Annotated in this window: 46 protein-coding genes (2 of these 46 cut by a window edge); 27 read left to right on the forward strand and 19 right to left on the reverse strand. The window is 39.7% G+C overall.

Annotated elements, in window-relative coordinates; genetic code table 11:
* Positions 1-148 carry the 5' portion of a hypothetical protein gene (locus R9C00_01240; protein WPO36072.1) on the reverse strand. Its footprint begins 794 nt before the window's first position, so only the first 148 of its 942 coding nucleotides appear in the window; it begins with the start codon at positions 146-148; the stop codon falls past the left edge of the window.
* A 385-nt stretch (positions 149-533) separates the two neighbouring features.
* On the opposite strand from R9C00_01240, the gene R9C00_01245 reads away from it, so the two are divergent.
* The 7 genes from R9C00_01245 to R9C00_01275 all read left to right on the forward strand — a co-directional run bounded on the left by R9C00_01245 (position 534) and on the right by R9C00_01275 (position 6,265).
* Entirely contained in the window at positions 534-1,478 is a 945-nt protein-coding gene (locus tag R9C00_01245; GenBank protein WPO36073.1) for an aldo/keto reductase, read from the forward strand.
* A 109-nt stretch (positions 1,479-1,587) separates the two neighbouring features.
* Positions 1,588-2,607, forward strand: coding sequence for a zinc-binding alcohol dehydrogenase family protein (locus tag R9C00_01250; GenBank protein ID WPO36074.1), 1,020 nt, complete (start codon positions 1,588-1,590; stop codon positions 2,605-2,607).
* A gap of 67 nt (positions 2,608-2,674) precedes the next feature.
* Positions 2,675-3,079 carry an L-rhamnose mutarotase gene (locus tag R9C00_01255; GenBank protein ID WPO36075.1) on the forward strand — a complete coding sequence of 135 codons (405 nt, stop codon included), beginning with the start codon at positions 2,675-2,677 and terminating at the stop codon, positions 3,077-3,079.
* A 218-nt stretch (positions 3,080-3,297) separates the two neighbouring features.
* Positions 3,298-4,038 carry a lipoprotein signal peptidase gene (locus R9C00_01260; GenBank protein WPO36076.1) on the forward strand — a complete coding sequence of 247 codons (741 nt, stop codon included), beginning with the start codon at positions 3,298-3,300 and terminating at the stop codon, positions 4,036-4,038.
* Between the two features lie 161 nt (positions 4,039-4,199).
* A complete protein-coding gene (locus R9C00_01265; GenBank protein WPO36077.1) occupies positions 4,200-4,481 on the forward strand; it encodes a DUF427 domain-containing protein in 282 nt (93 codons plus the stop codon).
* 502 nt (positions 4,482-4,983) lie between these two features.
* Positions 4,984-5,565, forward strand: a complete 582-nt coding sequence (locus R9C00_01270; GenBank protein WPO36078.1) for a DUF4142 domain-containing protein — start codon at positions 4,984-4,986, stop codon at positions 5,563-5,565.
* Positions 5,566-5,674: 109 nt separating this feature from the next.
* Positions 5,675-6,265, forward strand: coding sequence for a DUF4136 domain-containing protein (locus R9C00_01275; protein WPO36079.1), 591 nt, complete (start codon positions 5,675-5,677; stop codon positions 6,263-6,265).
* Positions 6,266-6,498: 233 nt separating this feature from the next.
* Here R9C00_01275 and R9C00_01280 read toward each other — a convergent pair whose 3' ends face one another.
* From R9C00_01280 to R9C00_01290, 3 genes are all read right to left on the reverse strand, one after another.
* Entirely contained in the window at positions 6,499-7,569 is a 1,071-nt protein-coding gene (locus R9C00_01280; protein WPO36080.1) for a BamA/TamA family outer membrane protein, read from the reverse strand.
* 95 nt (positions 7,570-7,664) lie between these two features.
* Positions 7,665-13,205, reverse strand: a complete 5,541-nt coding sequence (locus R9C00_01285) for a lamin tail domain-containing protein (GenBank protein ID WPO36081.1) — start codon at positions 13,203-13,205, stop codon at positions 7,665-7,667.
* Between the two features lie 352 nt (positions 13,206-13,557).
* Entirely contained in the window at positions 13,558-13,986 is a 429-nt protein-coding gene (locus R9C00_01290) for a hypothetical protein (protein WPO36082.1), read from the reverse strand.
* Between the two features lie 628 nt (positions 13,987-14,614).
* Between R9C00_01290 and R9C00_01295 the strand changes: the two genes are divergently transcribed.
* Positions 14,615-15,130, forward strand: a complete 516-nt coding sequence (locus tag R9C00_01295; GenBank protein WPO36083.1) for a hypothetical protein — start codon at positions 14,615-14,617, stop codon at positions 15,128-15,130.
* Positions 15,131-15,142: 12 nt separating this feature from the next.
* The gene (locus tag R9C00_01300; GenBank protein WPO36084.1) at positions 15,143-15,280 is read left to right on the forward strand and encodes a hypothetical protein; all 138 of its coding nucleotides are present in this window, start codon (positions 15,143-15,145) and stop codon (positions 15,278-15,280) included.
* A 143-nt stretch (positions 15,281-15,423) separates the two neighbouring features.
* Here the strand turns inward: R9C00_01300 and R9C00_01305 are convergent, their stop codons facing one another.
* From R9C00_01305 to R9C00_01315, 3 genes are all read right to left on the reverse strand, one after another.
* Positions 15,424-15,966, reverse strand: a complete 543-nt coding sequence (locus R9C00_01305) for a hypothetical protein (GenBank protein ID WPO36085.1) — start codon at positions 15,964-15,966, stop codon at positions 15,424-15,426.
* Positions 15,957-16,454 carry a sigma-70 family RNA polymerase sigma factor gene (locus R9C00_01310; protein ID WPO36086.1) on the reverse strand — a complete coding sequence of 166 codons (498 nt, stop codon included), beginning with the start codon at positions 16,452-16,454 and terminating at the stop codon, positions 15,957-15,959. The genes R9C00_01305 and R9C00_01310 overlap by 10 nt, the downstream gene beginning before the upstream one ends.
* 136 nt (positions 16,455-16,590) lie before the next feature.
* A complete protein-coding gene (locus tag R9C00_01315; GenBank protein ID WPO36087.1) occupies positions 16,591-17,340 on the reverse strand; it encodes a nuclear transport factor 2 family protein in 750 nt (249 codons plus the stop codon).
* Positions 17,341-17,841: 501 nt separating this feature from the next.
* Here R9C00_01315 and R9C00_01320 point away from each other — a divergent pair.
* The 6 genes from R9C00_01320 (at position 17,842) to R9C00_01345 (ending at position 26,607) form a co-directional block, all read left to right on the forward strand.
* On the forward strand, positions 17,842-18,915 hold the full coding sequence (locus R9C00_01320) for an efflux RND transporter periplasmic adaptor subunit (protein ID WPO36088.1): 1,074 nt from the start codon (positions 17,842-17,844) through the stop codon (positions 18,913-18,915).
* Complete coding sequence (locus R9C00_01325; protein WPO36089.1) at positions 18,915-21,995, forward strand: efflux RND transporter permease subunit; 3,081 nt, start codon at positions 18,915-18,917, stop codon at positions 21,993-21,995. The genes R9C00_01320 and R9C00_01325 overlap by 1 nt, the downstream gene beginning before the upstream one ends.
* A gap of 132 nt (positions 21,996-22,127) precedes the next feature.
* The gene (locus tag R9C00_01330; GenBank protein WPO36090.1) at positions 22,128-23,495 is read left to right on the forward strand and encodes a TolC family protein; all 1,368 of its coding nucleotides are present in this window, start codon (positions 22,128-22,130) and stop codon (positions 23,493-23,495) included.
* A gap of 99 nt (positions 23,496-23,594) precedes the next feature.
* The gene (locus tag R9C00_01335) at positions 23,595-24,659 is read left to right on the forward strand and encodes a histidine kinase (GenBank protein ID WPO36091.1); all 1,065 of its coding nucleotides are present in this window, start codon (positions 23,595-23,597) and stop codon (positions 24,657-24,659) included.
* Between the two features lie 48 nt (positions 24,660-24,707).
* On the forward strand, positions 24,708-25,475 hold the full coding sequence (locus R9C00_01340; protein WPO36092.1) for a LytTR family DNA-binding domain-containing protein: 768 nt from the start codon (positions 24,708-24,710) through the stop codon (positions 25,473-25,475).
* Positions 25,476-25,533: 58 nt separating this feature from the next.
* Entirely contained in the window at positions 25,534-26,607 is a 1,074-nt protein-coding gene (locus R9C00_01345; protein ID WPO36093.1) for an adenylate/guanylate cyclase domain-containing protein, read from the forward strand.
* Between the two features lie 406 nt (positions 26,608-27,013).
* Here the strand turns inward: R9C00_01345 and R9C00_01350 are convergent, their stop codons facing one another.
* On the reverse strand, positions 27,014-28,600 hold the full coding sequence (locus tag R9C00_01350; GenBank protein WPO36094.1) for a glycosyltransferase family 39 protein: 1,587 nt from the start codon (positions 28,598-28,600) through the stop codon (positions 27,014-27,016).
* A gap of 154 nt (positions 28,601-28,754) precedes the next feature.
* On the opposite strand from R9C00_01350, the gene R9C00_01355 reads away from it, so the two are divergent.
* Both R9C00_01355 and R9C00_01360 read left to right on the forward strand, forming a co-directional pair.
* On the forward strand, positions 28,755-29,696 hold the full coding sequence (locus R9C00_01355) for a glycosyltransferase family 2 protein (GenBank protein ID WPO38753.1): 942 nt from the start codon (positions 28,755-28,757) through the stop codon (positions 29,694-29,696).
* Between the two features lie 220 nt (positions 29,697-29,916).
* Entirely contained in the window at positions 29,917-30,084 is a 168-nt protein-coding gene (locus R9C00_01360) for a DUF1328 family protein (protein WPO36095.1), read from the forward strand.
* Between the two features lie 110 nt (positions 30,085-30,194).
* Here the strand turns inward: R9C00_01360 and R9C00_01365 are convergent, their stop codons facing one another.
* A complete protein-coding gene (locus tag R9C00_01365; GenBank protein WPO36096.1) occupies positions 30,195-31,097 on the reverse strand; it encodes a DUF72 domain-containing protein in 903 nt (300 codons plus the stop codon).
* Positions 31,098-31,391: 294 nt separating this feature from the next.
* Here R9C00_01365 and R9C00_01370 point away from each other — a divergent pair, with 294 nt between their 5' ends.
* Positions 31,392-32,345: a CPBP family intramembrane glutamic endopeptidase gene (locus R9C00_01370; protein WPO36097.1), complete on the forward strand. Its 954-nt coding sequence runs from the start codon at positions 31,392-31,394 to the stop codon at positions 32,343-32,345.
* A 194-nt stretch (positions 32,346-32,539) separates the two neighbouring features.
* Here R9C00_01370 and R9C00_01375 read toward each other — a convergent pair whose 3' ends face one another.
* From R9C00_01375 to R9C00_01405, 7 genes are all read right to left on the reverse strand, one after another.
* Entirely contained in the window at positions 32,540-34,087 is a 1,548-nt protein-coding gene (locus R9C00_01375) for an alpha-L-fucosidase (protein ID WPO36098.1), read from the reverse strand.
* 71 nt (positions 34,088-34,158) lie between these two features.
* Positions 34,159-34,671 carry a MaoC family dehydratase gene (locus R9C00_01380; protein ID WPO36099.1) on the reverse strand — a complete coding sequence of 171 codons (513 nt, stop codon included), beginning with the start codon at positions 34,669-34,671 and terminating at the stop codon, positions 34,159-34,161.
* Between the two features lie 508 nt (positions 34,672-35,179).
* Positions 35,180-35,974 carry a tRNA pseudouridine(38-40) synthase TruA gene (gene truA, locus R9C00_01385; GenBank protein WPO36100.1) on the reverse strand — a complete coding sequence of 265 codons (795 nt, stop codon included), beginning with the start codon at positions 35,972-35,974 and terminating at the stop codon, positions 35,180-35,182.
* 174 nt (positions 35,975-36,148) lie between these two features.
* The gene (locus R9C00_01390) at positions 36,149-37,060 is read right to left on the reverse strand and encodes a helix-turn-helix transcriptional regulator (protein WPO36101.1); all 912 of its coding nucleotides are present in this window, start codon (positions 37,058-37,060) and stop codon (positions 36,149-36,151) included.
* 102 nt (positions 37,061-37,162) lie between these two features.
* Entirely contained in the window at positions 37,163-38,050 is an 888-nt protein-coding gene (locus R9C00_01395; protein ID WPO36102.1) for an SDR family NAD(P)-dependent oxidoreductase, read from the reverse strand.
* 189 nt (positions 38,051-38,239) lie between these two features.
* A complete protein-coding gene (locus R9C00_01400) occupies positions 38,240-39,133 on the reverse strand; it encodes a hypothetical protein (protein ID WPO36103.1) in 894 nt (297 codons plus the stop codon).
* Between the two features lie 214 nt (positions 39,134-39,347).
* Positions 39,348-40,469, reverse strand: a complete 1,122-nt coding sequence (locus tag R9C00_01405; protein WPO36104.1) for an epoxide hydrolase — start codon at positions 40,467-40,469, stop codon at positions 39,348-39,350.
* Positions 40,470-41,942: 1,473 nt separating this feature from the next.
* Here R9C00_01405 and R9C00_01410 point away from each other — a divergent pair.
* The 3 genes from R9C00_01410 (at position 41,943) to R9C00_01420 (ending at position 45,421) form a co-directional block, all read left to right on the forward strand.
* A complete protein-coding gene (locus tag R9C00_01410) occupies positions 41,943-42,980 on the forward strand; it encodes a hypothetical protein (protein ID WPO36105.1) in 1,038 nt (345 codons plus the stop codon).
* A gap of 140 nt (positions 42,981-43,120) precedes the next feature.
* Positions 43,121-44,242 (forward strand): DUF3179 domain-containing (seleno)protein, encoded by a 1,122-nt coding sequence (locus tag R9C00_01415; protein ID WPO36106.1) that lies wholly within the window; start codon positions 43,121-43,123, stop codon positions 44,240-44,242.
* A 42-nt stretch (positions 44,243-44,284) separates the two neighbouring features.
* Complete coding sequence (locus tag R9C00_01420) at positions 44,285-45,421, forward strand: hypothetical protein (protein ID WPO36107.1); 1,137 nt, start codon at positions 44,285-44,287, stop codon at positions 45,419-45,421.
* 8 nt (positions 45,422-45,429) lie between these two features.
* On the opposite strand, the gene R9C00_01425 is transcribed toward R9C00_01420, so the two are convergent.
* Complete coding sequence (locus R9C00_01425; GenBank protein ID WPO36108.1) at positions 45,430-46,503, reverse strand: endonuclease/exonuclease/phosphatase family protein; 1,074 nt, start codon at positions 46,501-46,503, stop codon at positions 45,430-45,432.
* A gap of 316 nt (positions 46,504-46,819) precedes the next feature.
* Between R9C00_01425 and R9C00_01430 the strand changes: the two genes are divergently transcribed.
* Positions 46,820-47,278: a transcriptional repressor gene (locus tag R9C00_01430; protein ID WPO36109.1), complete on the forward strand. Its 459-nt coding sequence runs from the start codon at positions 46,820-46,822 to the stop codon at positions 47,276-47,278.
* A gap of 2 nt (positions 47,279-47,280) precedes the next feature.
* On the opposite strand, the gene R9C00_01435 is transcribed toward R9C00_01430, so the two are convergent.
* Positions 47,281-48,522, reverse strand: coding sequence for an NAD(P)/FAD-dependent oxidoreductase (locus tag R9C00_01435; GenBank protein WPO36110.1), 1,242 nt, complete (start codon positions 48,520-48,522; stop codon positions 47,281-47,283).
* A 286-nt stretch (positions 48,523-48,808) separates the two neighbouring features.
* Entirely contained in the window at positions 48,809-49,465 is a 657-nt protein-coding gene (gene deoC, locus R9C00_01440; GenBank protein ID WPO36111.1) for a deoxyribose-phosphate aldolase, read from the reverse strand.
* Between the two features lie 183 nt (positions 49,466-49,648).
* Here deoC and R9C00_01445 point away from each other — a divergent pair, with 183 nt between their 5' ends.
* The 5 genes from R9C00_01445 to R9C00_01465 form a co-directional block, all read left to right on the forward strand.
* Positions 49,649-50,422, forward strand: a complete 774-nt coding sequence (locus tag R9C00_01445; protein ID WPO36112.1) for a superoxide dismutase — start codon at positions 49,649-49,651, stop codon at positions 50,420-50,422.
* 490 nt (positions 50,423-50,912) lie between these two features.
* Positions 50,913-51,728 (forward strand): AraC family transcriptional regulator, encoded by an 816-nt coding sequence (locus tag R9C00_01450; GenBank protein ID WPO36113.1) that lies wholly within the window; start codon positions 50,913-50,915, stop codon positions 51,726-51,728.
* Between the two features lie 901 nt (positions 51,729-52,629).
* Complete coding sequence (gene porU, locus R9C00_01455) at positions 52,630-56,070, forward strand: type IX secretion system sortase PorU (GenBank protein WPO36114.1); 3,441 nt, start codon at positions 52,630-52,632, stop codon at positions 56,068-56,070.
* Positions 56,071-56,257: 187 nt separating this feature from the next.
* Positions 56,258-57,463 (forward strand): type IX secretion system outer membrane channel protein PorV, encoded by a 1,206-nt coding sequence (gene porV / locus R9C00_01460; protein WPO36115.1) that lies wholly within the window; start codon positions 56,258-56,260, stop codon positions 57,461-57,463.
* Positions 57,464-57,669: 206 nt separating this feature from the next.
* Positions 57,670-57,671 carry a 2-nt sliver of a pitrilysin family protein gene (locus R9C00_01465; protein ID WPO36116.1) on the forward strand. 1,213 nt of this gene lie beyond the right edge of the window, so only 2 of the gene's 1,215 nt are visible here; only part of the start codon is in view: it crosses the right edge, with 2 bases visible at positions 57,670-57,671; its stop codon lies beyond the right edge, outside the window.

A 57,671-nucleotide genomic window follows, 5' to 3' on the forward strand; every position in this document is an offset into this window, starting at 1 on the left:
AAACAATTTCCTCTCCATCGCCTGCGGTTTCATCTTCAGTCTCTTTTTTGGACTGTGAGCCGCAACCGATCAATAGCATAGGAATAACTAAAAAGAGCAAAAACTTGCTCTGTTGTTTGATAATTTTTTTCACCAATAAACTCATCATGACTTTTTTGAATGGTTCACCAAATAAATAATTTTTGACAATGCAAGTTATAAACAATTCTGCTTTTACAGTAATGCTATTAGCGAATAATTGGTTGGCTGGCTCAAAAAAGAAAGTATAAGGGGGCTTGGTGCTGGCTAGAAGCAAGTTTTTGGGTTTGCTACTTTGGTGTCTTCGAGGGTGATTTGTGCAAGCCTTTTCGCAAATAAAATTTGCAAAGCACTTTGGTTTGGAGATAAATTGAAGGTGAAAATTAACCAATTAAGACCTGTGCAAAAGAATGTCTTTAGCTAGTAATATGCGTTTTTTTTGCTTAAAAAGCCATACTTGATGTGTAAAAGTACTGGCTGTGTGGGTCAATAAAATTATAACCCTTATCAGAAAAATGATGAAACCAACATTTAAATCCGATATTCGGCACGAGACGAATTTCAACAAAGGCAGTCGCTTAGTGTATGGGACTTCTGGCTTAGGTGGAGTATGGGGAGAAGTAGACGAAAAAGAGTCGATCGGTTGTTTATTGTACGCTTTAGAACATGGCATAATGTCTTATGACAGTGCGCCTTCTTATAATAGAGCAGAGGAGTTTTTGGGGAAAGCCTTGGCACAGTGGAAAGGTGAAAAACCATTTGTGAGTACTAAAGTGGGCAGGTTGCCAGCCGAAAAGGCAGATGAATGCTATGTGGATTATTCGGCGGCTACTATGCGGCAGAGTGTGGAGCGAAGCCTAAAACGGTTGGGTGTAGGGCAAATTGACCTACTCTTTTTGCATGAGCCACATTTGGTTCCGCTAGAGCAAATGGACGATATAATGGAAACATTGATTTCCTTTAAAGAAGAAGGTTTGGTCGCTCAACTTGGCGTAGGAGGGAACCCAACGGACGGGTTTAGGCCTTATATAACTGAAGCTAACTTTTCCGTGGTTTCGGGCTTTTTGAAAATGGATGCTTGTAATCTTTCTGCATTCGAAAAAGATGTTCCTCATTTCCAAAAGGAGAAGGTTTCTTATTATGCGGCATCTTCCCTTCACATGGCGTTGCTGGGGACCAGGTTTGAATTGTATTGTGAGAACCCTCCTAATAATGAGTGGATTACCAATAAAGACGTAGCAATTGCCAAAAAGATAAACGAAATAGCTAAAGAACAAGGGATTTCCCTACCTACTTTGGCACAGCGCTATTTGTTTTCTGTAGAAGAAGCGGACAGAATAGTGATGGGCGCCAGAAAAACAGAGCAAATAAAAGCAAGTTTGGAAGACTGGGAAGCAGGAGGGATAGAAAAGGACTTGTTCGACCAGATAACGGGAACTATTCTGACCAAAGGCAAATAATTTTGCGAAAGAATTTCAAGTGCACGGAAACAGTTAGTAAGTTTGGGTAAGCGCCTTTTCTTGAGAGGGAAGGCGCTTAATCCTGTCATATTTACTAACCTAACATTAGATGAAAACAATTGTACTTGAAAAGCCCGGAAAGTTGGCTTATGCCGACCGGCATTTTGACTTGAGGCTCCGTCCTGACGAAGTATTGTTAAAGGTGCGAAGGATTGGGATTTGTGGATCAGATTATCATGCTTTTGCAGGCTCTCAGCCGAATATGAAATATCCTATTATTCTTGGCCATGAATTGGGTGTGGAAGTGGAGGAAGTGGGCAAGAACGTGGCCAACTTGAAAGAAGGGGACAGATGTGCGGTTGAGCCTTACCTCAATCCAGTTGCCGATCAGGCTGTAAAAAATGGCTTTACTAATTGCGGAGACCACCTCTCGGTATTTGGGCTACATGAAGATGGCGGCTTGAGGGAAAAGATAAAACTACCTGCCAAATATCTCCACAAATCAGATAAATTGAATTTTGATGAACTTGCCTTAGTGGAATCGCTAGGGATAGGTTGCCATGCGGCAAACCGGGCACAGGTGAAGTCTTCGGACTTGGTATTGGTAGTGGGAGCAGGGCCTATTGGCTTGGCTTCGGCTGTTTTTGCCAAAGCGAAAGGGGCTAAAACGGTAGTGTTGGAAATAAACAAAGCTCGTCTGTCCTTTTGCAAGCATAAAATGGCTTTTGACGGGACGATAGAAGGCGGGGGCTCTGATGAACTTTCGAAAATAAAAAATAGCTTTGGAGGAAATTTACCAACCGTTATTTTGGATGCTACAGGTAATAAAACCTCTATGCAGCATGTGATTAAGTACGCTTCTCCAGGCGCTCGAATTGTTTATGTAGGCTTTTTTCTAGGAGATTTTTCTTTTTCAGACCCTTATTTTCATACCAAAGAACTTTCGCTCATAGCTAGCCGTAATGCAACGACTTCCGATTTTAGGCAGGTGATAAAGATGATGGAGGAAGGTGAGATAGATACTCGCCCATGGATTACGCATCGTGCTCCTTTCGACAAAATGGCAACTTATTTTAACGATTGGCTGAAGCCAAAAAGTGGGGTAATAAAAGCAATGGTTTCTTTATAATATCAAGAGTTGCCTTAGTTTTGGGGTAATAACTTTACTGGAAAAACAGAACTAAGAAACGTTAGAAATGGCAGAAAGAATTAAGGTTCCCTACAAGAGGTATTGCAAAACACTTAAGCTGGAAAATAATGCTGAGCTTATTGCAAAGTACAAAGAGGCGCATGCAATAGGAGCAATTTGGAAGGAAATAGAAGCGGGGATGAGGGAAGTTGGGATCCTCGATATGGAGATTTACCTTACCGGAAACACTCTTTTCATGATAATGGATACGGTAATAGACTTTGATCATGAAGAGGCTATGGGGAAGTTGGGGACGTTGCCTAGGCAACAAGAATGGGAAGCCTATGTGTCAAATTTCCAAGCAAGTGGCGAAGGGGCAAGTGCCGATGAGAAATGGCAATTGATGGAGCGGCTTTTTGAACTTGAGCAAGTAGAAGCTTTTGAACCTTTGGCAGGGCAAGTAAAAAAGTGATTTTTTGAACTAAAAATGAAGTTTTCTCACTAACTAAGGCAAGTTTAGTACAAGCTTTTTGTTGAGTAAGCAAGTTGGAAAGCTAGGGGCAAGAAGAAGATATTGGAAAAAAACTATCATCGCTCTAGCAAAAAAGGATAACTTTGGAGGCAAGTCGCCTTTTACCAACTATTTAAGCGAATCTGCGACAAAAAGCTTTCTTATTTTATTGAAATAAAATGAAGTATTTCAAATACTATCTGATAGCAATTTTGGTCATTGCTATAGACCAAGCTAGCAAACTATTGGTCCATTTCAACATGGAAATGGGATATAATGGGCAAATTTCTGTAATAGGAGATTGGTTCAAATTGTATTATGTTCTTAACCCAGGCATTGCCTTCGGGATAAATTTCGAGTCAGAATACAGCAAGTTTTTCCTTACCCTTTTTAGGTTGCTGGCGAGCGGAGCTATCGGTTATTACTTGTATCGGAAAATCAACCAAAAAGCGCACTGGGGTTTATTGGTGTGCATGGCCTTAATATTGGCAGGGGCAATAGGAAATGTGGTAGATAGTGTGTTTTATGGTGTATTCCTTGAAGGAAATGCCATTGACGGTGCTTTTACTCCTTGGTTTCATGGGCAAGTGATAGACATGTTGTATTTTCCACTGATAGAAGGTACGTTGCCTGCTTGGTTGCCCGTATGGGGAGGGGAAAGTTTCCTCTTTTTCAGTGCTATTTTCAACATAGCAGATTCGGCAATTTTCTTGGGAGTGGTGAGTATCCTTATTTTCCAGTCCACCTTCTTACCTAAAAAAGAGGAGGAAACCCCAGAAGAGGAGGTAGTGGTAGATACTGAGGTGGAAGTAGTGACGGAGGCAGAGGCTGATGATGCAGAAACCCCATCCATAGATGATTCTGAAGTAAGCAAAATTGAAGACTCAGAAGACCCTGACCTCAAAGGTTCAGAAAAGTAAGCTCTTTACGAATAAAGATATTGAAGTCCCAGGCTGTTGCTTGGGACTTTTTTTGTAGGTCAACAAAATGGAAATTGGGAACTTTATATTGCTCAGTCTGTTGGGGTTTGTGATTAAATTAACTTAAGATTTATTGCAAAACCTCAAAACATACACACAAAATGAAAGCAATTTGGAATGGTCAAGTGTTGGCCGAAAGTGACAAAACCGTTAGGATAGAAGGAAATCATTATTTCCCAATCTCTACCCTCAATAAAGCCTATTTTAAAGAAAGCGATACGCATACCCTTTGCCCTTGGAAAGGAACTGCTTCTTACTACACCTTGGAGGTAGATGGAAAAGCCAACGCTGATGCTGCTTGGTATTATCCTGATCCTAAGGAAGCGGCCAAAGGCATAAAAGACCACGTAGCCTTTTGGAAGGGAGTGGAAGTAGTTGACTAAGAACCGTTTTCCATTTCATATAAAAGTATATCCCCTTGTGATTCTCAAATCAAGGGGCTTTTTTTGCCCTTCGTGTAATTAATTCTACACCTGCTGTTTCATTTATTCCTCTTTCCCAATGCTAAGTACTCCTTTTGCTTAGTTGTGTTGATACATTGATAAAATGCTGTAGATCAGTTTTTTATAGCAGTGTTTCTGATTCGTTTCCATACCGTTTTTCTTCCTTGGTACAATCCTTTCACTTTATAGGGCAAATAGCTTATTAATAACCAAATATTCAACTGAAACTAACTAAGCGATGGAAACTTTAGTGATTGATTATGCAAAGTTCATTCAAGAGAACATACACTTTATCCTTTTAGGATTAGCGTTGATAATCACACTTTCACTGACATTTAAAAAGGATCTCCTGAGCTTTGATTGATAATAAAATTAGGCTTTGCTGCTTGTCTAATAAGTTTTTTTGGAATAGTAGCAGCCTGAACCCAAACCACGATACATCATGAAAAAATTAAAAAATATAGCATTGGTACTTACTGGAGGTTTTTTCCTTTGGGGCTGCGGCGATGTGTACAAAAGCAAGCCTGAGGAAATAGCCGATACCAGAAATGAATATAAATTTTCGGATCAACCTAACAAAGCAATGCAAGCTGATTTTATGGTTGAGGCGTATTTACAGAACAAAATGTTGATAGAAATAAGCAAAGTTGCCCAAACCAAAGCCCTTGACCTAGAAGTTAGGCAACTAGCAGATAAAATCGGCTCTGACCTTTACGATAAAAATGACAGTGCGGAGGCTATTATGAGGGACAATGGGTTTGTGATACCTACTCACCTAGGAGAGGATAGGATTGCCGAGATTGATAAGTACAAAGAGATGAAGATAGGGGCTCGTTTTGACAATAGATATGTAGAGCTATTGGAAGATTCCTATGAGTTCATGAAGGACCATTATGATGACGTAGATGAGCTTACCGATAAAAGAGTGAGGAATTGGGCGCTTATGTCACAAGCAATGCTGCACAGGCACGAAGAAGAAATTGAGTTTGTAGAGGACAGCATGAATCAAAAATTTGAATCTTAATAAAGTTGACTTACATCAAAAATAGAAAAAAAGCTAAACTAACGACTGACTTTCAGTTCATTGAAATATTTGAATAGAAATAAATTTTAACTCTAACACAGAACTAACCATGAAAAAAATAGCATTAATAATAACCAGTATGCTTTTGGCAATAGGGCTAACAAATGCCCAAGATTATACCGTAGCATCGGACAGGTTACCAGAACATGATTTCAGTGAATACAAAACTTTTGACTGGGCATCTGGAGCGAAAATAAAGGAAAACAGCTTTTATACGCTCAATGATTATATCTTGAAAAATAGCATTATGGATGCCATAAAAGGTGAAATGGAAGGTTTGGGGTATGAGCAAAGTACTACTTCCCCCGATCTGTTGATCAACTTTTTGGTATTTGAAAAACCAACTAAGTTTAGAGGCTATGGGAAAGTTGTGGAGACAAACGATACCTATTATGAATATTGGTCTTCATTTGGCTCTGATATGAAATTAAATGGTGTAAAAGAATATGACCTTGCCGAGGGTACGCTTTTGATCCATATGATTGATAAGAAAACAGGAGCCATGGTATGGCAAGGGTATGCTTCAGGCATTATGGACAACGATGTATTTGATAGAGATAAAGAGCGTATAAAAGAGGCAGTAGAACTTGTTTTTGAAAAATATCATGAAAGAGCAGATGACTTCACCACAGGTGAATAGCTTATATTGAGCAAATGTGTAATGTAAGATAGGGAAATCCCTTCGGCACTGCCGAGGGGATTTTTGTGTTTGACATAAGTAACCGTTTTTTGGACGGGGTTATTTTTTCGTTAGGCTAGCGGTTCTCCGCCGGGACAAAATATCCTTGCTAGCAGCGTTACGGAATGGTTTTTTATTGCAGGCGGTAGCGGAAAAAGAAGCAGTCCAAATAAATGGTTTTTATGGTCAGTCACTTAAAATGCTTCACCAATTTTGAAGTATGTTCCCCAGTCTCCGTTACCTACGGCTATATCTATCCCCACATTCATATGGTTTTTGGGGAATATCATGTAGCGAAAACCCGCACCTGCGCCAGGCAAGATTTTCCCATCGTCTTCAGAGTTGATGCCGTTAAAAACAGTTGCGAGTCCGAAAAAGCCTACTGCTCCCAATTTTTTGTGGAAGTTCCAGCGGTATTCGGCTTGCATTGCCACCATTTGGTCTCCTCTATAATCGCCTTGCGTATAGCCACGAATATCCGTTCGCCCTATAATGAATTGTTGGTTGAAAGAAAGGTCTCCAATGCCAAAACCTCCGTAGAGCCTTGCTGCCACCACATCTCTGCCTTGCTTAATGGGGAAAAATTTGTTGAGTTCTATTTCTACATTGCTCGAAATAAATTCATTTCCAAAAAACTCAGGGAAAGAGTTGAACTTTATTTCCGCCAGTAGCCCTTTTCTGGGATAATACACACTGTCGCGCCGATCGTAAGAGAGTATTGTTCCCAGCCCTTGCAAGTTTACGTTAATCTCCGCCGGGATACCTATATCAAAACTTGTATCGAAGCTAGACCGAACATAATTTACCCCAAAGTAGAGCTTATCGACTACCTTCCGTTGTAACTCTACAAATAAGAATTTTGCTCCTGTGTTGTAGCCCACATATTTATCGATAGGTGAGGCTACATAAAATTGAAAGTTAATGTTTCCATAGCCCGCCGCAGCAGTAGCTCTCCACTTATCTTCATTGAAATAGAATTTTGAAAATACCATGGCAAACCAAGTATCGTTGGTGCTGTACGTACCCAAAAGTCCCGCAATAGAGGAAGGGGAAATAGTGTCGGCAGGGTTGAGTTTGTACATGGCCATAGGCAGTGCGCCTACTGCAAGCCCAGTGGACCGGCTATAGTTGAGATAGGGAACAGGTACGAAGTTGAAGTTGCTTGAGTCTCCATCAGCCGATGCGGGAATATCTTGGGTATGCCCTTCAAATAAGCTAAGTGTAAGGAGTGAACCAAGCAGGATTTTGAGGTATATATTTTTCATCGCCGAGGTTTTCAGCGAAGCTAAAAAAAACAGCCCATAAGTTTTATGGGCTGTTCATAAAAAATAATTCTTTCGATAAGCGTTTAGCAGCTTACCTATTTATTCCCAATCATGATTTTCACAACTGGATATTTCTGCGCACCGCCTTCTACCTGAAGCAAGTACATTCCGTTGGTTACGTTCAATTCTTGCAACTGGACTTGGAAATTATTGATTCCTTTGGTCAACTCTAAGTTGCCAAGCTGGATTCTTCTACCAGTAAGATCGCTCAATGAAATAGAAACCTTGCCGATTTCCGTAGCAGGAATATCAATAGAGAACTGGTTGATAGCCGGGTTAGGATATACCAAAAGCTCATTTGAGAATTGGATTTCCTTTGTAATAAGCCCACCAAGTGCTTCTCTTGAACTTGCCCCAGAAGTTACGCTTAAAATTTCTACACCTGCAAGTGCAGCAGCGTCGCCTACGGTGCTTACACTGATTTCTCCGTTGGTAACTTCTACCTGCCAAGGACCTAGTTTTTTCCAAGTACTTTCAGCAAGTGAAACATTGGACTCAACAGTACTTCCATTTAGCTTCACATCGTAACTTTTAGTTTTGTCTTCCCATTCTACTACGTACAAATACACTTCGTAAGTACCGTTAGGAACTATACCCAACACATCTACTCCAGTACCTCCACTGGTAAGAAGAAGCGTTTTTTCAAGCATTGCTTTGTGGCTGGCAGAAGAAGCATCTTGGAAGTTCAACCAATTCATATTGAAGTTTCCACCACGTTTTGCGAGTTCACCAGACCATCCTGCCTGCCATTCGTTGCCATCGATGGTAAGGCTAGAGCCTCCTAAGTTATAAGCCTTGTAGAATTGTTTGTCTCCACTAACTGTTGGCGAATAAGTAGCCGTGTTGCTATACGGCGAAGCGCCACTTGCGTTCACAGCTTTTACCCTGTAGCTAGTAGCTTCACCTGGGACGGCAACTTTGTACATTTCAACATCAGTGTCGAGTGTAGCTATTTCTGAATAGCTTCCCGCAGAAGCGGCTTTAGCTTCCAATACGAAACTAGTTTCATTCGAAGCATTGTCGTTCCATTGGATCATCAGCTCAACTCCGTCGTTTGAAAGCGCAAGGTTGCTAGGAGCAGCTGGAGATTGAGGGTTAGGAGTACTTCCTCCTGTCCACACTTCCATTCCTGCAATACCTACTACAGCCCCAGATGTCTCTACTTTTATTTCTCCATTGGTAACATTCACGCTCCAAGGACCCATTTTTCCCCAAGTACCAGAAGATAGATTTGCGTTACTTTCTACTTGGTTGCCATTTAAGCTTATGTTGAAGAACTTATCATCACCTTGCCACTCTACTAGGTAAAGGTATACCTGATACGTACCGTTTGGAACGTTGGTCATGGTGACTCCAGCGCCATTTCCGTAGGTTACTTTGTCGAGAAGTAAGTTTAGGTCAGAATCATCTGGAGCATCGGCTAACGATACCCAAGAAAGGTTGGCACTTGTTCCTCTTAAGATCAAGTTTGAAGCCCAGCCTGGTTCGAATTCATTTCCATCAATAGTAAGCATCTGCCCACCACCAAGGTTTACGCCACGGTAGAAACTTAGGTCAGCACCACACTGCTCACCTTCAGAAAGGGCATATATCGATTTTTTTTCTCTTTTCTCATTATACCATGAGATTTTGGCTTTATTACGACGATTGTCACGAATTGTAGGTGCTGAAAAGTAAGACATGCCAGCTGGAGCGGCAAACGAACCGTTGAAGAGTGTGTCTATCAACCAGGTAATCTCTACTTCGAAATCGTTAGGGTTGGTAACTTTCCATTTCCTTTCGGAACTAGGATCGTCCGAACAAACGGAGGTAAGGTTGAGATCTTCTACAACTACTTCATCGATGCTACCTATATTTAGGCTCAAAGAAACAGGGAAGTGATCGGAAGTACTGTTCTCATAGTTGCTGTCGAAGAATTCGTAGTGAACAGTTTCAGAGCTGTCTATGTAGTTGTCGAACAGCTCATTTGTTAACATAATATGGTCGATCATATTTTCGTAGGAAACATATGAACGGAAGCCCCTGTTGCTAAGCGAAATAGTTTTTGTATTATAGTTTGTTGGGTCGTTTATAAATGCTTCGTAAGTGGTTACCGTAGTTGAAACATCGGCAACGGTTTCGTCTACATCGTCGTTATAATCACCCAAAACAACTACGTTTTTATCTCCATAATAAGCATCTAACGAATCTTTGAGGACGGTTACATCAAACTTGCGCATGTCGTAGCGTTCTTGAGGTCCATTGCTGCTATTTGCCCTTGCATGCAAGTTGACAAAGCATATGTTTTCAGTAGTTCCGTTCAAAGAAACTTCCGCTTCAAGCAAGAAAGGAAGCCTTCCACTTGCATAGAACCTACTTGCATCAGGGTCAGGGTAACCTGCATTGGTCAGCACGCTTCCGTCTCCTCCATTGTAATAAGGGTGGATAGAAGTCAATAGACCTTTGCTTGAGATAGGCGTGATAACCGACGTTTTGTAAAGGAAAGCCAGTTTTTGAGAATTTCCAGTTACGTTAGGAGGGTAAGAAACATTGGCAAGGTTGATCACCAACTCATAGTCAGGCAACTCGTCAGCCAAAGTCTGGAGAAGGTTTTCATCAGCAATTTCTTGGAATGCATATAAGTCGGCGTCTAGTGCCAAGATAACCGCTTTTGCGTTTTCTTTTTGAGTTGATTCTGGAGAAGGGCCATTACCCGTGCTCCCAAACCATTCGATGTTCCACGTTACGATGTCTAAGGTAGTTTCTGAAGAACCGCCATCTCCAGGATTGGAAGAAGTAGCACAAGGCAAGTCTGAACCTAAGCGAGGCAAAAGCTGTGGAGTACCATTGTAAGTTCCTACAATACCTATGACATCACAAGAAGCTGGAAGGAGTTTTCCTACCAAATCGCTCACATCATTATCTAGTCTCATCACTCCTTCGCCACTTGCATCGCTTATGGTGAAGTTGTTGTTGCCAAAAAGTAACATGCCTGCTTGAGGGAATGTAGCAGACGGGATACGTACTAATTTCCCTTCGTAACTAGCTAGTTGGGAAACGGTAATATCTACTGGTGCTATTACCACATCACTTTGGATCAACTCAACTGAAGAGATGCTTCCCAATTGCTGTAGACCGTTAAACTCGGTGCGGCTACCTGCAACTTTTAGTTCATCACCAATTTTGTAAACACCATCACCGTGTACTGTAGCATCGAAAATAGCTATTCCGCCTGTGGTATCTTGGATATAAGCCGGACCACCAAACTGATCGGAAGCGGTAAGCACACCTTGGATAATCACGTTTGATCCAACAGGCAATGCTTTTGCTTCAGCTATGGTAATCAGATCTCCAACTGGAGGTTCGACCACCTCAGAGTTACCTGGGAATTTAGTGCCGTCTATTAAGGTTCCTGGTGAGAAAAGTTTTGTGTCAACAGTTGAGTGTTTTATAAACTCACCGGTGATATCGGGGCTTCTGGTTACAGACTGGTTGTCTCCACCTTCGCTATCATAGCTAAGAGAGTCAATAGTTTCACTGCCATTTTTAACTACAATAACATCACCACCGTTATTCAATCCTAATGAGCCAGACGAAGCTGTTTGTACCAAAGAACCTTCAAAAGTTCCTGTTGGAGTTCCTCCACCAAAAATCACTATTGTTCCTTCAGAAGGTACTATAGTATTAGCTGGGAATATATGCCTTACACTTACTCCATCGCTCACTGTCCATCCTGAAATATTCAAGCTTGAAGAAGTGGAGTTGTAAAGTTCTACAAATTCATCTTGGCTAGAGTCTCTTGTTCCGTCGCCATTAGCATCGCCCGTCAGGTCGCCTGCCGGATCAGCCAAAAATTCGTTGATTAATAGTGCAATTGGAGCAGAATTTTTGCTGCCTGGGGTTGGGAGCATAGCTACATACGTGGATGTATTTCTTGCTCCGCCAGTTCCATTAGCTATTCTTTGCAAAGATTCGGATGCATTATTACCATTTTCTCCTTCATTTACCTGAGGCTCATTTGCATTTAGTAAAACTAGCAAGGCAGCATCGTCCCCATCGTTAGTATCATAAACAATAGCATCGAATAAATTATCGGTAGTTATCGGAGTGTCATTTGGGAAATCTGTAGCGTCGCCTTCGTAAAGGGCAACGGCATCAGCTCCGTTTTGCAAGCCATTTGTAGTGAAGGCTACCATGTCAACGTTTGGTACTGAAGCACTTCCTATTACAAAGTATCCATTTGCATCGGTAGTTTGCCCATCAAGGTCTATCGCGCTATAGCTAGCATCGTCACTTCCGTTGAATAACACAATTACTAAGCCGTCAAGCGCAGTATTTCCAACCCCACCATCGTACAATTCTATAAATTCTTCTGCATCTGTTCCTTCCGTGTCGGCATCAATCTCGTTGATGATAATATTTTCAGCAACTGAAGGAGGGAGCACGATTTCTTTAAAGTTTTCTGCACCTGGAGTGTCTGTGCCGTCTATTAGGTCAAAACCTCCTATTTTCCACACACCCTCGCTGAGGTATACATGGCTTGGTACAAATGTGCCATCAGGGCCAACAGTGGTGCTAGAGTAAACCATTTCTCCAGAGCCAACAGTTTCTACTAGTGCAACTTCGTCTATAATGCTTTCCCAAGGAGTGGTATCTAGCACACCATCATCATCTGTGTCTAAGTCGTCACCATTTGTCCCAGTGAAGCCTTTTACCAATAAGTGGGTTACGTTATCGCTGTTTTCAAAATTTAGGTCGGTGGTAAAGTCCGCCGTTCCCAAAGCACCAAAAGTAGCTTCGGCAGCTACAAAATAGCCACTGCTATCAATTGATTGTCCAGCTAAAGAAGTCACATTTTCTATAGTACCACTTCCTCCAGGTCCATCACCTATAACCAAATAGGTGAGCTCATCTAGCGAAGTGTTAGCAGCACCTGCCAATTCAAAATATTCGTCATCGTCAGAGCTAGGTTGGTCTACCCTGATCTCGTTGATTTTTACGCTTACTCCTCCAGATGCACAAGTAGTCGTGTGGCTGCCCAGCCCATCAAAAGTATTTTGAGGGAAACCTTCCCATTCAACAGAGGGGTCAAATGCATCAGTTGAAACAATATCACCTTGGCAGGAAGAAGACGTTCTTCTAATGGTGTTATTTTGGGTGCTAATATCTCCAGATCCCCATTCAGAGCCAGGGTCTGTACCTACTTGCCCTATTACATCAATTATTGTAGATCCGTTTTTCAAAACAATAGCATCGTCGCCATTGAAAAAGCTAGCATTCGAAGTCAGGTCTGTAACTGCTAAAATAGCAGCATCTGCACCATCATCAGCTACTACAAAAACATCTTCAGTTGCGAGGGTTCCACTAAGTGGGATTGTAGTGCTAGGGGATGTATTTCCATTGAAATACATCTCAATCGTGTAAGTGCTGAGATCGACTGGAGCACCAGTTCCATTGTAAATTTCTAAGGCTTTGTTTACGTTACTTCCTTCAATGTATTCCGAAAAAAAGAGCTCGGAAGTTTGTCCATTGGCTAAGGGGACAAAGCATGTGAGCAATAGGCATAGGTATGCCAATGCATGGGTAGTTTTCTTCATTATTTCAGTTGAATTTTATTGTTTGTATTTTATTATAGTTACAGATAAGCTAAAAATAAGAAGATGCCTGCTTCTTGGCAGCAAACAACTGTTAATGATCTGTAACAAGCCAAAAATGTCAAACTAAATTAAAGGAAAGTTAAACTAGAGAGGTTTTGGTTTTCTCATCTGCAAAATGATTAATATGTGCCCAAGATGAGGGGCGTTCATCAAAAAAGGCGAGAACCATGGGTTCTCACCTTTTTAAATAATTAAATGTAATAAACACAAGGGAAATAGCGTCAATTAACAATTAACAAACACTCATTCCTTATAAACCCTAATCGTTTCTTTTTTATTAAGGGTGGACTTCTTAGTACAGAATATCCCAACCTCCTTCTGTATTTTTTGTGGCCTCCCACCATTTTCCAAAAAGGAATAACAAGTTGGTGGTTTTATTTGCCTTAAATTCTATTTCGTTATAATAAGCGTTGTCTTCGTCTTTGTTGTGGATGGTCAGTATCTGCCCTTCCTCAGGTTCTTCTCCTTCAAAAACAACCTTATTGCCATATGTTACAGCATCATCAAGAATAATCACTTCTGGGAAATCCGTATTGATCGTGATCGAAGTCCCAGCCATTACCATGTTACTAGCCATTTCTTCTTCCATCAAAAATATATCTGAGCTAGAAGCAAAGTTTGGCGAGTAGTTGTTGTTGCTAAGCCCTTGGGCAAAGGCTCCGTCTATGCGAATTATCAACATAAATAAAACGGCTAGTACGAAAAGTATTCGAGATGTCATTTTTTTAATTTAAAGTTTGCTTGCTAGTTTAATTTCTTACACTTATCCAAAAAACATACATAAATCAATTTTTTAATATAAACTATTTGTAATCAATAACTTATGTAATTTCCCTTTTTGTGGTATAAGAGCTGATTGTATACTTATTGGGAGTTGCGTTCTCAAAATGGGAAAAATAACATGGTACATATGTATCAAGTGGTAGCTCTATGGGTTTCTATATGTGGAAAAATAGTTTTTGGAAAATAGGAAGTGGAAAACTTTAATAGGGAAGGTTTTTGAGATGTTTTTATTGAAAAAAATAAAAAATATTACATCAGATATTTAGGGATGGATATAAAGAGCGTTTGCAGAAAAATGCTAAAAATAGATCTGAGAATGGGATATTAATTATCTGGATCTAAGAAATAGTATTACTTTTTATAGATCACAAACAATGCCACCATGGGGTGGCCTAGGTAAGGTTAGGTATTTTGCCTATGCATATCAGTGATAATTTTAGCTGTACATTGAGTTGTTATACTCATGTACTAAGTACATTTAATGGATTTTAATTAATTTACATTGACGACCAATTAGGTGGTGTAACTCGAAATCAATAAATTTTTGTACACCCCTCCCCCTGAAAATGAAAAAGTATCTAGCCATAATAATCATCTTGGCTTTTAGTAGGAGCCTTTCGTTTGCTCAAGAAGTGAAATTTGATTTCAAGGAAGTTGCAAATCCGAAATATTTGAAATCAACCAAGTGGAGTCTCATGCGCCTGTGGTGCCTTACCCCGCATGGCAAAATGCCAGCATGGTTGCCCAAAGTAGGCTTGGAATTGAAAGCGCCTACCAGCATGAGCCAAGTAGCATGGTACGGCAGAGAACCGTTTAAAACGGAAAACGGGGCAAAAGTTTGTGGGGTGTACGAAGGCAGCGTAGCCGAGCAGCACGTGCCCTACCTTATCCCGCAAGGCAACGGCAATAAAAGCGATGTCCGTTGGTCTACGCTCACCAATGAGCAGGGAACAGGTTGGTTGGTAGCTGGGTCAACTCCTTTTGGTCTGCGTGTGTTGGAATACAGCACCGAAAACCTAAGCAGGGTGATGTACATTTTCCAACTCAAAAAAGTCGGTTACATCACGCTAAACATAGATTAAGAAGTCACAGGAGTGGGGGATACCTCGTATTCGACCTTGGAAGAATACCGAACCTTGCCTCATATTTTTGATTATAGTATTACCCTCAAGCTGTTTTCTGGCTCTACAGAACAGGCTATTGAAGCAGCTAAGTTTTATAGTAGAGGTTAGAGATTTACGTCGTGGTCGTTTTTTTACGCCCACGACGTTTTTTTGCTTGGAGGTTGGGAAGGGGTTTTGAAAGGAAAGCACGAAAACCTTAATTGCATCATCTAATCATTAGAAAATCAGCACATCCTTTTTTTATTCCCTCATTAACCAATCACTTCATAAGTCGTTTTTATCTTTTCAATCCTTGTTTTCCAAACTTTGCCGAGCAGATATACTTGTAAGGCAAAAACGCTCAACATACCCAACGGAACTCCAAATCCTTTTTCGGTCCAGTTGCTTGTGGAGGTCAGGAACAGCATTAATGTTGCCACCGCAATTACCCGCGTGCCTATGGAAACCCAAGCGTATGTTTTGATCTTAGCCAAGTAATTGTTCAACGATGCCTTCAGAGATTCGCCTTGGATGGGGTACTGAATGATTTTGTAACCCAATAAATTGTGCACAAGCAACAGGAGAATGGCAACTACTACGGCCACATTCCAAGCAAGAACTTTTAAGTGTCCATCAAAAATATCGTAAAATACAATTAGGACTGCTGCCCAAACTACCGTTTCGAAAATAAGCTGAAGCCGAAGCCTTTTGAGTACGGGATGGTTGCCCGTTTTTGTCATTTTTTTGATAAAATCTTTGCTGATATTTTTTTCTCCAGCATTCTCATAAACCGACTTGAAATCTTCTATACCCATGATTTTTCGTTTAAAGTTTTCTTCAATTTGTTTTTGATTCTGTTCAGGCGTACACCTATATAATTTTCGCTGATTCCCATTATCTCAGCCATTTCTGCATAATTCATGTCGGCTAAGTAGAGCGAGATAATTGCCCGCTCTGGTGGTTCAAGTTGCCGAATGGCAGCAAATAGGAATTCCTCCTGCGGGTTTTGTTCTACCGAGTTTTCGGCAGGAAGTTGGTGTTGGAGCTCATCCAAATTGGTCAGTTCGGTGGGTTTGGCTTTTCGGAACGAAGCCATCGCTGTGTTCAAACTGATGCGGTACATCCACGAGCTCACCTTGGATTTTCCCTCAAACCTCGGGTAGGCTTTCCAAAGCTGGTACGTGATTTCCTGAAAAAGGTCTTCGCGGTCTTCGGGGCTGTCTCGGTACATTTTGCATACTTTGTGGATCAGTGCTTGGTGCTGGTAAATGATCTCCAAAAATTCTTCTTGCGGTGGCGACATATTCTTTCTTTTGCTACATAGGTTGCAAGAAAGCGGAAAAACTTACAGTTAGGGTGGTTTTTTTATCAAAAAAAATGAGCGCACTAGGCGCCCATTCATGATTTTAGTTTTTATTTAAAATATTTAATATGATTCTTTAAAACATTCCGTTGGAATGTGCCATTTGCTCAGGTATAAGCTGCTTTACCGTCCATTGCTCAGCAATTTTAGCTTGCTCAAGCCGATAAATAGCATACACTGCCCAAGCTTGTTTATCAATAGTCATCTTGGACTGAACCAGTACAAAGTTACCTTCCCCAAGCACTCTAAAGGTTTGGTCGATATCTATTTGTTGGTAGTAATCTTGCAAACCTTCTATCCCTTGTGGTATTTGCAGGCTGTGTTGAATAAAATCACCTAAAACAAACTCAGAAATCTGTTCAAACTGCTTGTGTTGCAATACGCGTAAATAGCGAGTCACTAGCTCTTTATTTTCTTGGGTTGAGCCTGGGTTTTCATTGCCAAGTCGTCCTGCCTTCAATAAGCCTTCAACACCTTCAGGAATATTTTCAATGGCATCCCAATGTTCGGCTATTAAATCATTTTCAATTTTGAAGAGATCGATAACCGCCATCTTTTTACCCATAAAGTCTATTTCCAAATGCCCCGCAACAAAATTACCATCGGCTATTAATCGGATGAATGGCTTGGGTTGGTTTTGTGGTTGGGGAAGTGACTTTAAGAAGTTGATAGATTCGATAAAGCCTGTTTTTCCCGTTTTTACCATCGGGTTATGTTGAATATAATCGTCGGTGACTATTTGAGCGGCAAATTCAGCATCTCGCTCTCCTATTACTTTCGCATAAAAACTAGATATGAGCGATTTATTTACATTCGTATTTTCCATTTTGATATAGTTTTTAATCCCTAGCTTTTGAGGGTGTATTTTTTTTAAAAAGAGTAATGATGTTTGATTGGAGCGGACACAGCTATAACTGCCATTAAAAAAGTAGCCTTTTTAAATGCTGTATTACCCCTGTTGGGTGGGATTCTTCAGAGAAGAAGCGCTATAAGTGAGAAAAACTAAAATCGAAATGAAGGTAGCAGTTTTTTGGAATACATGCAAGCCCTGTCTTGGTTTTACATTTTTTTCAGGTTTCCTCTCTAATTTCTGAAAATCCCCAATTCACTTAGCGCAGTAGCTCCATCACTTCGCGCATCAATTCAATCAGTTCGGGTTTCTTTTTAAAAATGGTATTGACCTACCTTCTACTTTTGATGCTGAATATATACTAAGCACTAAGTGCTCCCGATAGCTATCGGGATTAAAAATACATTCATATTTCTGATAACCAATTTCCTGTAGGAAGAAGGTTGTCTTTTTTCAATCACATAAAGCCTGATTATAATGACTTTAAAACATCCAAGCTTTTTTCTGCTGCTACTCATCTCTCTGGCTATTGTAAGCTGTAGCGACTCAAAAAAAGAAGAAGCGAAAGAATCTGTCAAATTTGTAAAAGTTGAAAAAGTACGTGGAGGATCCCAAGGAGGGAAAATGGTTTTCAATGGTAAAATCAAAGAAAAAAGCCTTACATCACTTTCTTTTAGAGTAGGAGGACCACTAGTGAAGTTGAATGTAAAGGAGGGAGATTTTGTTCGCAAAGGACAGACTATTGCTCAAATAGACAAAAGAGATTATCTGCTCAACATACAATCTACCAAGGCGCAGTACGAGCAGCTCACGGGCGAATACGAGCGCTATAAGGAGCTTTTCAACAAGAAAAAAATACCGGCCAATTCGTATGAAAAAATTGAGTCGGGCTATCTTATGGCCAAAACGGCTTACGAAAATGCCACAAACAAGTTGGTGGATACAGAATTGAAAGCGCCAGTTTCAGGTTACATCTACGAGCGATTCACGGAAAACCATCAAACAGTTGCCCCAGGCATGCCTATCGTTTCTATCATCGATCTTTCAGATATTGAAGTAGTAGTTTCCGTAGCTGAAAATCAGTTGCTAGCAGTGAAAAATAGCGAAGAAAGCTTCTTGACTGTGAAAAATGCGAAAGTGGAGAAGTTGCCCATCAGCTTATTGAGCATTGGGGAAAAAACTAAAAAAGATGGTCTGTTTGAGGTAAAGTACTCTTTAAAAAAGAGCGAAGACTTACCGATTTTCCCTGGAATGTCTGCGGAGGTGACCATGTTTAGCAAAGGAAGTACAGAAGCATTAAGTGTACCTTCTGGGGCGCTGTTCACGCAAGATGGCAAAAACTGTGTGTGGGTGTATGATGCCGAGGCTAAGAAAGTTGTGAGAAGGGAAGTAAATGTAAAGAGGATTGCTTCGGAAGGGAAAATTGAATTGATAAGTGGGTTGAAAGTAGGCGAAGAAATAGTGACAGCAGGGGTTTATTCCCTTCAAAATAATCAATCGGTATTGCCTATCGAAAAACCATCAGAAACCAACATAGGAGGGATATTGTAATGCTGAAGAAAGTATTAGATCAAAAAGCCCTGCTCAACACGCTGTTGGTAGGGGTGGTGTTAGGTGGGGTTCTGTCCTACCTAAGTATAGGAAAATTGGAAGACGCCGAAATTAAAGTAAAAACGGCGGTAGTTGTAACGCTTTATCCTGGGGCTACGGCTCATGAAGTAGAGTTGGAGGTGACCGATGTGCTTGAAAAAGCAGTTCAAAGCATGGAAAACATCGATGATATTTCGTCTAGGTCGATGCCCGGTTATTCTGAAATTACGGTAAATATTAATAAATCAGTATCGAGTAGCGATATTCCACAGATGTGGGATTTGTTGAGAAGAAAAGTTCGAGATATCCAAACCTCTTTGCCCGCTGGGGCTCAAACCCCAATAGTGGCGGATGATTTTGGAGATGTGTATGGGATTTTTGTAGCAATGACCGGCGAAGGCTATGAATACGACGAATTTTCCGATTATGCGGAATTTCTCAAAAGAGAGCTTTTAGAAGTAGATGGAATTAAGCGGGTCGCATTGTTTGGAACACAAATGGAAGCGGTTGATATTTCTATTTCTGCAGAAAAGCTGGCGAGTTTGAGCATCAACCCAATATATATAGTAAGAGCTATGTACGACCACGGCCAAGTGGTGAACCCGGGTAGTATAATTTCTGGTTCTGAACGAATCAGGCTAAGTGTGGGGAGTAAGTATTCTACCATAGATGAAATAAAAAATATTTTGGTGCAAGTTCCCGATGGCGGCAGCTTCAAATTGGGTGATATTGCGGAGGTCAAACGTACATTTTATGAGCCTAAAAGAGAAGGCTTAACTTATAACGGAGAAAGGGCAATTAGCTTAGCGCTTTCTATGGAAAGCGGGGTGAATGTAGTGACTATAGGTGACGAATTCGACAAAAAAATAGAGGAGCTTCAAGCCTCTTTGCCTGCGGGTATTGAGGTACATAGCGTATTCTCGCAGCCTGATAGGGTTAATTATGCCATCAATGGATTTATCGTCAACCTCGTTGAGTCAGTATTGATTGTGATGGTAGTGTTGCTTTTCTCCATGGGAATGCGCTCTGGTTTATTGATTTCTAGTGGGTTGTTGTTTACTATTCTAGGTACATTTATCGTAATGTCTCTATTCGATATTCAATTGCAACGAATTTCCTTAGCGGCGATCATCGTAGCAATGGGGATGTTGGTGGATAATTCTATAGTAGTGGCGGATGGTATCTTGATCGATTTGAAAACGGGAGTAGATAGAAAGCTAGCGTTTACCAACATCGTAAAGCAAACGGCATTGCCTCTTTTAGGAGCAACGCTCATCGCAATTTTAGCATTTATGCCCTTGGCTCTTTCGCCTGACTCGGCAGGGGAATATTTAAGCTCTTTGTTCTATGTATTAGCAATCTCACTTTCTCTGAGTTGGATATTTGCCGTAGTTCAAACACCGTACATGGCATCAATTTTCTACAAGAAAAGCCTTCCAAAAGCGAAGAAAAACGCTCCTAAAAATCCATTTGAAACACCATTTTATCAAAAATTTAGAGGAATGGTTGAATGGGTGCTGCTCCACAAAAGAAGCTTTTTAGTTGCATCAGTAGTACTATTGGTTGCTTCGCTTTATTCCTTCCAGTTCGTGAAATTTAAATTCATGCCTACGCTTGACTACAACCAGTTTTTGGTTGAATACAAATTACCAAAAGGCTCTGACCTAACTGCGGTTGAAAAAGACATGCAAGAAATTTCGGAAGAGCTGTTGAGTTGGGACGAGGTCTATAATGTGACAGCAGCAGCAGGTAAAACTCCAGCGCGATATACATTGATTCGCCCTATGGCAAATAGTTCGAGCAACTACGGAGAGTTTGTAATTGATGTAGAGGATTATGACGCTTCGGTAGTGGTAGGGGAAAAAATAATGAAATACCTTGAGCAGAATTATCCTTATGCCGAAGCCCGAAAAAGAGTCTATGGACCAATTTTTACCGAATACGATATTGAAGTTCAGTTTTCTGGACCAGACCCCGCAGTACTCAGGAACTTGGCAGAGGAAGCCAAGGCAGTGATGAGGAAAGAAGAAGGAACTGTGTACGTAACAGATAACTGGAAAAATAAAGTGAAAGTCCTTACTCCTGAATACTCGGTGGAAGAAGCTAGCAAAGTGGGGGTTTCCAGAAGTGATGTATCAAATGCGATTGCAGTAGCCACCGACGGCTTGGCTGTGGGGGTTATGTACGAAGGAAACGAAATGCTTCCCGTAAAGCTCAAATTAGATGAGCCTATTGGCAAAGACATTGACAAAGTGTCGAGTATCCCTGTTTGGGGGATGCAAAGCCAATCGAGTGTGCCATTGGGCAAGGTTACGGAAAATATTAAAATGGAGTGGGAAGAAAATGAAGTATATAGGTACAATAATAAAAGGGCAATTAGAGCTCAATGTGACCCAGCTTCTGGATACTTAGCTGAAGAAGTGGAGGGCAGGCTAAAGCCGAAAGTGGTTGAAGCCATTAAATTACCTCATGGATATACAATGGAATGGAAAGGTGCAGGAGCAGACAGCGCTGAATCACAGCAAAACTTGTTCAAGAATCTTCCTCTTGCATTGGGGATCATGCTTATTATCGTAATTGCTTTGTTCAATAACATAAAACAAGCAGTTATTATCTTTACCATTTTCCCTTTTGCCATGTTGGGTATAGTAGTTGGGTTTGTGAGTACTGGTGCAACGTTTACTTTCATTGGTATCATTGGCGCATTAGGCCTAATAGGTATGATGATTAAGAATGCGATTGTACTGTTGGATGAGATCAACCATAATATAAAAGAAGGAAAAGATCAACTTGAATCGATAGTAGCTTCCACACTTTCAAGGATGCGCCCTGTATTTTTGGCTTCAGCCACCACTATTTTGGGAATGCTACCGTTGCTTTTCGATGTAATGTTCCAATCTATGGCCATTACTATCATATTTGGTCTGTTGTTCGGTACGCTTATTACTTTATTCGTAATTCCAGTGCTTTATGCTCTATTGTTCAGGGTTAATACAAAACCTCTTCGCAAAAAAGGAAAGGAAGGGGCTGTGCCTGCATAAATAGGGAAGTTGAATTTATATAAAGTTTGCCTGCCATTTTTTTGAGCGGTTTGAAAAGTGGAATTGAAGGTAAGCTATCCATAAAAGTTGGTCGGGGGAAGCCCTCGACCAGCTCTTTCAAAAAATAAAAAAATGAAAAAGTTAATTCTTTATATTTCAATTATAAGTCTTGCCGTGGGTACAGTAAATGCCCAAACGGTCATGACTTTGGAAGAATGTCGCCAGCAAGCGATTTCTTACAACAAAGAGCTAAAAAAAGCTGGTTTTCAACAGGAAGAGGCTCTTGCCAACCAAAAAGCAGCTCGGACAGCTTATTTACCTCAGGTAGGAGCCGAAGCAAGTGCTTTCTTTTTGGCTGATGTAGATGATATTTCTATTCCAGGTGGTTTTTTGCCAACTGCCGAAAGTGCCGAAGCAGCGCAAGCTGGAAATTTTTCTGGTACTAGTAATGTTTGGTCCCCTGGAATGTCATTAGAAATGGGAAATGTATCTGCCTTGCTGGGTAGTGTAAGTATCATCCAACCTATTTATGCAGGTGGCAAAATAAGAAATATCAATAGCCAAGCGGATGCAGCAGTGGATATTACCGTTATGTTGGTCAACTTAAAATACGCAGAAGTGGTGGAGCTTACCGACCAAGCTTTTTGGAATGTGGCGATGATAGATGCTAATATAGAGCTGGCGGAAAAGTACATTGAGATGTTGAGCGAACTGGAAGAAACGATGATTGATATGTATGATGTAGGCTTGAAGCCTGCAAGTGAAAAGCTCCGGGTGAGTGTCCAAAAAAACGAGGCGGAATTGCAGTTGATGAAGGCTAAGAACGGATTGAAAGTTTCGAAAATGTACCTTAATCAAGTACTTGGGCTTGAGCTAGATGCCGATGTGCAGATAGATTATCCAAAGCCGCTCCAAGCAGAAATGATTGATATGCAAAATGGGGTAAGCTTGGCTTTTGAAAATAGGAATGAACTGAAAGTGATTTCCAAGCAAATTGAAATTGCTGAGTTGGAGAAAAGAGTGGAGGAAGCCGATTACTTGCCAGAGTTTGGTTTGAGCTTAGGCTATCAGGCAGTCCACCTTGGCAACCTGACCGAATCGGTGATGCTCAATCCAATGATAGGGGCTCAGTTGACTATCCCAATTTACCAATGGGGGCAAGCAAAGCACAAGCGAAAAGCTGCCGACTTCAAAAAGATGCAGGTAGAGACTGAGCTTGACAATACACAAGATTTGGTAAACCTCGAAGTGTTGAGAGCAAAAGTGGAAATAGAAGAGGCATATGAAGCCATTGCGATAGCTCAAAAAAATATTGGAGAAGCGGAAGAAAGCTTGGAAGAAACCAAGGCAAGCTTTGAAGTAGGGTTAAACACTACTACCGATTTGCTCAATGCCCAAGCCGATTGGCAAAATGCAAATTCGCAACTCATTACGGCGATGGCCAAGTTTAAGACGCTAACCACCAAATGGGAGAGGGTAACAGGAACATTGGCTCCATAGTTTCTTATTTCGGAAAGTTGGCCAAGAGTCATATATTGCAATATCGAAAGTAATAATTGCTGTAATGTGTATAAACTAATTTGAGGGATATAAAAAGAGATGTTTGATGTAGCAAGGTATAAAAAGCGCCCAGTTATTTGTGACATAACCACAAAATATACCCCTGTTTCTATTCTGCTGAGGTTTGTGGTGGTAAGTGTTATTGCTATTTTATCCATCGAGTTTATAGACCGTTCTAACCTAGAGTTCACAGGGAAAGATGATGCGACATTGCTTCATTATGTAATCATTACCATCGCCTACTATATTTTGAGCGAAGGCTTGATTGTAATAGATAATGTCCTCGAATATTTTTTCCCTATTCCTATAAGGTTAAGGTTACGGATTGCCATTCAATTTCTGTTGACCCTTTTGTTGATTGTACTTGTCTATTTATTTACGGAGGTGATAGCCTTTTCCTATTTTCATTTGATTGTGCATCAGTCTGCGTTTTACATGGGCATAGCCTTAGGGCTTGTTTTTGTTACCTTGTTTTCGAGTACCTTGCTGCTCAGTAGGTTTACCGAAAAATGGGTAAATGCCCAAAAGCACATCGACGACCTGAAGCGAGAGAAACTGAAAATGGACTATTCGGTATTGCAAGACCAGCTCAACCCGCATTTTCTTTTCAATAATTTGAGTGTGCTAAAATCTCTGATCATTTATGATGGCGATGCCGCAGTGAAGTTTACGGAGAACTTTACCGATGTGTACAGGTATGTGCTCCAGAGCAAGGAAGCGCAAGTAGTGGATTTTCAGGAAGAATATGAATTTATCAACTCTTATGTAGGGCTGCACAAAGAGCGGATTGGAAAAGGGTTAGATGTTCGGCTTTCAGTGTCGGAAGCGGCTTTTTCCAAAGAGATTGCTCCCATGACACTTCAATTGTTGATTGAAAATGCAATCAAGCATAATATTACCAGTAAGGTCGATCCCTTGAAAATCGATGTCTACACTGAAAATGGACACATTGTGGTAAAGAATAATTTGCAACTCAAAGAGTCTTCGTATTCTACCAAAACAGGTTTGAGTAATTTGGTTAAGCGCTATCAGTTACTAACTTCCAAAGAAATTTTAATTGACGATAGCAATGAGTTTTTCATTGTAAAGGTGCCACTACTGTAACATAGTAGAATTGTGAAATAAATAACTGCTTAAGAAGCACTAGTGCTTATGAAAATAGTAATACTTGAAGATGAAGAGCATAATGCCCGTTTGCTAAAAGGAATGCTGGCAGGTATCCGTCCCGATTGGGAGGTGATAGAAGAGCTGGACAGTGTAAAAAGTGCTGTCGCATGGTTTTCTAGCAATCTTGCCCCCGATCTAGTTTTTATGGATATTCAACTCACCGATGGGGTCTGTTTTTCTATTTTCGATCAGGTTCAATTCGAAAGTATGGTAGTTTTCACCACAGCTTACGATCAATATGCCATCCAAGCTTTTGAGGTAAATAGTGTTGATTACCTGCTCAAGCCCATTAAAACAGAGAAACTGCTCAATGCTATCCTCAAGTTTGAAAAGTTACATCAGCAAACAAGTACCGAATTTAGTAAAACGGATTTTCAAGAGCTTGCCAGTGCGATCCGAAGTGGCGAAAAGAAATTCAGAAAACGTTTTTTGGTAGCTGGAGCAACAGGCTATTCCAAATTGGAGACAAATGATATCGCTTATTTCTACACAGAAAACCGCCTGACCTATGCGGTGGATTTCAAAGGGAAAAAACATGTGTTGGATTTTACCATAGAAAAAATAGAGGAGCAGGTAGATCCTGAGCAGTTTTATAGGGCAAACCGCAGTGTGATCCTCAACAGCGATGCTGTACAAAAAATAGAAAACTATTTTGGAGGCAAGCTCATCGTAAAGTTGATTTCCCCATTAACAGAACCAGTAACGGTGAGTCGTTTGCGGGCGACTTCCTTCAAAAATTGGTTGGACGCCTAATATGATACATTACTCTTGCTATATTTCTTCTACTAATGTTACTAAACTCTCATCTGACTTGAAAAACAAGAACCACAAAATCCTTCGCGATTATTTAATAGGCTGGTTCATTGCTGCTCTTATTTGGTTTTTACTTTCCAATGTGCACAATGTAGAGCATGTGGAAATATATAGCCCTAACTCTTCTTTTTGGGAAGAAACACTTATAATGGGCATGTTTTGGCTTGTTCAAGGCTTGGGGTTTTATGCCCTTCACATATTTATAGAAAGGTTTGTGACAGGAAGAGTACCATTCATTAAACTAATGGCTATTACTATTACATTCCAGTTGGTGATAGCTGTTTTAGCAATTGCCCTTTTTTTTGTGATAATCAAAATCTTCACCGATCTTATCCAAACCTCATCCGTTTGGGAAATCCTTCAGCTCCCTCTTATTCCTACTGCTATTTTTTATGCTCTTGTAGTAAACTTTGGGATCAGTATCTCCATTAGGGTAAGTATGATTTTGGGTGATGGTACTTTGTTCAAGATAATTACGGGGAAGTTTTACCAACCAAAGGTTGAAGAACTGATTTTTATGTTTTTAGATTTAAAAGGCTCAACTACCATTGCTGAGCGAATTGACCACACGGATTACAGCAAACTCCTTCAAGATTGCTTTTATGATTTGGCGGTTGTACATCAATTCAAAGCTGAAATTTATCAGTATGTAGGTGATGAGGCAGTGTTGGTTTGGAACACAACAGATGGAATAAATAACATGAATTGCATAAAGGCATATTATGCCTTTGAAGAGCGGATTATAGATAAAGCAAGCTATTATCAGGAAAAATATGGCATTGTTCCAGAGTTTAAAGCAGGGTTACAGATAGGAGAAGTTACCGTAGCCGAAGTAGGTGAGCTAAAAAGGGAAATTGCTTACCATGGAGATACTATAAATACAGCTTCTAGGATTCAAAAACAGTGCAATGCATTACGAGCCGAGCTGCTCGTTTCCGAAAAGTTGCTCAACCTATTAGAGTTAACACCTTCTGTGAGGTCTATTGCCAAGGGAGCTTTTCACCTGCAGGGCAAAAAAGAGGAACTGAATTTATTTGCAATTGAAAAAAATACTTGGTCCAGTCAAAGTTGATTTTATATTCAAGATTAAATTTGAAATTTGTTTTTTACGGTTTTAGTAGAAATGTATCAAGAACATTTGATTTTTTTTAAATCATACTGAAAATAGTGCTAAATTTGTGTGGTTCATGAGTGAGCTACAAATTAAGCCTCAAACAAGGAGTATAACCTAAATGAGGTCAAAAATGTAAAATAACTGTTATTATGTCGTTGAAAACGTTTGCAAAGGCATGAATTAAACGTTACTTTTACGTTCGAATCAATTAAGATATTCATGGCTGTATTTTCATAACCATACAGTTTATAAAAATATTTAAGATTAATTCGTCGGATACTAAACAAGCGAAATACTATTCACCCCGTCTATTTTTTAGACGGGGTGTTTTTTTTATTCGTAATAGCATTGGCTTTCTTTTCACCTACATTCTTTCCAGAATGATGGTGGTGGTAGGCTCGAACAAATCTCGGTGCTGATGAATTAACTTGAAATCCCCCATTTTTTCTAGCTCCTCTTTGTGGTCAACAGTGCTGATCACGTAAACTTTCCCCTCTTGCTGAATGAATTTTGTGACCTCCTCTTCGGTCTTAAGCTTTGGGATTGGTTTTTTTAAGTAAAAAGGAAATGCTGCATTCATGTTGCGGTAATGGACAATTGGTCTTTCCACGTCTATTTTAGGCAAAGCTAGGCGCACAGGGTTCACTTCATCTACTTGTGGGAAAACGACATAGCTAAAGAGCAAGCTAGTGATGATAAATGAAGCTGAAAACACAAAAAACATCGTCCTGATTTTTCGCTGGTAAGCAAATATACAAGCGATAACAGCTCCTATGGGCAATGCAAGGAAATAGAAGGATAAATGGGTGAGGTGAGCAAAATAGCTTTCATGCTGCAAAGCAATGTAGATGGCAACAGGAATGGCAATGGTGATAAGTGTGTAAAAGATTAGGCTTATGATAGATAGTTTTTTTCGGATGTGCCCAGAGACTTCCAGTTTGTGCATGAAGTAACCTATCAAGATAGCAGCAAAGGGAAAGCAAGGAGCAGGATAACTTGGCAACTTAGTTCTGGAAATACCAAAAAAGACTACAAAAATGCTAAGTACGATTAGTGAGAAAAGTATCAGATCATTGGATTTTCGTTTGTTCCATGCTCTGCCTAAGGCTTGGAAAATATATTGGCTAAAAGGCAAAAGTCCTGTTATTACGAATACGAAAGGCATGAAAAATGGTCCGCCATGTCCTTCCATTTCTGCTGAAAAACGGCTGATATTATGCTTTAGGAAAAAACCTTCTGTCCAAGCCCAGTTGGTAGCTATAGTAACGGCAACGTACCATGGTAAGGCTATGAGAAGGTAAAGCAAAGCACCTGAAAATGGCCGAAAGCTCATTATTTTTTTCCAAGTAAAATCTTTTTTGAAGATGATAAAGAAGAGGATGATTAGGCCTGGAAGTGCTAAAGCCACAGGCCCTTTTGCCAAGGTAGCCAGGGCCAGCGAAGTATAGAAAAGGTAATAATACTTGACCTTTCCCGAGGAATAGCCTGCAAAAAAGCTATGTAATGCCAGTGTGATGAAAAAGATAAGGTAAGGGTCGGGCACTGCCAGATGAAATTGGATGATTAGCTGAAGGGAAGATAACAAAGTAAGTGCTGAATAAAATGCCACATCTTCGCACAGGTATTTCCTAGTAAAAAAATAGGTAGCCAACACAGTCAAAATTCCGCAGATAGTAGAAAAGAAGCGTGGGGCAAATTCATTCACACCAAAAATTTTATAGCCCAGCATCATAAAATAATAATGGAGCGGGGGTTTGTCCGTCCTAAGTTCATAATTGAAAGTAGGGACAATCAGGTTGCCGCTTTCTAACATTTCTCGGGCACATTCGCTATTTTTAGCTTCGTCGAGAACATAGATGGAATAGCCTCCTATATTGGCTGTGAACACCAAGGCAGATAGCACTAAAAGGATGGCAAAATGACGGTTGATACGTTTCGAGGTCGAGGTCATGGGTTACATACAAACACCAAGGGCTATGCCTTCAGTTTTAATATAAAGTTCTTTTTAAAAGCTAAGAATTACTTGCCAATACTAATACATTTGCCAGCAAAACTAGTGAAATAGAGGGTAGACTTCTTGCCACAAACATTAATTTTTTATGTCTATGAAATTGTCCGTAGTAGTTACATTACTCAACGAAGAAGATAATATAAAACCCTTGTTGGAAAATATCCAAAATGCATTGGTCGGTTTTGAGTATGAAGTAGTTTTGGTTGATGATGGCTCTACTGATAAGACGGTGGAGAACGTGAAAAAATATGGGGATGAGCGGGTGAAGCTGGTGATTTTTTATAAAAATTATGGACAGACTCCTGCGATGTCGGCGGGGATAAATGAAGCAGAAGGGGATTACATTATCACAATGGATGGTGACCTGCAAAACGATCCTTCGGATATTCCAGCCATGCTGCGCAAGTTGCAGGAAGAAGATTGGGATGTGGTGGCTGGTATCCGCAAAAACCGCCAAGATGGAATGATTTTGAAAAAAATTCCTAGTAAAATAGCCAATTCCATTATTCGAAAAATGACGGGTGTGTATATCCACGATTATGGCTGTACGCTCAAGGTTTTCACCAAGGAAATAGCCAAAAACCTCGGGCTATACGGCGAACTCCACCGGTTTATTCCTGTGCTAGCTCACCTTCAGGGTGCAAAAATCACCGAAATGCCCGTGAAGCACCATGCGCGGATGTTTGGAGAATCTAAATATGGGCTTGGCAGAACATTTAAGGTTGTGAGCGACCTTATCCTGATGGTGTTTCTTCTGAAATACTTCCGCAGGCCTATCCACCTTTTTGGTCCCGTGGGCCTGTTTAGTTTTTTCTTGGGTTCGGTCATCAATATTTATTTGCTCATGGTCAAACTGATGGGCAACGATATTTGGGGGCGGCCTTTGCTCATATTAGGAATTACCCTCTTGCTGGCGGGCATCCAATTTATCACCTTTGGGCTCATCTCGGAGATAATGATGCGAACCTACTACGAATCACAAAACAAAACGGCTTACCATATAAGGCAGGTGGTTTGGGGAGAGAAGAAAAAGTAATACAAAGAAGTGGGTAAGCTTAAATTAGTTCCCCTTTCTTATTTTACCCACGCAACTTTTTTTCTTGTGGAAAAATAGTCTCAACTATTCCCCATTTGTTGTAAAAAATAATTCACAACCTTCTGTTAAAACAGCCTTTTTGCACCTAAAATGGGCTTGGAATACTATTTTCATTATGTATGTCAGAAAACAAAACTCTTAACTTAAAACTGATATACCTATGTTACGATGGACAATAGCATTTTTTCTTATAGCCGTAATTGCGGCAATTTTGGGCTTTGGTGGAATAGCGGCAGGAGCTGCCACTATCGCTAAATTTGTCTTCTTTATTTTTGTAATTGGATTTATTGTATCCCTTATCACGGGCGTGGTTAGAAGCAATAGATAAAGTAAGACTTTTCAAAGTCACTTTTTCCAAGAAAATAAAAAAAGCATTACGATTCAACCAAATGAATCGTAATGCTTTTTCTGTAAAAGATTGTTTGTACAGAGATTTTATTAGAATAAAGATCTCTGTTTCATCACAGGCATCAAGTTTACCCTTTTTGCTTTTAGGTTTGGCTTTTCACTTATCTTTTTGGTGATATAGTAGGCCATTTCTGGGCAATTGATATCATCGGGCTCGTGCACAAAGAAATAGCAGCGGCGCATACCCATAGTAGCCCATTCCTCCAGCTTATCTACCCATTCATCGGCTCGTTCGTAGTCCGTAGGGTGGAGGTCGTTGCCCACAAAGCGGATCATGGTTTCATCTGTTGTTCTGTTTTGGTGGAGCACATCTCGGCGACCAGCTACATCGGTAATGACCATGAGCATCTCTTGCGATTCGAGTAAATTCCTGGCATTTTCAAATGCACTTTGGTTGGAAAACCACTCTGGGTGGCGAAACTCTACAGCCAAGCCCAGCCCAGGGGGAAAGTTCAAGATAAAATTCTCCAATTTGGAAAACTCCCTAGGGGTGAAATTAGGAGGAAGCTGAAGGAAAAAACTTCCAAGTTTTTCTGCCAAAGGGATAAAAGCATTGCAGAATTGGTGCGTAAGTTCCACACAGTTATCTAGCCTGCGCAAATGGCTTATCTCTCTCGATACTTTTGGGCAAAATTTAAAATCATCATCACTTCTTTCTTTCCAGTTCATTATCGTCTGAACATCTGGAGTTCGGTAAAAAGTGGTATTAAGTTCTATAGTTTGGAAGTGACGGGAATAGTGGTTGAGAAATTCATCGCTCTTGCTATTATCTGGATAGATTTTCCCTTTCCATTCTTTGCAGCCCCAAGCAGGGCATCCAATAAGAATTTCACTACTGTTGTTTTCAGGATTAATAAGTTTATTTATACCTTTTCCATCTTTCGGAAGGGTAAAGTCAACATCACTGATGTCAGTCAGCTTTCCGAACTTCATAGTTGTTACACAATTTTGATAGTTAATAAAATATCCCTTTCAGGCTCATTCAGTAAGCTAAAGAGCATTCCTACGTAGGTTAAGGCATACTGAGCCCATAAAGTATATAACCTTATTTAGTTGATAATTGTTCAGTGTTTTGTCCCCATTTTTTGAGTGGAAGGCTTTGCTATTGGTGTGGAAAATACCTCATCTATGTTTTAGAAAAATGAGTATTTATTGAAAAGACAGCTTTTTTGGACTAATTTTCCCATTGTGCATACATTTTATTTTTTAATTGAAACCAGTTTATAAATGAACCATTTGGAAAGAGCCCTCGACCACCAAAACGAGTGGTGGAAGTATTTGATAGTTTTTGTAATTGGGTTTCTAGCTGCCAATGTCATTGGAGCTATTCCTTTGATAATTGTAATTGTGGCCAAAACGGTGGAGAGCGGTGGAGATATCCAGCCTAATCCAGGTAATATGGCAGACCTTTCTGTCTATGGCATCTCTGGCAATTTAGGTTTGTTTCTACTCATCTTGCCCTTTTTGTTTGGGCTTTTGGCAATGATCCCTATGTTCAAAATCTTGCACAAAAGGCACCTGAAGGAAATTATAAATGGGACAATGAGCGTCCGTTGGGGGCGTTTCTTTTTCTCCGCTGCCATCTGGGGTATAATTATGCTGGCTTCCTTGCTACTTGGTTTGGCGCTCGACCCCGAAAACTTCAAGCTTCAGTTCGATCCCAATTCATTTTTTATTTTAATCCTGATTTCCCTCGTTTTCATACCCTTCCAAACTACCTACGAAGAAGTGGTTTTTAGAGGATACTTCGCCCAAGCTGTAGGGGCTTGGACTAAAAACAGATGGTTGGTTATCCTCATTCCTTCTATCCTTTTTGGGCTGATGCATATAATGAACCCCGAAGTGGAGGAGTACGGTATTTTGCTCATGCTCCCCCAATACATATCTGTAGGACTTATTCTGGGCATAGCAGCTACCCTCGACGACGGTATAGAAACAGCGATGGGTTTGCATGCCATCAACAATATTTTCCTTTCTATTTTTCTTACTTCTAAATCGTCGGTGCTGCAAACGCCGGCAATGTTCGAGCAACTTAACATAGAACCTGTTACAGATTTGATCATGCTGTGGGTGTTTGGGGCTATTTATCTGCTGATAATGGGCTATAAGTACAAGTGGAAGTTTGGGATGTTGAATCAGAAGGTGGAAAAAGAAGAAGGAGTACTCGGTTTGGCAGATTAGATATAAAGAAACTCCGAAAATCAATATATTGCTCAGTAGTGTAACAGTGTTGATTTTCGGAGTTCAAGGTGCGGTAAGATTTAGCTTTTCCCGTGAATATTTATGTTGGGTTGGCAATCTCCACTATCAATTTCACCTTCTATATAGAATAGTTTTCCGTGATATTAAACTCTGGTTTTTTTCTCTGGTTTTCTTTAGAAATCCTTTTTGGATTTCTGGTTTCCCAAAATATCACTTGGCTTTTCTTTCAGTTCAATTTTGAAGCAAATGGCTTTGTCCGATTGGTACTCCTCAGGCAGCTCAATTACTAATTCATCTTTTTGCTGGATCCATTTTAAGTTGCCAGTTCCGCCTAACAAACACACGCTAATTATAGGGTCGTTTAAAATCCTGTTTTCTGAGCCGAGAGCTTTTAATTCGATTGTTTTTCTGCCATCTGTTTTTAACCAAAAAGCATAAACGTTTTGCCCTTTTTGGGTATAGCGGAAATCATCTGAGGTAAATCCCTTGTCGTGAGAGTTTCCATGCAATTTCATTTTTGCATTTGTAGGGCCTTGCCCAAATACATCAAATGGCCTAGTCGAATAGATAGCTTCGCCATTGACCTTTAGCCATGCGCCAATTTCTTTTAAAATCTTTTGCTGCGGCTCAGGTATTTCACCGTGCTTATTAGGGGCTACGTTTAGTAACAAACACCCGTTTTTACTCACAATGTCGACCAAATCGTTGATATATGCAGGTGCTTCTCGCATTTGGTAATCGTTGGTATAGCCCCAGCGGTAGCCTCCAAGCGACATATCGGTTTGCCAAGCTTCTTTGCGTATACGGTCCAGCTTGCCACTTTCCACATCCAATACAGCAGCTCCGTCGGGTGCGCCTCTATATCTAATGTTTTTGTAGTTAAGTACAACTTCTTGGTTGTTTTTTAAGCCTTGGTTGTAATAGTTGGCAATTATTTTTTTACGGGTTTCTTCGTAGGCAGGCTCGCTAAAACCTAAATCGAACCAAAACAAGTCGGGCGTATACTGCGTCATCATATCCATGGTGCGCTTATAAAAATGCTTCATGTATGCTTCTGAAGCAGGTTCCCAACGCTCGTGCTTATCCCAATAAAAGTCACGCAATTTGGGATCCATCGTTTCGTATTTATCCTTGTAGGTCCACCAATGCCAACCGTAAGCAAAATGTGAGGAAACGCCTACTTTTATGTTTCGGGCTCGTGCCTCCTTAAATATTTCACCAACTATATCTTTTTTAGGTCCCATTTCTGTCGATTTCCAACGGGTAACTTTGGAGTCGTACATGGCGAAACCATCGCAATGTTCACCTACTGGCACTATGTATTTGGCGCCTGCTTCTTCAAACAAATCGACCCATTCTTTGGCATTGAAATTTTCAGCTTTAAACATGGGGATAAACTTGGTGTAGCCAAAATCTTCAGGTTTGCCAAAATTTTCCACATGGTATTTATATGCGCTTGACGGCTTTTTACTTGGATTGCCCAAAGCATCTACAGCGCCTTCGTTCCACATGTGAAACCCGTACCATTCCGCGCTACCATAGGCAGGTACTGTAGTTGGCCCCCAGTGGATAAAAATTCCAAACTTCACATCTTTAAACCATTCGGGAGTCTCGTACTTCAAAAGCGATTCCCATTCGGCATCGTATTTTTGTTGAGCACCAACTTGCTGTATGCCCACTAGCATTGCCGCCAGCAATAAAAAATTTCTTATTGATTTCATTTTCTTTGAATTACACACATTCCTTTGGGACTGTGTTCTTTTAAAATTTGATTTAAAATTCTGTGTAGACTTTAGTTGTTCTTATTGCTAAAGCTTTCAGGATGTTTGTATTTCACGGTTTGTAAATGCTCGCAATACAAAACCAGCTCGCCGGGTTGTTTGTACACCTCGTAGCTGACCGTAATCAGTCCCATATCGGTGTACTTAGGTTTTTTATTCAGATGGGTACGAACCGTGTAAATGGTATCGCCTATGAAAACGGGTTTTATAAATCGTAATTTGTCGTAACCATAGCTAAAGGTGTTGATATTGTTGTTGGCCATTAGACCTAACCCGAGGCTGAAAACCATAGCCCCAGCTACCAACCGCTTTCCAAAAAGCCCTTCCTTTTCGGCAAATTGCTGATCGCCTACGTAAGGATGCATGTCCAAAACCAAACCGTTGAACGTCATGGCTTCTCCTTCTGAAATTGTTCGGCTGATAGACCGATCTTTACGGCCCAGCTCAAAATCTTCGTACATCCATGTTTCTGTGTTGTACAGTGGGATGTTTTTGTGGTCTGATAAAGGTGTGTTTTCTGGCATTGATAGTTGTTTTTGTGTGAAAGCTTTTAATTGCCCTTCATTGAACCTGTTTCGGGCGAAATGTATTTTCAAAGCTAGAAAACGATGTGGGGAAAAAGTTTTACAAATCAGATGAATTGTTGTCTATTTCCGACATCGTAACTTGTCAACAGTATTAATATCTGTGCTTTATGATATTTTTGCATTGTAAAATAAAATTGCAGTGAATGAACAATACAGAGCTTCTGAAGAGTGTATCGTTTAATCTGTTGTCAGTAGCAAATTGCAAAGTGGGGGGGGCGAATAGAATTATAGAAACATCATTAGTTCGTTCACATGGTTGTATTTAGTTACTGAAGGAGAAGCCAATATTTATGTAGGAGAAAAAAGGATTCATTTGAGGGAAGGGCATCTTTACCTTGTGCCAAGTTTTACCCATTGCAGCTATGTGTGCGAGAGAGAGAAATGGCTCATTACTATTCTACATTTTCAATTGTCTACTTAATCTTTAATTTGTGCAAGGTTTCTTCTACTCCAAGCCTACTTTTAACATCCTGATCAAATTATGCGAATTGTTCAATTCTAAAAATGGATACTCAACTCTGCTAAGAAAAAGACCATTTGGTAACGCAGGCATTTTTTCTTTCCACTCTTTTTTCTGCTTCAAAATTTCCTCAAACTCCTTAATGGTAATTTCCCCACTCCCCACTTTCATCAAAAAGAAAACGCAAATCCTAACCATTCCACGGAGAAACCGATTGCCGGTGATGGTAAACCGCAATCTTCCCTGTTCCTCATTGACGAACAGTTCGCACTTGCTTATCTGGCACAATGTATTATTGTACGAACCTGGTTGCTTGCACAGTGCTTTAAAGTCTCTTGTCCGAAGGATAAGGTTCGCTGCTTTTCTCATCAGATTGAAATCTAATTTCAGATCGTCATAGAATGAACTATAACGGATGAGTGCTGGGTCTTTCTCCCAATGAATGAAATAGTCGTAGGTGCGGGCTACAGCACCGTGCCTACAATGATGGTCTTCGTCAACTTCGAAAATTTCAAAAACTGCGATACCATCGGGTAAATTTTTGTTCAACCGAAATTTTAAATCGAAAGCGGGAGCTTCATCAAGATTAATTTGAATAACATATTGGCTGGCGTGAACACCGGCATCGGTGCGTCCGCAACCGTAAACGCTTATTCTTTTCTTAAAGAGCCGAGAGAGGATTTGTTCTATAACTTCTTGAACCGTGTTTGGGGTATCCTTTTGCCGCTGCCACCCCCTGTAAGTGCTACCATCAAATCCTAAGTGTATGAAATACCGCATCTGTAAAGGTATAAAGAATAGGATAGTTCCTGCCGTATATTAACGCCGTTATTCCATGTTAAACTCATGCTAGTTCGAGCATCTGCTTGGACTTTGACCGCATTGGCAAACCTACAAGCCTTAGAAGTCTAGTGGCTCACGGTCGCCTACTTGATTAGCGGTAGTCATCACTTTTTAATTAAAAAACTGCCTGAATTCCAATGGTGAGTAGTTAGTTTTTGATTTGAACAGCTTACTGAATGATTGTGGATGCTCGAAACCTAAGGCATAAGCAATCTCACTTACGGAATGACTTGTTGTAGATAGTTTTTCTTTTGCCGTTTCTATCAGCTTATGATGGATATGCTGTTGAGCATTTTGGCCTGTAAGTGATCGTAACATATCACTTAAATAGCTTGGAGAAACATTGACTTGTTCGGCTAAATATTGTACCGTTGGCAACCCATCTTCTAATGGTTTTGAGTGATTGAAATAATTATCTAAAATTTCTCCCAGTTTCAATAGCAGATCATTGTAAACAACCTTGTGGGTAATGAACTGCCGATGGTAAAACCGATTACTGTAATTCAACAATAGTTCTAATTGGGAAATAACTACATCATGGCTAAAATCATCTATTCTGCCCTTCAATTCGTCATCAATGATTTTAAAAACGGACATGACAGTTGTTTTTTCACCTGAGGAAAGATGTAATACTTCATTTGTTGAGTATGAAAAAAAGCCAAATTGTTTAATTTTTTTGGCTAGGGAGTAAGTCAATAAAAAATCTGGATGAATTAAAAAGATATAACCTGATGCAGCCCTTTTAGGACTTTCGAATACCTGATTTGGAGCTGTGAATACCAAACCTCCTTCACCAAAATCGTAGTAGTTTTGACCGTATCTTGCTTGTCCGCAAAGAGTCGTTTTGTATGCGATTTTATAAAAATCCAATATAAAGAAATCAAATGATTTATCTGTTGGGATAGAGACCTCTTCGATATTTATAAAACTTATCAAAGGGTGAGCGGGTCGTGGTAGCCCAAACGTCCGGTGAAAATCCGATAACGAATCAAATTTCCTATGAATATTTTTCCCTTTTTTCATTTTTTCAGTAGTTACCAATGATGACCGATATAGTATTAAATATTGGTCATCATTGAAGTTTAAACAATATTACGTGCTATGCTTTCAGATTCATTATTTCGATTAACCTTGCGCAGCATTGGATACCTCTTTCCAGGCTTCCCAAGTTGCCAGTCGTTCATTGTAAGCCTTTTCCACAGAAAGCAACGATTGGTTACCTAGGAAAAGTCGCAATGGTGGATGTTCTGCGTCTACCACTTTGAAAAGAGCTTGCGGAGTAGCTTTCGGGTTTCCTCTTTCCAGACTCCGTAAGCCCTGCTCAAATTGTTCTTTAAAATCTGAGTATATGTCAAGCCCGCTAGCCATCTTCAACGACTCCGGACTACCAAACTCTGTCGCGTAAGCACCTGGTTCAATAAGAGTTATCTTGATGCCAAAAGGCTCGATTTCTGTAGCAAGGCTTTCATGAATTGCTTCGTATGCCCATTTAGTAGAACAATAATACCCGATTACGGGCATTGACTCATGACCCAGACTACTTGACACACCTAAAATGTGACCACCTCCTTGCTTTCGCAATAATGGTAAGGCTGCTTGAATAACAGAGAGCGTACCGAATAAATTAGTCTCGTAAAGTGCGCGAACATCGTCTAGGTCTACTTCTTCAATTGTTCCAACAAGTGAATAGCCAGCATTATTTAGGATTACATCCAATCTACTGAAATGACTATGGGCTTGTTCGATGACCGTTTTAACTTGATCTGGTTTTGTCACATCAAGCTCGAGGGTCAGAACGTTTTCTCCATATCTTTCTTGAAGATCAGATATGCTCTCTAATCTGCGTGCCGTTGCTACTACTTTATCACCACGCTCAAGTGCGGCTTCTGTCCAAATACGTCCAAATCCACGAGAAGAACCTGTGATGAACCAAATTTTGTTTCCTTTTTCCTTTTCCATGATTTTGTTTTTTTGTTTTACGTTACAAAAATCCATAATCAGGTTTTCATCCATGTAGCCAAATTGAGGAAGGATGTAGGCAAAATGAGGAAGTTATACAAAGACTATGGATTGGTCTTCGAACTTTTACCGCTAACGTATCTGTGTGCGCCTTGAATGGTGAATATAGCTCATGAACTTTGAGTGTGCCAAAGGGTGAAAGACTTAGAATTCTAATGGCTCACGGCGCCTACTCGATTGGCATTAGTTATTTTTTATTTCAGATTCTATATTCACCCATTTCACTTTCCAATCGTTCTCTAAATGCCCTCCTGTAGTGTAAAAAAGAAACTTATCATTAGGTGTTATATATGGATTGCCTTGTCCCATATTATTAATTTTATCATTAAGTTTTTTTGTGTTTATCCATCCGCCTTTCCCATCATTATAGCTAATCATTAAGTCGAGTTCGTTTCCAATTGAAGCAAAAATTAAATAGTCTCCTTTTGGAGAAACATGTGGTGTGCATTTTCCAGATTTGGAATTCATCGAAATTGTAGTTTTTTCTGCGTTTTCAAATTTTCCATTCACTTTTTTTGAATGATAAATATCCATTTCGCTGTAATCTAAATTACTTGTGTGAAAATATAGAGTTCCAGAATTAGTAATTGTAGGATGAGAAACTAATTTATCTCTCAAATTGGGAATATCTACAAAAATTGGTTCAGTCCATTTTCCATTAATCTTTTCAGATTTCCATATATGCCAAGTTTGAACAACTCCGTCAATATTAACAGGTCTTGTTGAACTGAAATAAAGAGTATTTCCATTCGCTGAAAAGCTCATTCCATGTTCATTATGTTTGCTATCAAAGAATGCTTTTTTTGGTGTAGACCATTTTTCTTTATTTTTTTCTATTACGAAAACTTCAAATAGCTCAAAATTTTTATCAGAAATAGTATAGTAATATTCTTGTAAGTCAGGACTAAAAATTCCTTTATGAATAAGTTTGTTTTGAGGAATTAAATCTTGTTTAAATTCAATCGGGGTATTGTCAGGGACTACTTCGGTCAAAAACTGCATTTTAGTACTTTCGATTTCACTTTTGCAACTCAAAAAGACAATCGTAAATAGTAAGATAATTTTGAGTTTATTCATTTCTCTAATTAATGCCAACGTCTCGGCTATGGTTAGTACGGGAATTAAAAGTAGTGAACTTTCGATTAAGTACTTAGCCAAAACTTTTTATTTTGTTTTATCTTTTAATTTTAAAGCCAAATCAAAAAGATTTGGCGGACTTAGTTATAAGTTCTAAACTTTGGATTAAGCACCTAACCCCGTATTAATTATAGCCATTGTTGTGCATAGTGGTTTATTTCAGTTTCTTGAAAAACCTTATTATATCATTAGCTAATAATTTTGGTTGTTCAAAAGCAGCAAAATGTCCTCCTTTTTCAATTTCTGCCCAATGGACAATATTAAATCCATTTTCAATATACTCTCTCGGTGGTACAGGAATTTCTTTTGGGAATTTCGCAAATCCGACTGGAATATTGATAAAATCATCTTTTCCAAATTTCATTGGATTAATGCTAATCTCGTGATACATTCTAATGGACGAATGTATTGTTTGGGTAAACCAATATAGAGATACATTTGCTAGTAGTTCTTGTTTTGTAAAACTATTTTCTATGTGTCCGTTATTATCACTCCAAGCATTAAATTTTTCAATTATCCATCCACAAAGTCCAATTGGTGAGTCGTTTAGTCCATAAGCTAATGACAAAGGTTTTGTGCTTTGTATAGTAGAATAAGCACCTTCTTTTCCGTTCCATTCTTTAATAAGATTTCGGAATTTAATTATGTTGGTAGCAGTATTTTCTTCAGAATATGGTTCATAGGAATCGGATATGTAATTCAAATGTAATCCGATAATACTTTCAGGATATTTTTGTGCAATTTTTATGCTAATTCCTGCTCCGATATCTCCACCTTGTAGTGCATATTTATTGTGCCCAAGTTTAATCATTAGTTTGTGCCATAACTTAGCATTAAACCCATAATCACTTCCGTTTTCTGTTGGTTTTCCTGAAAAACCAAATCCAATTATTGAGGGAATAACCAAATCAAAAGATAAATCTTCTGATTCTGTCAAATATGGTATGATTTTGAACATTTCAAGAAATGAACCAGGCCAACCGTGAGTTATGATGATTGGAATGGCATTTTTATTTTTACTCTTAATATGAAGAAAATGGATTTTATTACCATCAATGTTTGCGATAAAATTTGGAAAAGAATTTATTTGCTTTTCTATTGTTCTCCAATCAAATTCTTTTAACCAATAATCGGCTAATTCTTTTGTGTATGATAGACTTGTTCCGTATTTCCAATCAGAATTTTCAATTTCATCAGGCCATCTAACTTTTTCGATTCGTTCATTCAAATCGTCAAGTTCGGATTGAGGTATATTAACCTTAAATTTTTCTATCATCTTGCTTTTTTTCGCATTATGCACAACTTGTTTATATATGCAATTGCACATATTTCCATTATGTCTTTATCCCTAAATATAGTGCAGAAGAACTAGGCTTCTTAAAAAAAAAGACTTTTGTACAAAAAAAATCAATCCTTTTGGTGCTGAGGCGCATTATTTATACTAATTGGAGCTTTCTTCCCATTCCCTTTACTTAATATACAAAAAACTGGTTTGTTGACCAAAAACAACCATAAGGTTATGCGTTTATTAAACGCTTAATCTACGGTTATAAAAGAGCAATGCCATCATTTTGACGATAGCATGCTTGAGGTTCGCCAATCGGTTGTTATCGCTATTTTACCTTACCTATGCAGAAAATCAAAAATAATAGATTGAACTATGTTATGCCGCTTATATGTAAGGAATAGTCAAAGTATGAATAGTTTATAATGTACATCCGAAGAAAAATTAGGGATTATCTGTACGATTAGGACGAAAATGGTACATCAAAATGGGTATCGGCTTTGCTTGACCCTCTTCTTTCTTGGGTTTTACAAGTAACAGTGTGAAGAACTAGCAGGTCACGCTTCAACTTCCGCGGGTCACGCCCTGATTTTTGCGGAGGACGCTCCATTTTTTACGGAACACGTGTCAATTGTTGCGGTTTATTACATGATCGTTGCGGTTTATGCCCTATTTTAAGCGGATATGTAAGCATTTGCCGCCTTTTGGTCATAAAACTTTGCGGATAACGCTCCAATTTTTGCGGTTTACGCAGCAATCGTTGCGGATAACGCTACACCCGTTCAGTCTATCCTTCCATTTGCCAAAGATTATTCTCCAAGCGGTGCGGGCAAGGCAGGTAAGGAATGTAAGATTGGAGGAGTTTTGGTGATTTTTTGTGGAGACACCCTACTAGAGCGACTCAACTGTCGCCAATGTTATATTGAGAGTATGTTTAAATTTTACCTATTTCGCTACAAATGCACACAGAAGCGACTGTCCGGTTCAAAATAAAATTCTTCACTGAGAAGCTTTTGGAAACATAACTTCAAATTTATTATAGCTTCTTTCGGCGCATAATTTCGACTAGCCGTCCGCGTTAAAATCTCCGCAGATAGCCCCACTACCTTTGTCGATTTTGCCTCATTCTGCATCCAAAATAAGCTATAACCATTTTTAAATTTAGTTTCAAAACAGCTTCTGAGCCGACACACAGGCTGTGGCATCTTTGCGGAGTATCCTTAAAAAAATAATCATACTCGGTGCTTCGCCTATATCTGAACAAATTCGGAAGGCAAGGTGTACTGATAAAGAGTTAAAATCTGATTATAATTATCCCAGTCTTTTTTTTCGTAACCTATAGCCATTAAATTTATGGCAAAAGTGAAGTGGGGGAAGGTTATGGCTTTTCAATTAAACAGGTGGTCTCTTTGAAGAAGGTGGTATGGACTGCCTGATGAAGATGAAAATTTATTTAAACAAATTATGCTAAGGACAAAACTGATAGTTGCTTTACTCATATGCTTGTTTGGGTTTGAGCTACATACTATTGCTCAAGATACAACGGCGACAGCACAAGGGGTATATAAAGGGAAAATTAGGCGAGGGGTTCGCCATGGGTATGGGGTTTGCACCTGGCCCGATGGCAGCAAGTACGAGGGGATGTGGAAGTATGGAACCATGACAGGAAAAGGTACTTTTACCTACAAAGGGAATACCTACGATGGGCTTTGGCTAAATGGAAAGAAAGACGGTAGAGGCAAGCTGACTTATGCTGATGGATCGGTGTACGAAGGGGAATTTAAGAACGATGTGAAACATGGGGTTGGTAAACTGACCTTGCCCGATGGGTCGTTCCACGAAGGAGAATGGAAGTTTGATAAGTGCAATGGCTGGGGCAAACACGAATGGGCTACGGGGACTATTTATGTAGGGAATTGGAAAAATGATGAGATGCACGGGAGTGGCACGCTGGTTTATGCCGACGGTAGGGTAGAGCAGGGGACATTTAAAAACAATGAATATTTGGATTGTAAATGTAGGATTACGCCTACATTAGAAGAGCAGTTTGCAGAATCTACGGCAGTTTTTGTGGGGAAGGTGGTGGAGTTGTACCAGTCAGTAGATGGGAAAGGAGATGAGTTGATATTTGAAATTGAGCAGCTTTGGAAAGGGGATTATGGATATGGAAGAAGGGTGATAGTAAAAGCTGGCTATACTTCTTGCGATGCGATTTTCTATGAAGGGGAAAGTTATTTGGTGTATGCCTACGTGAAAGGAACTAGTTATGTGACCACCAAATGCACTCGAACTGTCCCTTTGCTAGAGGCTACATGGGATATAGAGCAGCTAGATAACTTAGTACCTTGTAAAGATCCTTCCAAAACACCTCCAGCATTTGTCGGCAACGAAGCAGATCATGTTTGCGGTTGCGATGGGGTTACCTATCGCAATACTGGAAAAGCGAACAAGGCTGGGGTGTATATTTGGAAAAAGGGAAGGTGCGAAGACTTGGAAGAATAGAAGGGGAATGAGGGGATGATAAAATGATACGATGGTTTGATGATGGGAGGTGCTCTTGGTCCTTGGTTTGTGGCGAACAAACTATCCATCTTCAAAAGAAGATTATCACAAACAAATACCTGCAATTAACTGAACTATAAATGAAGAGGCTTTTTATCATACTGTGTTTTATTTTTTTGAGTTGGGATAGCTATGCCCAATTTGAAATTCCGGGAGTGTACCAAACGTGGGAGACGAACTTCAATAAGCTGACTGTTCCTATAACAGATTTTAAGGCTTACTTGCCCAAAAATGCCATTTCCCCAATTTACAATTCTGACTTTTGGAATCAGCGACAAGCTGAAGGAGTTTATTCTCCCGATGAGCCTATGTTGGTGGTTACTGAGGGACACATAGAAAAAGCGTATCCAGTCAGTGTGCTTATTTACCACAACATCATCAACGATGGGGTGGGAAGGAAAAATGTTGCGGTCACTTTTTGTCCTCTTTCGGGCTCAATTGCTGTATATAACCGGAAGGTGGTTCATAACGATAAAACCCAAGTCCTTTCTTTTGGGACTACAGGGGTGCTTCGCTATGCGAACATGGTGATGTACGATCATGAAACCGAAACTTGGTGGCAGCAACTAGACGGTGATGCCGTAGCAGGTGAATTTGCTGGTGCAAAAATGGAAATTGTTCCTTTCAAGATTCTTTCTTACAAAAGGTATTACGAGCTTTATCCTTATGGGCTGGTGATGGCAAATAATATTGATGAAACGGTACGCTACGGAACCAATCCATATTACCGCTACGATGATATAAAGAAACCCAAGCCTTTTTTGTATTCGGGGCTGGTGAACGATAGGCTGCCTGCCATGCAGCGGGTATTGAGTATCCAGTCGATGGGGGAATATTTTATCTATCCGCTGAGCTATGTGAGCGTAGCTGGGGTGCTGAACGACACGCCCAATGATAATTTTGTGGTGATTTTTTACGAGGACAATGTGCTTTCTCCACTCGATGAGGAGTACATAAAAGACTCGAAGGATATAGGAACGGCTGTAGTTTTTTCTTCTATGGTAGAGGGCAAAAGGCTTACGTTTAAAAAAGAAAATGGTAAATTTATAGATGACCAAACGGGCTCGGTGTGGGACATTACGGGTAAGTGCGATAAGGGAGAGTACAAAGGCAAACAGTTGAAATTGATGCCTTATGGTCTGCACTTTAGTTTTAGTCCTTTGCTTATTCGCCCTCAGAGCAGGATTTTTGAGGAAAATTAAACCGAATTATTTATTAGAATTGCTGAGATTTTGTGTAAGAAGATGAATGTTAACAAACAAATTTTTAGAATCCCCTTTTTGACTATCACAGGCCTTTGCCTCTTGGCATTGGCAACTCCATTTTTTGCCCAAAATCTTGTGCCAAACCCTGGTTTTGAAGATATAAATGAAGAAACTTCGGGGCAAGCGGCCATTAGCAACGTGAAGCACTGGTTCAATGCGAACATGAGGCAAAATACTCCACTTTTTGGCACGCCAGACCACATGTTTGCCGCCAAGCGCTACGATGGGAGTATCCGAAATGGTGAATATTTTGATCCATATAAGGGTAATTCTACGGTCGGGGTCATCACATTCTTGCAACGAAAGCGAGACTACCGCGAGTACTTTTCTGTACGCCTACTGAAGCCGATGCAGATGGGCAAAAAATACCAAGTGAAGTTTCATGTGACCAGCGGAAACAAAATGACTTTTGGTAATATAGGGACTAATGGACTTGGTGCTCTTTTTACCGTAGTTCCTGCCGAGCAGTTTGCCTACGAGCCTATGCCCGAAAAGCCCCAATATATGATGGGCGAGGTGTTTCATTCTACCGAATGGGAAGAGATTTCCTTTGTGGTGTTAGCCGATAAGCCGTACGAATACCTGACGATAGGAAACTTCTTGAGCGATTATAATTTGACCAAAAGATATTATCATTACGATATTGACCCTCAAAGCTATTTGTACATTGACGAAGTATCGGTAATATCGACCGATTCGCTGGAAATAGAAGAAGAAGTGCTAGCAGTGAATGAGCAAGTGAGCGTTGATCCAGAAATTCCCGAAATAGCTCCGCTAGAAGGTAGGGAGATAAATATACAGAGTAAGTTTAAGGTAGAAGCAGCGAAGGTCACTATAAAAGTGTGGGATTTGAAAGAAGTAGATGGAGATGTGATTTCTCTGAAGTTCAACGACCAGTGGGTATTAAAGGATTATATGCTCCGCAAAAGGAAGAAAAAAATAAAGCTGAAATTTAGGCTTGGGGAAGATAATAAAATCATCTTTTTTGCCCACACGCTGGGAGATGAACCTCCTAATACGGCGGCAATAATGATCAAAAGCGGTAAGCGGAAAAGGACGCTGAATATCCGCTCAGATCTGAACTACTGCGGAGCTATCCAGCTTACAACAAAGTAATAGCTCGGCTAACTTTTTGCCTCTTCATGTCCATTTTGAATAATTTCTTTGGCTTCTTGGTTGTCTTCTTTACTAGCTTGGTGGACATTTTCATCGGCTTTTGGATCTAAGTAAAGAGAAACGAACAAGGGAAAATGGTCCGAACCAATGCTATTTAACCGTTGGATATTGACCAACTCGAAATCTTTGGAGTGGAAAATATGGTCTAGCGGCCACCTGAGTAAAGGCTTGTCGGCATGAAAAGTACTGAACACTCCTCTTCCTATTCGGGGATCGAGCAAGCCGCTTACTTTTCGGAAAAGTCGGGTGGTATAGGACCAGGCTACATCATTGAGATCGCCAAAGACCAATGTGGGTTCTTTTGATTTTTGTACTTTCTGTCCCACTATTAGCAACTCGGCATCGCGGTAAATAGAAGTTGAGCTTTCAGAGGGAGCAGGGGGACGAGGATGTACACAATAGATATCGATTTCAGCACCTGACTTCAACACTACCTTAGCAAAAATGGAGGGGATATCGTCTTGTACCAAGTAGTTTACTTGAGTGTTTTTGAGTTCCAGATTAGAATAAAGGTGCATTCCGTATAGGTTATCCAAGGGGATTTTTACTGTATAGGGAAAGTCTTTTTCCAATACGTCTAATTTTTCTTCCCACCATTTGTCGGACTCTAAAGTAAGCAAGATATGAGGGCTGAGCTTATTTACCTGTGCTATCAGTTTTTCAGATTCTTTGTTAGAAGTAAGGACATTGCTAACCAAAATGTTGATTGTGTTTTTTACATCTGCTCCTTTCAAAGAGCTTACAACCTGTTTTTTTGCTAAAGGGGTATAGGGTGCAATTCGGGTAAGCTGAAAATAGAAACTGATAAACAGCCCTCCAAGCACTATAAAGTGCCATGTCTCGGATAAGCTGTAAAAAATAAGACCAAGTACCATGAAAAGAAAAAGTGAGACAGTGATCTGAAGCCTTGGAAAATCGAAAACTCTAAGCCACCAATGGGGGAGCTTCACTGTAGAGGCCAATGTGGCTATAATGGGAAGCACAGCTAGTACTGTTAGCCCAATGGATACATAGGTTTGCATGAGTGTCTTTTGAAAGCTAGTTGAATATGAGAATATAGAAACAGTTGGTAAATCCTGAACTAGGGATAGAGTAGATTGTTTGAACAAATTGTGGGCTTTTGCTCCAAAAAACATAGTAAATGCGAAGAAGTTTTTAATTTTAAGGAAGGATTGCTAATCTGTTGGGCATTATGGCGAGGAACTTCCTGAGGTTTAGTATTGTATTGCTAGATAGCTAATGAATAAATTGTATTTTCGCCAGTTAGGACTTACTTTGGTTTGCCTAACAAACTAATATTTTCTACCAAAAGCGAAAAGACGCTTAATTAATAGGACAATGAGTCAAGACGATATAAGATTTCCAGAGATAAAGGATATTTTTACCCAATACCTTGAAAAAAAACAACTTAGGAAAACCCCTGAGCGCTTTGCCATATTAGAAGAAATTTACAGTAACGATGGGCATTTTGATGTGGAATCGCTGTACATCAATATGAAAAATAAAAACTATAGGGTAAGCAGGGCAACGGTTTACAATACGCTAGACCTTTTGCTGGAATGTGATTTGGTGATTAAGCATCAGTTTGGAAAGAACCTTTCTCTTTACGAAAAATCGCATGGTTATAAACAACATGACCATGTGATCTGTACGGATACCAACCAGATTTTTGAGTTTTGCGATCCTCGCATCCAAGCTATTCAGAAGTTGGTAGAAGAAACATTTGATTTTACCGTAACGAACCACCGGCTATATTTCTACGGTCATTTGAACAATCCTGAGCCAGAGAAAAAATAAATTTAGGTAGAAGCCATTTCTAAAAACTGGGATAGAACTTTTACTGCCCGCTTATGTTTTTTTACATAAGGATTGCTTAGGTCCCAGACATAGCCGGCAAGGACTGAACAGATCTGTTTTTTGATGGTTGGGTTAGTTTGTGGGTTGAAAAATATAGTTTGCAGCGTGCCGTCGTACCAAGCATTTATATAGGTTTTGAATGTTTCCAACCCTTGCTGAAGGTAATTGACATATTCACTTTCCCAATCAACTTCCTCTCCTCCAAGCTCCCTGTCTATCAACTTTGCTGACAGCACTCCAGATTCCATAGCAAATGAAACTCCTGACGAGAAAATAGGGTCGAGAAATTCCGAGGCATTTCCAGTTAAGCAAAAGCCTTTACCATAAAGCGCTTTCGTTTTTTTGGCAAAAGCGGTAATTTCTATAGGCTCAAAATCGAAGTCAAGCCCTGCAAGTCGCTCCTTTGCCAAAGGGACAGTGTCTATCATTGCCCTCATCCTTTCTTCCTGTGTTCCTTCAAATTCTTGAAAAAAGCTAGGGTTTGCCACAATGCCTACCGATGTCTTTCCATTGGAAAAGGGAATGAGCCAAATCCACGTATTTACATCATGAACAATAATTACGATGCGTTCGCCCTCTTGCCCTTCGGGTCGGGATTTGTCGATGACATGGGTGAAAAATGAAGACCGTGGAGGTAAGTCAGAAGGGGTGTCGAGTTGGAGTAGCCGGGGAAGAACCCGTCCAAATCCGCTTGCATCTATCACAAACTTTGCTGCAACTTTGGTCTGTTTTCCAAGCTTATCTTCTATGGTGGTCACGGACGAGGAATCATTGAATTGAATGTCTGTGACAGTATGTTCATACAAAATAGGGATTCCTTTTTTTTCTGCTTCTGTGGCAAGCGTTTGGTCAAATTCGGCTCGGGGTACTTGCCAAGTCCATTTCCAGCTTTCGGTAAATTGGTCGGTAAAGTCAAAGTCGCATGCCAAGTCATCTTTTTTGAACTTAGCCCCAAACTTTTGTTGGAAACCTTGGGCTTTAACAGCCTCAAGCATACCAGCCTCCTGAAGATGGTCCATGCAGCGGGGAAGCAAGCTCTCCCCAATAGAAAAACGTGGGAAAATAGCTTTTTCAATGATTTGAACACTTCTGCCTTTTTGCTTTAAAAGAGATGCAGCAAGTGTGCCTGCTGGCCCTGCCCCTATGATAAGGACATCTACCATTTTTATGTATTTATTTTGCATGGTACTTTATTTCGTCCAAAAAAAGAAAAAATAGTTTGTATGAAATGTAACATTAAGATCATGTTTAAATTTTAGGTTTTTACGTGAAAATATTCAGGTTATGTTTCTCGAGAAAACCTTCTTTCGAGGCGAGGTTCATTAACCGGACAAACGCTCTGTGCGCATTTGCATCGAAAGAGATAAAATTCAAACATGCCCTAAAGTAAAGTAGTGCTGATTTGAAGGTAGTAAAAGTCTCTGTTTTAAGTTAATAATATGTGAGAAGAAAGTAATTATCGAGAAACGCTTAATTTGCTTCTTTCACGATAGCCACACCGCTAGATGTTCCAATTCTATCCGCACCAGCTTCTATCATTGCCAAGGCATCGGACAAAGTTTTTACGCCACCCGAAGCTTTTATCCCCAGCTGTTCACCCACGGATTCTCTCATAAGTTTGATGTGTTCGGCTTTTGCTCCTGCTGGGGCAAATCCTGTTGATGTTTTTACAAAGTCTGCTCCAGCTTCTTTGCAGAGGAAGCAAGCTGCTTTTATTTCTTCGTCGCTCAAATAAGCAGTTTCCAAAATGACTTTTAGAGGTACTTCCGCTTCGTGGCAAGCTTTTGCACAGGCTGCTACATCGGGCTTTGCCCAACCTGCCGGATTTTCCCTAAAAGCCCCAAGGTTCAGCACCATGTCTATCTCACCCGCCCCATCTGCTATGGCTTTTTGGATTTCGGCAACTTTCACCGATGTAATTTGGTAGCCCAATGGAAAGCCAATAACGGTGACAATTTTCACTTCGCTGCCTTCCACTTCTCGTTTGGCTTTTTTTACCCAGTAAGGAGGAATGCAAATTCCATGAAAACCATGGGTTATTGCTTCTTTGGCAAGGGTTTCAACTTTTTTTGAGGAAATTTCCGGGCTTAATAAAGTGTGTTCGATATATGTATTGATTTTTTCCATTTTGTGTAGTTGTCTTATGGGATAAAAAATGTGTAACTTCAAGTGTTTGTTCGGTGCTAGATGGCCCAAAGCTTTGCTGAAATTTTAGATTAAACAAACATTGGTAAAGCTGTCAGGTTATAAATTTACGGAACTAACATAGACTTATTCATCATTGAGCGAACCTTTTATATCTAAAAAAAAATGAACAAGAGACAGTTTTTAAAAACCGGTGGCGTAATTACAGCTGCTACCGTATTGAATCCATTTTACGCATGTACCACTGCAGAAAAAGGCTCTTCTAAAGAAGATGCGGTAAAGTTACTCACTGTGGCTTCAAATCAGGCAGGAGAGTTCGAATTGCCCGCTTTGGCTTTTGCTCCCGAAGCGCTTGAGCCCAATATAGATAAGATGACGATGGAAATCCATCATGGAAAGCATCATGCTGGTTATGTGCGCAAACTGAATGCGGCCATCAAAGGCAATGCAACATTTGAGGGAAAATCTCTTAACGATATACTTGCGACTGTGACCGATGCGGATACAGGTGTGAGAAATAATGGGGGTGGGCATTATAACCACAGCCTTTATTGGTCGGTGATGTCACCTAGTGGCGGTGGAGCGCCTACTGGTAAACTTGCCGAGGCAATAAATGGTCAGTTTGGTGATTTTGATAAGTTTAAAGAGGAGTTTTCTACTGCGGCAAAAACTCGCTTTGGCTCGGGCTGGGCATGGCTTATCACCGATGGAAAGGGCAAACTTTCTGTAACTTCTACGCCTAACCAAGACAATCCTTTAATGTCTAAAATAGTGACTGAGACAGGTACGCCTATATTGGGAATAGATGTTTGGGAACATGCATATTACCTCAATTACCAAAACAAAAGAGGTGATTATGTAGCGAATTTTTTCAACGTAATCAACTGGGAAGCAGTATCAGCTCGCCTAGATGCCGCTGAAATGGTTTCTAAAGCATAGATAAATCCTTAAGACTATTGGGTGAAGCCAGGGTTCAACGCTCTGGCTTTTTTGTTTTTAAGCCAAATATTTTTTTTTAGGAAGGGGTATCCGTATTTTCGTTGTCAATGAAGTTGTTTAAAGTAGGGATTTCATGGCGAGAATGAGAGGGTTTTGTTCTAGGCGATTCAATTTTGACGCGAATAATGGTGATTATTTAAGGAAAAATTGGAGAAGCATAGGGCAAATCAGCCATTCGTAGCCGAAAGACTTTACTTTAGACAACTTTAAAAAAAGCTTACTAAGTTTGTAATTACTATTTGTTTTTTTATTTCTTTTAGAAATATTTATTTCAGCTAAATAAAGAGAGTTGCTTAGGAATATAGATTTTGAAAATATCAAGATCATTAGCAGCTCACCTACTACTATTGTTCCACCCTACTAGCGTGTTTTTCACCGCGTTCAACCAGAATGCAGTTGTGATTCTGTGCGTCAATTTAAGCCTAGTGAAATGTATTATCATAAAGAAAATCCTGCAAAAGAGCTAGAGCCTTTTGTAGAATGCTACTTTTTTATGGGTAGTGGTCAGGGCCCTGTAACGAATTTTGAAATAGAATCCCCGCCAAGCGGGTTTCCTGGTATGGTATTTAACTTTGGTGATCCTTATAGGGTACAAAGTAACAGGGGGAGGGCTGTTACCCTACCAAGAAGTTTTGTGATAGGACAAACGACACAGCGCTATATATTGCAGTTTAATGGAGTGATAGATCTAGTTGGGATAGTATTCAAACCAACTGGTTTATATAGGTTGTTTGGCTTTTCTATGCCTTCCCTTATCGATAAAAGAAGAGATGTGAGCGAGGTGTTGGATGAAAGCATGGTCAAGATGTATGAGCAACTTGCATGTAGTGAAGGGAGCCTTAAGGAAAAAGTAAAAATAATTAACCGTTTTTTGGAAATACAGCATAAGAAATCAAATGCTGTTTTCGAAACATTTGACAAGTCCCTTGAGCTTATAGATGAGCGAGGGAATGTTACGGTGAAACAGCTTGCCGATTATTGCAGCATGAGCAATAGGACTTATCAGCGGAAATTTACCGAAATGGTAGGTGTTAGCCCTAAGCTTTATACAAAGCTGAGAAGGATGAGTATGATTTGTAGCATGATGAGTTATACCGACTCCATTGATTGGCAAGAGGTTGTACACATGGGAGGGTATTTTGACCAATCACATTTCATCAAAGAATTTCATGGTTTTATAGGAAGGAAACCGACTTTGTATTTCCAAAAAAACAAGGAGCTGATTCATTATTTAGATGATGAATAAGTGTTTTTTGGAGTTAAAGTTTTAGTTTTTGAAACTCGTTTTCTCACCTGCCACCACCCAATAAAAAGCAGGGGAAAGGTTCTGCCTTGTTCAATAAAGAAGTCATTAGTGACTACTGCCTTAGTCTGTTGGTTTTTTGAATAATTTGTTTGGATGTCCTCATCAATGAGTTTTTGCATTTCAAATTTCTCGTCTTTTATATGGTAAGGGACATTCCCATAGATACCTAATCCGAATTTGTTTTATCTTGATAAATAGAAGGTTCACCGATCAAATATCGAGTTCTGGCGAATAGCCTATTTGAAGGATAAAACTCTACGAGAAAATGTCGTTTAACTATTGAATTTGAAAGACAACAGATTCTTTCGATTCATTTTTAAAAGAATTGTAAGTGGTAAAATTTTAAGGATTATTTGGTTTAATTGTTAAATCGAGAGCCTAGACTTGCTGAGTCTAGGCTCTTTGTGTTTTAGGGGAATAGTAGGATTGGTATGATTAATGTCAATTATTTGCAAGTAAAACCTATCTAGAAACACTATTTTTTGAATTTTTACTTTTTATTTTTGTTTCATTGCAACTAATGCTTCAAAAAACTCTTCTCTAAAGCTATAATCTGCTCATAATCTTATGTATTCGAGCAATTACTACTTAACATTCACACTTACCTCTCTTCTGAAAAACAAACAGTTGTGCATAAGTTAATCTCACTAATTGAATTGTATGCTTTATAATTGATATTGTATACGTTAGGAATCTTGGTTTTTAGGGAATATCAAACCAGTTTTGCTCTTGGTAAAGGTGAATCTAAAATTATTTAGAACTCAAGTACTTGTTTTCGCTTTTACTTAAAGTAAGGGTGGAAGATTTGGAGGAATAGCGAATATATTTTGTACAAAGGTTTATGGTGGAAAAACTATTATATATACTGTCATTTGTTCTAAGTTGCCATTTTACACTGGCACAATCGCCTAAATCAGCTTCAGTACTAGCTACTGGAGATGTTTTTAAGGTTGGCGTAACTGAAAATGGTATTTATAAAATAGATGCAGCTTTACTAAGTAGCTTTGGGTTGAGCCCGGCATCCATCGACCCAGCAGAGGTGAAGGTATATGGAAACGGAGGAGGCATGCTTCCTCAGGAAAATGCGGCTTTTCGTTTCGATGATTTGGAAGAAAATGCTGTGAGTGTAACTGGAGGAGGAGATGGGGCTTTTTCTGAGAGTGATTACATCTTATTTTATGCTGAAGGAGCTGATGGGAAAAAAGTAGATGAGGCTTCTGGGTTTATTCGTCATGAAAAAAATGTATATGCAGATACCAATTATTATTTCATAGCCATAGGTCAGGGACCTTCCACTCTAATAGGAGAGAAAACTAATGTTCTTTCAGGCGGTATTGTCGTCGATAAGTTTAAGGATTACACGTTTCATGAGCTAGAAGAGGTGAACCAACTTGCCAGAGAATCAAGCACCGCAGGTTCAGGTAGATTATGGTTTGGTGAAATATTTGAGCTTGTAAAAGAGCATTCTATTTCCCTAAATATGCCTGGTATTATTGATGGTTCAGAGCTTGAGATTGAATCGAGGGTAATGGCTGAAAACACCTCCCCATCGAAGTTTGATTTTTCTTTGAACGGAAGCTTTTATGATTCTATAGGCGTACAGGCTCTTCCTGAAACTCAATATGGTTTTAAGGGGCGATTGGTACAGAAAAAAAGCGCTCTAATTGCAAATGGGCTGGAGGCTGATGGACAGTTGGCTTTCAAGATTGCTTTTGACGATAATGGGGCATCTGGCTTGGGTATGTTGGATTATGTGTTGGTAAATGCTTGGCGGAACCTTCAGTTATACGAAAATGAGGTTATTTTTAGATCGATCCCTCAAAGTGCTGAATCACTGTCTAGTTTTCAGATAGCCGGAGCAGAAGAAGGCATGGAGGTTTGGGATATCACGAAAAAGACAAAGCCAGTTTCTATTCCCTATAGTATAAATGGAAATATTGCCTCGTTTTCGGATTCCACTAATACTTTGAAAGAGTATATCGCTTTTTCTGGAAGTGATTTTCCTCGTCCCGAATTTATTGAAAAAATACCTAACCAGAATCTTCACGGGCTTTCCGCCCCAAACTTACTTATCATTTCTCACCCCGATCTTTTGCCTCAAGCGGAAAGGATAGCTGCTTTGCGAAGGGCAAAAGATAACTTAACTGCAGAGATTGCATCCACACCTCAAGTTTTTAATGAGTTTTCTTCAGGAAGGCAGGATGTAACTGCTTTAAGAGACTTTATTAGGATGCTGTATTTGCGGAATAGCGATGAGGTAACAGGGCTTAGGTATGTGTTGCTTTTAGGAGATGCTACGTATGATTATAAAAATATAAGCGGGAATAATCAGGCAAATGTACCTGTGTATGAGTCGTATGAATCTTTACATCCTATCAATAGTTTTTCATCTGACGATTATTTTGGGTTTATGGATGAAGAAGAAGGGGAGTGGCTCGAAAACTCTAGTGAAATTCCCCACCTAATGGAAGTGGGAATTGGAAGGATTCCCGCCCGTAATTTGATAGAGGCTAAAGCGGTTGTAGATAAACTGTACAATTATGATGATGGAGGAGAGGAAATTTTTGGCGACTGGAGAAATAGAGTTGTCTTAGTGGCAGATGACGAAGACTCAAATACCCATCAAAGAGGAGCAAACAGTCTAGCTGATTTGATAGAAAGCTCCCATAAACTCTTTAATGTAGAAAGATTGTTTATAGATGCCTTTGTGCAAGAATCTACTCCAAATGGTAAGCGCTCACCTATTGTTAAGGAAAAAATTGATAGACATATTGATAATGGAGTGTTGATTTTGAACTATACAGGGCATGGCTCTGAAATACGTTGGGCATCTGAAGATATTTTGACAGCTTCTCAAATTCAATCTTGGACAAACATCAACAAGTTACCTCTTATGATGACGGCAACTTGTGAGTTTGGAAGGTATGACAACCCGTTGACTGTCTCAGGGGCTGAATATGCTATTCTAAACCCAAAAGGAGGAGCGATTGGGTTGGTAACTACTACAAGACCTGTGTTTTCAAGCTCAAATGACTCGGTAAACGAAGCTTTTTACAAGACTGTATTTGAAAAAGATAACAATGGGGAGTACCCAAGGCTTGGAGATATCATTAGGCAAACTAAAAATGCCAGTATTGTAGGGGTGAACAATCGTAATTTTGCTTTGCTGGGAGATCCGTCGTTGAGGCTTTCCTACCCTAAAGACGATGTGGTGTTGACACATATTAATGGAGAAGAAGTCTCAGGTAACGATACATTGAAAGCATTGCAGTCTGTAAAGCTGGAAGGTGAGGTAAGGGACTTGGGAGGTATTGTAGCCAATTATGACGGGGTTTTAAATGTGAAAGTGTTTGATAAACTAAAAAAGCTTAAAACTCTGGGGGATGAAGGGCCTTCTACTGTGATGACATATTACAATAGGGAAAATTTGTTGTACCAAGGTAAGGCAACAATAGCAAATGGGAAGTTTGCTTTTGAGTTTGTTGTACCAAAAGATATTGATTACCAGTTTGGTGAAGGGAAAGTTAGTTTGTATGCACAGTCGGTGAATGGGCTGGCAGATGCTGGAGGTTATAGTGAGAATTTAACTATAGGAGGGAGTAGCAAGGATTTTATTTCTGACACAGAAGCTCCCGAAATGGTATTATACCTTGAGGATTCTACCTTTAGGAATGGGAATGTGGTTCCTGCAAATACTAACCTATACCTAGAGCTTTTTGATGAGAGCGGTATAAATACAAGTGGACATGGGCTTGGACATAATATAGAGGCTGTGCTAGATGTAGATGGTGATGTCTTCAACTTAAATGATTTTTATGCCACTAGCTTAGATGATTTTAGGAAAGGGTCCTTGAGTTTTCCCTTATATGATCTTGAGGAAGGTGACCATTCGATCACCGTTACTGCATGGGATACTCACAACAATGCTTCCGAAGCAACGGTAGAATTTAAGGTAAGGACTTCGGAAAAACTTCAAATATATGAACTATTGACTGTGCCAAATCCTTTTTTTGTTAAAACCAGTTTTGAATTTATTCATAACAGGATTGGTGAGGAAATGGCAGCTAGTATTATGATATATAACTCAAATGGCTCGTTTGTTACTAAATTAGAGCTTCCAAGCTCTGATGGACAGATGTATGTTAATAAAATAGAATGGGATGGTACAAATCAGTATGGAGCACCGTTAAGCAGTGGTATATATTTCTATAAATTGTATCTTTACGATCTGGAAACGAATGAAACTGCTTCAAAATCGGCAAAGCTTTTAATTATTCGTTAATTTTATTGATAATCAAAATGATGCCTATTTGGGAATAAAATTACTAATAACACCTAGAGGATTAAGTTGAGGATAGACGATTTGTAATTAAAGTAAGAATTATCAATTACTGTTTTTCTAACTAATCAAAAAATTAAGCTTCACCTGTCTTCGGTGTAAAATATTTTCAAACACAAACATTACATTTATGTTCAATAGGCTTTATTTCATCTTATTGGCTCTACTGCCAATCCAGCTGTTCGCTCAACAGGATTCTCCTACAGAAACCCCTATTGGTGGGCAAACTAATGACAGCCGACCAATTACTACAGCAGTACCTTTTTTAGCTATAGCTCCTGATGCTCGCAGCTCGGGCATGGGTGATGTGGGTGCGGCAACAAGCCCAGATGCTACTGCTACCCATTGGAACCCTGCTAAACTTGCCTTTGCCGAAAGGGATATGGCTGTTTCTTTATCTTATTCGCCTTGGTTACAGCGAATTGTTGGAGATATGTCTTTGTCTTATTTGACAGGTTATAAGAAATTATCAAAAACTTCAGCTATTGCAGCTAGTATGCGCTATTTTGATTTGGGTAGCATGCAATTTACTGATGCGAACAAACAAATTATCCAAGATTTTAACCCTAGGGAATTTGCTTTTGATGCTTCTTATGCCATGAAACTCAGCAAGAAATTTAGCATGGCTGTTTCAGGTAGGTATATTTATTCGAATTTATCAGGTAATATCACTAATAGTTCTACCAATACTGATACAAGGGCGGCTAACTCTGTTGCCGTTGATATTTCTGCTTTTTATACAACTGATTTTATGATGGGTGGGCTTGATTCAGACCTTGCTTTTGGGGCAAATATCTCGAACATGGGACCTAAAATCTCCTATTCTTCGGAAAACCAAAAGGATTTTATTCCTACAAACTTACGATTAGGAACCGCGCTTACTTCAGAACTGGATCCTTATAATAAATTGACTTTTGCTCTGGATTTTAATAAGTTGCTAGTTCCTTCACCAGCTGAGTATGACGAGGATGGTAATTTGATCAATGGTTCAGATGCATCTGATACGGGATGGGTCACAGGTATGTTCCAGTCTTTTGGCGATGCTCCAGGCGGAGCTTCTGAGGAGCTACAGGAATTTATGATTGGAACAGGGCTAGAGTATTGGTACAATGATTTGGTAGCTGCCAGAGCAGGTTATTATTATGAAAGTGAAAATAAAGGTGATAGACAGTATTTTACAGTTGGAGTTGGGTTACGCTATCAAGTATTTGGGATAGATTTCTCGTACTTAATTACTACAGCTCAAAATCATCCATTACAAGATACATTGAGATTTACTCTTTTCTTGAACTTCAATGATAAAGCTACTGCTTCAAATACAGGTAGCGTTAACTAAGAGCTTAATCTTTCAATACAGTTCTTTTAAAGACTTTTTTGAAGGAATAGGTCTGCTAATAAACCGAATATTTATTCCAGAGAGCTTATTTATTAGTGGTATAAGATTTAATTGCCTAAAATTGGGGGAAATTTTATTTCCCTTTTTTTATGACAAAACTTAATAGGCAAAGGCCTCCAATATATAATCCCATCCAAGATTTTGTTTT

It is taken from the genome of Flammeovirgaceae bacterium SG7u.111 (assembly GCA_034044135.1).
Lineage (GTDB): Bacteria > Bacteroidota > Bacteroidia > Cytophagales > Flammeovirgaceae.

What these genes read in the sequence shown, in the direction of transcription:
- R9C00_01445 (WPO36112.1), top strand. Translation starts at nt 49,649, where the DNA reads ATGAACAAGAGACAGTTTTTAAAAACCGGTGGCGTAATTACAGCTGCT.
- R9C00_01290 (WPO36082.1), bottom strand. Translation starts at nt 13,986, where the DNA reads ATGACATCTCGAATACTTTTCGTACTAGCCGTTTTATTTATGTTGATA.
- R9C00_01400 (WPO36103.1), bottom strand. Translation starts at nt 39,133, where the DNA reads ATGAATAAACTCAAAATTATCTTACTATTTACGATTGTCTTTTTGAGT.
- R9C00_01365 (WPO36096.1), bottom strand. Translation starts at nt 31,097, where the DNA reads ATGAAGTTCGGAAAGCTGACTGACATCAGTGATGTTGACTTTACCCTT.
- R9C00_01450 (WPO36113.1), top strand. Translation starts at nt 50,913, where the DNA reads ATGTATTATCATAAAGAAAATCCTGCAAAAGAGCTAGAGCCTTTTGTA.
- R9C00_01330 (WPO36090.1), top strand. Translation starts at nt 22,128, where the DNA reads ATGAAAAAGTTAATTCTTTATATTTCAATTATAAGTCTTGCCGTGGGT.
- R9C00_01275 (WPO36079.1), top strand. Translation starts at nt 5,675, where the DNA reads ATGAAAAAAATAGCATTAATAATAACCAGTATGCTTTTGGCAATAGGG.
- R9C00_01310 (WPO36086.1), bottom strand. Translation starts at nt 16,454, where the DNA reads ATGTCGCCACCGCAAGAAGAATTTTTGGAGATCATTTACCAGCACCAA.
- R9C00_01245 (WPO36073.1), top strand. Translation starts at nt 534, where the DNA reads ATGATGAAACCAACATTTAAATCCGATATTCGGCACGAGACGAATTTC.
- R9C00_01340 (WPO36092.1), top strand. Translation starts at nt 24,708, where the DNA reads ATGAAAATAGTAATACTTGAAGATGAAGAGCATAATGCCCGTTTGCTA.
- R9C00_01395 (WPO36102.1), bottom strand. Translation starts at nt 38,050, where the DNA reads ATGGATGAAAACCTGATTATGGATTTTTGTAACGTAAAACAAAAAAAC.
- R9C00_01285 (WPO36081.1), bottom strand. Translation starts at nt 13,205, where the DNA reads ATGAAGAAAACTACCCATGCATTGGCATACCTATGCCTATTGCTCACA.
- R9C00_01315 (WPO36087.1), bottom strand. Translation starts at nt 17,340, where the DNA reads ATGGAAAATACGAATGTAAATAAATCGCTCATATCTAGTTTTTATGCG.
- R9C00_01350 (WPO36094.1), bottom strand. Translation starts at nt 28,600, where the DNA reads ATGACCTCGACCTCGAAACGTATCAACCGTCATTTTGCCATCCTTTTA.
- porU (WPO36114.1), top strand. Translation starts at nt 52,630, where the DNA reads ATGGTGGAAAAACTATTATATATACTGTCATTTGTTCTAAGTTGCCAT.
- R9C00_01250 (WPO36074.1), top strand. Translation starts at nt 1,588, where the DNA reads ATGAAAACAATTGTACTTGAAAAGCCCGGAAAGTTGGCTTATGCCGAC.
- R9C00_01325 (WPO36089.1), top strand. Translation starts at nt 18,915, where the DNA reads ATGCTGAAGAAAGTATTAGATCAAAAAGCCCTGCTCAACACGCTGTTG.
- R9C00_01435 (WPO36110.1), bottom strand. Translation starts at nt 48,522, where the DNA reads ATGCAAAATAAATACATAAAAATGGTAGATGTCCTTATCATAGGGGCA.
- R9C00_01280 (WPO36080.1), bottom strand. Translation starts at nt 7,569, where the DNA reads ATGAAAAATATATACCTCAAAATCCTGCTTGGTTCACTCCTTACACTT.
- R9C00_01370 (WPO36097.1), top strand. Translation starts at nt 31,392, where the DNA reads ATGAACCATTTGGAAAGAGCCCTCGACCACCAAAACGAGTGGTGGAAG.
- R9C00_01415 (WPO36106.1), top strand. Translation starts at nt 43,121, where the DNA reads ATGAAGAGGCTTTTTATCATACTGTGTTTTATTTTTTTGAGTTGGGAT.
- R9C00_01305 (WPO36085.1), bottom strand. Translation starts at nt 15,966, where the DNA reads ATGGGTATAGAAGATTTCAAGTCGGTTTATGAGAATGCTGGAGAAAAA.
- R9C00_01380 (WPO36099.1), bottom strand. Translation starts at nt 34,671, where the DNA reads ATGCCAGAAAACACACCTTTATCAGACCACAAAAACATCCCACTGTAC.
- R9C00_01270 (WPO36078.1), top strand. Translation starts at nt 4,984, where the DNA reads ATGAAAAAATTAAAAAATATAGCATTGGTACTTACTGGAGGTTTTTTC.
- R9C00_01335 (WPO36091.1), top strand. Translation starts at nt 23,595, where the DNA reads ATGTTTGATGTAGCAAGGTATAAAAAGCGCCCAGTTATTTGTGACATA.
- porV (WPO36115.1), top strand. Translation starts at nt 56,258, where the DNA reads ATGTTCAATAGGCTTTATTTCATCTTATTGGCTCTACTGCCAATCCAG.
- truA (WPO36100.1), bottom strand. Translation starts at nt 35,974, where the DNA reads ATGCGGTATTTCATACACTTAGGATTTGATGGTAGCACTTACAGGGGG.
- R9C00_01295 (WPO36083.1), top strand. Translation starts at nt 14,615, where the DNA reads ATGAAAAAGTATCTAGCCATAATAATCATCTTGGCTTTTAGTAGGAGC.
- R9C00_01420 (WPO36107.1), top strand. Translation starts at nt 44,285, where the DNA reads ATGAATGTTAACAAACAAATTTTTAGAATCCCCTTTTTGACTATCACA.
- R9C00_01260 (WPO36076.1), top strand. Translation starts at nt 3,298, where the DNA reads ATGAAGTATTTCAAATACTATCTGATAGCAATTTTGGTCATTGCTATA.
- R9C00_01390 (WPO36101.1), bottom strand. Translation starts at nt 37,060, where the DNA reads ATGAAAAAAGGGAAAAATATTCATAGGAAATTTGATTCGTTATCGGAT.
- R9C00_01255 (WPO36075.1), top strand. Translation starts at nt 2,675, where the DNA reads ATGGCAGAAAGAATTAAGGTTCCCTACAAGAGGTATTGCAAAACACTT.
- deoC (WPO36111.1), bottom strand. Translation starts at nt 49,465, where the DNA reads ATGGAAAAAATCAATACATATATCGAACACACTTTATTAAGCCCGGAA.
- R9C00_01375 (WPO36098.1), bottom strand. Translation starts at nt 34,087, where the DNA reads ATGAAATCAATAAGAAATTTTTTATTGCTGGCGGCAATGCTAGTGGGC.
- R9C00_01405 (WPO36104.1), bottom strand. Translation starts at nt 40,469, where the DNA reads ATGATAGAAAAATTTAAGGTTAATATACCTCAATCCGAACTTGACGAT.
- R9C00_01360 (WPO36095.1), top strand. Translation starts at nt 29,917, where the DNA reads ATGTTACGATGGACAATAGCATTTTTTCTTATAGCCGTAATTGCGGCA.
- R9C00_01265 (WPO36077.1), top strand. Translation starts at nt 4,200, where the DNA reads ATGAAAGCAATTTGGAATGGTCAAGTGTTGGCCGAAAGTGACAAAACC.
- R9C00_01320 (WPO36088.1), top strand. Translation starts at nt 17,842, where the DNA reads ATGACTTTAAAACATCCAAGCTTTTTTCTGCTGCTACTCATCTCTCTG.
- R9C00_01430 (WPO36109.1), top strand. Translation starts at nt 46,820, where the DNA reads ATGAGTCAAGACGATATAAGATTTCCAGAGATAAAGGATATTTTTACC.
- R9C00_01425 (WPO36108.1), bottom strand. Translation starts at nt 46,503, where the DNA reads ATGCAAACCTATGTATCCATTGGGCTAACAGTACTAGCTGTGCTTCCC.
- R9C00_01410 (WPO36105.1), top strand. Translation starts at nt 41,943, where the DNA reads ATGCTAAGGACAAAACTGATAGTTGCTTTACTCATATGCTTGTTTGGG.
- R9C00_01355 (WPO38753.1), top strand. Translation starts at nt 28,755, where the DNA reads ATGAAATTGTCCGTAGTAGTTACATTACTCAACGAAGAAGATAATATA.